This is a genomic window from Blastococcus sp. SYSU DS0510, from assembly GCF_054050835.1.
Genome location: NZ_JBJHAC010000010.1, coordinates 57,672 through 112,865, shown reverse-complemented (window position 1 = coordinate 112,865; position 55,194 = coordinate 57,672). Strand labels below are relative to the sequence as shown.

Here is a 55,194-nt window from a genome sequence, read left to right as displayed (position 1 = left end):
GCGGGTGGCGGCCCAGAGGCCGCGCAGCTGCATCATGGCCCGGATCGGCAGCCGGGGGTAGGCCAGCTCGGTCACCCCGGGCTTCTTGATGTCGCTGGCGATCGGTGCCCAGCTGGGGGTGACCCGGGCCAGCAGCGGCAGCAGCTTGGCGTCCCATCGCCGGGTGAGCAGGGCCGGGTTGACCAGCAGGAGCCCGGCGACGTCGTCGGGCCGCACCTGCGCCAGCCGCGTCGCGAGCGTGCCGCCCATGGAGAGACCGGCGACGAAGACCCGGTCGCAGCCGGCGGCCAGCTCGTCGAAGGCCGCCTCGACCGTCGCGGTCCACTGGTCGTGGGTGCTGGCGTTGCAGTCCTGCCAGCGGGTGCCGTGGCCGGGCAGCAGCGGGCACCGGACGGCGAAGCCCTCGGCCGCCAGGTGCTCGCCCCACGGCCGCATGCTCATCGGCGTCCCCGTGAACCCGTGGACGAGGAGCACCCCGGTGCGGCCCTCCGGCCCGTCGCCGCGGGGGAAGGCGAACGGCTCGGCGCCGGGCATGACCTCGGGTGCGGGGGTCGGTCCGGGCACGGTGCTCCTCCTGGCATCCGGCGTCGCGCCGGTGTCTGCTGGGTCACGGCGGGGCCCGGATTGTGATCGGGGCCCCAGGCTCCCTAGTCTGGCAGTCCCCGAGGGAGGCGTGTTGTTCTACTGGTTCCTCAAGTTCGTCGCCATCGGCCCGCCGGCACGGGCCCTCTTCCGCCCGCAGGTGGAAGGGATCGAGCACGTGCCCGCCACGGGCGCCGCCATCCTCGCGAGCAACCACCTGTCCGCGGCCGACTGGATCTTCATGCCGCTGCAGCTGAAGCGGCGGGTCACGTTCCTGGCCAAGGCCGAGTACTTCACCGGCACGGGCGTGAAGGGCTTCCTCCAGCGGGCCTTCTTCACCGGTGCCGGGCAGGTGCCGATCGACCGGTCGAGCGCCTCGGCCGCGGAGGGCGCCATCCGGACCGGCATCCGCATCCTGCGCGACGGGAAGCTGCTGGGCATCTACCCCGAGGGCACCCGCTCGCCGGACGGGCGCCTCTACCGCGGCAAGATCGGCGTCGCCCGCATGGCGCTGGAGACGGGGGCGCCCGTCGTCCCGGTGGCGATGGTCTACGGCAGCCGGCGGCTGCCCTTCGGCAAGAAGCTCATCCAGGTGCGGGTCCGGATCGGGAAGCCCCTGGATTTCAGCCGCTACGAGGGCCTAGCCGGTGACCGCTTCGTCGAGCGGTCGATCACCGACGAGATCATGTACGAGATCATGACGCTGTCGGGCCAAGAGTACGTCGACGTCTACGGCGCCACGGTGAAGAAGTCGATGGACGCCACGGGGGCCAGCGCCGTCGAGGTCGTCGCCACCCTGCAGCCGCCGGTCACCGAGGTCGCCGACCGCGCCCCGACGACGCTCGCCGGCTAGCGCGGCAGGAGCCGGTCGAGGACGTCGCGCAGCAGCGCCAGGAGCTCGGCGCGGGGCATCGTCGGCTCCAGGACCCACTGGGCGACGAGGTCCTCGGTGAAGGCGAAGAAGGCGAGCACGAGCTGGCGGCGGCGTGCGTCGTCCGGCAGCCCGAGCGTCCGCAGCCCGACCTCCACCAGCCGGTCGCGGGTCTCCGCGTACACCTCGGCCACCCAGGGGTCGCCTCCCGCGGCGCCGCGCACGAACGCCAGGTGGGTCTCCCGGAAGGTCTCCACCCAGCCGACGTAGCGGTCGAGCATCCCGTCGACGGCGCTCACGCCGGTGCCCTCGTCGGCCGAGCCGGGCCGCGGCAGCAGGTGGGTCCAGAGCAGCTCCGCCGCCGCCCGGGTGACGGCGGCGTAGTAGTCGCGCTTGCTGGGGAAGTAGTGGAACAGCAGGCTGCGGCTGATCCCCGCCCGGCGGGCCACCTCGTCGATGGTCAGCTCCTGCACCGGGGTGGTGGGCAGCAGCTCCAGGCCGATCTGCACGAGCTGCGCCCGCCGGTCGCCCGCCGACCGGCGGCCCCGCCCCGTCCCGTCCGGGGTGGCCGTCACGCCGCCGCGCCCCGCGTCACCCGCGGTCACCGACGGCGCCGGCCACGAGCCGCAGCAGCCCGTCGACGACGAGGCCGGGCCGTTCCTGCGGCAGCATGTGCCCGGTGCGCTCGGCCCGGTGCAGGCGCGCCGCGGGCAGCGCCTCGGCGAGCTGGGCGCTGTGCCGCTCGGGCGTCAGCTTGTCGCTGTCGCCGACGAAGATCTCGACCGGGACCCGTGCGAGCGCCCCGAGCTCCGTCCGCTTGTCGTGATCGCCCAGGGCGGGCAGGAACTCGACGAAGGACCGCACCGTGGACGCGTGCATGATCCGCGCGCCCTCCAGGACCATCTCGTCGGTGGCGTCGGCGCCGTAGAGCAGGTCGCGGACCATCGTCCGGTGCCGCGGGTGGGTCGGCGGCAGGAGGTCGCGCAGCCGCTCGAGCAGGCCGGCCCCGGCGAGGGCCGCGGCCAGCACGCCGGGGCGCACCTTGGCCATGCGCCCGCCCGCCGACCGCGGGTCGGAGGCGAGGTCGCCGGCCGACGTCGACACCAGCGCGACGCCGCGCACCCGGCCGCCGAACAGCTCGGGCCGGGCGGCGGCCAGGCACATGATCGTCATGCCGCCCATGGAGTGCCCGCCCAGGACGACGGGCCCGGTGGGCACCAGCTGGTCGAGCACCTCGGCCAGGTCGGTGCCCAGCCGGTCGAGGGAGACGGGCGTCGCCGGGCGGGTGGGCGGCGGCCACGTGGAGCGGCCGTGCCCCCGCTGGTCGTAGCGCACCAGCCGCAGCGCGCCGTCGGCCACCGGGTCGGCCAGCAGCCCGGCGACGTCGTCCCAGGCGGCCTGCGACAGCGTCCAGCCGTGGGCGAGGACGAGGGTCACCGGCGCCTCGTCGGCGCCCTCGACGGTGGCGTGCAGGCGGGCGCCGTCGTCGGTCGCGACCGCCGCGGTGCGCCGGCGGACGGTGCGGATGAGCGTGCCGGTCACGCCGCCTCCTCCTCGCGGACGGGCGCGCCGGCCGGGACGCCGACGTAGTTCTCCCGGTCCAGCTCCTTGGTGAGCCTGCGGAACCGGAAGGTGAAGTCGGGCCAGAGCGTGGTGTTGTGCCCGTGCCGGTCCAGGTACCAGCTGGCGCAACCGCCGCCGAGCCACACCGTGCCGCGGGACTTCCGCGCGATGAGGTCGCGGTAGGCCTCCTGGGCCTGCGGCGTGGTCTCCAGGACCGCGAGGCCCTCGGCCGCCATGGTGCGCAGCGCATCGTCGACGTAGGCCACCTGCGACTCGATCATGTACACCATCGACGTGTGCCCGACGCCGACGTTCGGGCCGACCAGCAGGAACAGGTTGGGGAAGCCGGCGACGGTGGTGCTGCGGTTGCTCACCATGCCGTCGGCCCACACCTCGGCGAGGGACCGGCCGTCGCGGCCGCGGATCCGCTCCGCGATCGGCAGGTCGGTGACGTGGAAGCCGGTGGCCAGCACCAGGGTGTCGGTGGGGCGCTCGACGCCGTCGCGGGTCACGATCGAGCGCGGCCGGATCTCGGCGATGCCGGCGGTCACCAGCTCGGCGTTGGGGGCGCAGACCGCGGGGAAGTAGTCGTTGCTGATGAGGATCCGCTTGCAGCCGATGGTGTAGTCCGGCGTCAGCGCCGCGCGCAGCCTCGGGTCCCGGACCTGCCGCTCGAGGTGCGCCTTCGCGAGCCGGCCGACGGGCTTCAGGAACGCCCGCCGCTTGGCCATGCCGATGACGAGGAACTCGCGCAGGGCGTACAGCACCCCGCGGACGGCGCGCTGCAGGCCGGGGACCAGCCGGTACAGCCGGCGGGCCCACGGCCGGACCGGGTGGTCGGTGCGGGGGACGACCCACGCCGGCGTGCGCTGGTAGACCGCGATGCTCTCCACCTGCGGCTGGATCGCCGGCACGATCTGGATCGCCGAGGCGCCGGTGCCGATGACCGCGACCTTCTCCCCGCTGACGTCGTGCGAGGAGTCCCAGCGGGCCGAGTGCATGACGGTGCCCTCGAAGGTCTCCAGGCCCGGGATGTCGGGGTAGGTGGGGTCGGCGAGCGCCCCGGCGGCCGAGACGAGGACCTGGGCGCGGAACTCGCCGGCAGTGGTGGTGACCAGCCACCGGCGGGCGTCGTCGTCCCACCGGGCGGCGGTCACCTCGGCGCCGAAGACGCAGTGCGCCCGCACGCCGAACCGGTCCGCGGTGGCCTGCAGGTAGGCCTGGATCTCGGGCTGCTCGGAGTAGGAGCGCGGCCAGTCCGGGTTCGGCGCGAAGGAGTAGCTGTACAGGTGCGACTGCACGTCGCACGCCGCTCCCGGGTAGGTGTTGTCGCGCCAGGTGCCGCCGACGTCGTCGGCCCGCTCCAGGAGGACGAAGTCGGTCTCGCCGCGCTGCCGCAGCGTGATGCCCATGGCCAGGCCGGCGAAGCCGGACCCGATGACCGCCACCCGCACCTCGCGCGCGGCACCAGGGGCGGTCGTGGCGTGCGTCCGCATCGTGCTGGTCACCTCGGTCGGCTCCTTCCGTCGGCTTGCTGAGCAACGGTCAAGAAGCTACAACAGTCGTTGAGCAGTGCTCAACACGAGCGCGACGAGCTGAGGAGCAGCCCCATGGCGTCCCGACACCGCACCCCGCTGGCCGGGAAGTCCGTCCTGATCACCGGTGCCGCGCGGGGCATCGGCGCCGCGCTCGCCCGCAAGGCGGCCGCCCGCGGCGCGCGGGTCGCCCTCGTCGGCCTGGAGCCGGAGGAGCTCGCGCGGGTCGCCGACGAGCTGGGTCCCGAGCACCTGTGGGTGGAGGCCGACGTCACCGACGCCGACGCGCTGGCCGCGGCCGTGCGGCGCACCGTGGACACCTTCGGCGGGCTGGACGTCGTCGTCGCCAACGCGGGCATCGCGCCGCTCACCACGGTCATGACCAGCTCCGCCCACGCGCTGGCCCGCACCGTCGAGGTGAACCTGATCGGCACGATGCTGACCGCGCACGCGGCCCTGCCGGAGCTCGCGCAGCGCCGCGGCCACGTCCTGCTGATCAGCTCCGCCGCGGCGTTCACCGTCCTCCCCGGCATGAGCGCGTACTGCGCGTCGAAGGCCGGTGTGGAGCGCTTCGGCGACGCGCTCCGGCTGGAGGTGGCGCACCGGGGCATCACCGTGGCCAGCGCGCACCCGACGTGGATCGACACCGACATGGTCCGCGACACCGAGGCCGCGCTGCCCACCTTCGCCGCGACCCGCCGGGGGCTCCCCGGGCCGCTGGGCGCCTACACCTCGGTGGAGGCGTGCGCCGAGGCGCTCGTGGAGAACCTGGAGACGCGCCGCCGCCGGGTGTTCGTGCCGCGCTCGGTCGGCACCGTGGCGGCCCTGCGCCAGCTCGTCACCGGCGTCCTGGCCGAGAAGCTGGCGATGGCGGTCTCGGCGAAGCGTGTGCCGCAGCTCGAGCGGGACATCGCGGCGCTGGACGGCCGCGAGTTCGGGTCCCACTCCGTCGGAGGCCGGCCCACCGGCGCCGCGTAACCGGGACGCCGGCATCCGGCCGCCCCCCCCCTACGGTGGACGCCGTGCGCCGCTACTTCTACGACACCGAGTTCATCGAGGACGGCACCACCATCGACCTCGTCTCCATCGGCGTCGTGGACGAGTCCGGGCGGGAGTTCTACGCCGTCAGCACCGAGTTCGACCCGGGCAAGGCGATCCCGTGGGTGCGCCGCAACGTGCTCGACCAGCTGCCCCCTCCCGCGGACAGGGCGTGGCGCAGCCGGGAGCGCATCCGCGAGGACCTGCTCTCCTTCCTGACCGCGCCGGGGGAGGAGATCGAGCTCTGGGCCTGGTTCGCCGCCTACGACCACGTGGCCCTGTGCCAGCTGTGGGGCGCGATGCCGGCCCTGCCGCGGCCGATCCCGCGGCTCACCCGGGAGCTGCGCCAGCGCTGGGACGACCGCGGGCAGCCGCCGCTCCCGCCCAAGCCCCAGGGCACGCACGACGCGCTGGTCGACGCCCGGTACAACCTGGCGCGGTGGCGGGCGATCGAGTCGGCCGGGGGGTGACCTCGCACGCCGGCGAGGACCGGGCGGCCGAGGTGGTGGCGGAGGTCGGTGCCGCCGCCGCGCGCGAGCACGGGCTGCCCCCCGCTCTGCTGGACGGGTACCTGGCCACCCTGGTCGACGTCGCCGTGCAGGGCAGGTCCCTCACCCGGGACGAGGAGGCGCACTGCCGGTCCCTGGGTGCCGAGGCCGCGCGGCGGGGGGTCGGGTTGCCGGCGCTGGTGGACCTCTACATGAGCGCCTCGCGCCGGCTCTGGTCGCGTCTGCCGCAGCTGGTCGGGGACGTCCGCGGCCGGTCGCCGCGGTCGTCGGACCTGGTGGCGGTGGGTGAGTTCGTGTGGCGGGGCGCCGACACCGCCCTCGGCGCGCTGGCGGCCGGGCACGACGAGGCCCAGCGCGAGGTGGTCCGCCGGGAGGAGGCCTTCCGGCGCGAGTTCGTGGACGACCTGCTCACCGGCCGGTCGGAGGTCGGCTCCCTCGTGGAGCGCGCGGCCCGGCTGGGCATGGCCCTCACCGGCAGCCACACCGTGACGGTGGCGGCCACCGACCGGCCGACCGATTCGGGGATGCCCCTGACGAGGTGGCTCGAGGACGAGGCGCGGCTGCGGTTCGGCGACCGCGCCGTGCTCGTCACCGCCAAGGACGGCCGCCTGGTCAGCGTCCTGTCGTCCGGCGCCGCGGACGGCCCGGCGGAGGCCGACGGCCGCGAGCTGGCGGAGGCCGCCGGCCCGGCCGTGGCCCGGCTGACCCGGCGACCGGAGTGGCGCGTCGGGGTGGGGCGTTCGCACCCGGGTCCGCGCGGTGTGCCGCGCTCGTACCGGGAGGCGGTGGACGCCCTGGAGGTGGCCGAACGGCTCGGGCTGCCCGATCGCGTCGTCCATGCGCGGGACATGCTCGTCTACCGGGTCCTGCTACGGGACGAGGAGGCCATCTCCGACCTGGTCGGCACGGTGCTCGGACCGCTCACCGGGGCCCGCGGCGGGGCAGGGCCGCTCGTGGCGACGGTGGAGGCGTACTTCGCCGACGGGCGCAACGCGGCGTCGGCCGCCCGCCGCCTGCACCTGAGCGTGCGGGCGGTGACCTACCGCCTGCAGCGCGTCCGGGAACTCACCGGCTACGACCCCGGGGCTCCGGCGGACCAGCTCGCGCTCATGGTCGCGGTGACCGGGGCCCGGTTGCTCGACTGGCCCGCGACGCCGCTCGGCACCGCCTAGCAGGAGGAGTCGGGTTGCAGGGTCCCGGCAAGGACCGCGCCCGGTAGTCGTCCGGGCCGGGACCTGACGCGCCGGCGCGCACCCCGCCTAGCGTCGGCGCATGACACGGAGCACCCACCCGGTTCCCCGCTTCCGCGCCCCTTCCGCCGCCCTGCCACCCCGGCGTCCGGTGGTGGCGCGCCGGCGACGTCCGGCCGTGCCCGCGCACGAGCGACCGGTCCCGCGCGGGCACCTGGGGGAGCTCTTCCTGGAGGTGCGGCGGGACGGGCGGCAGCCGGTTGTCGCGGTCTCCGGGGAGCTGGACCTCGTCGGCCGGGAACTGCTCGAGGCCGTGCTGGCCCACGTCCGCTCCACCCACGACGGCGTGCTCGCCCTGGACCTGTCCGGGGTCACCTTCGCCAACTCGCACGGGCTGTCGCCGGCGCTGGACGGTGACGTGGTCCTGGTGGCCGCGTCACCGCCGGTGCGCCGGCTGCTCCGGCTCATGGGCCACCCCACCGACCGGACGGAGTTCTGATGCTCTCGCTGCTCTGGCTGCTCGTCGTCGGCCTGGTCGCCGGCTTCCTCGCTCGTGCGCTCGTGCCCGGCAAGGACTCGATGAGCCTGGTCGGCACCCTGCTGCTCGGGGTGTCCGGCTCGATCGTGGGCGGCCTCCTCCTCGGCCTGCTCTTCGGTGGCTTCCGCGACCGGGGCTTCGGCCCGGCGGGGATCATCGGGGCGGTCATCGGGGCGGTGATCGTGCTGGTCGTCTACAACCGGATCTCCGCACGGCGGGGATCCGGCACGGACGCACGCGGCGTGGCCTGATCCACGGTCATGGGCACGGCCGCGCCGCTCCCGCCGGAACCGCCACCGACCCCGGCCTCCGCAGGCGCGCTCCTCCCGTCGACGGCCTGGCGACGCGCGCTGTGGCGGAGGGCGGTGCGCTGGGGCCGGGTGCTGGTGATCGCGTCGTTGCTGGGCCCGGCGCTCGTCGGCGCCCTGGTCGCGCCCTGGCAGGTGACGCTCGTGCACGGCCCGACCCTGGGGCTGCTCCTCGGCGGGACGTTGGCGCTCGCGGACGGGGGCTTCCCCCGCGAGGCGGCGTCCCGCCGGCTCGTCCTCCGGGCCGCGGGGGCAGGGATCCTGCTCGTGCCGTTCGGAGCGGCCCTGCCGGTCCTTGGCTCCCTGGGCGGGTTGGTCGTGCTCGTGCTGCTCGTCGTCGGCTCCCTGGTGGCGGCCGACCGGCTGGCCGAGGACGCCGCGGCCGAGGTCGGCGCGGCCGCCGGGGTCGCGGACGTCCTGCCCGTGCTCCCCACGGCCGAACTGGCCGACCGGTGGGTGGAGACCGAGGAGATCCTCCGGTCCGGGCAGCACCGCGACCGGGTCGTCGAGGTGCGTGCCCTGCTGCTCGACGAGCTGAGCCGCAGGGACCCGGAGGGGGTCGCGGCGTGGGTGGCCGCGGGAGGCCGGTCGCCGCGGCCCTACCTGAGGGCCGACCGCGACGGAGCCGGCTGACCGGAGGCCCACCAGCGGCCGAGGCCCTCCCCGGAGGAGTTCCGGGGAGGGCCTCGTCGGGCGCGGGCGGCGATCAGACGGTGAAGGCCGCCAGCAGCCGGTTGAGCTCCTTGGAGAGCCCGTCGAGCTCCCGCGCCGCGGAACGGGCCCGCTCGACGTCGGTGGCGCTGTCGTCGGCGTCGCGGCTCACCGAGGTGAGCGTGGTGGTGACGGCGCCGGCGCCCTCGGCAGCGGTGGCGACGCTGCGGCTCAGCTCGCGGGTGGTCGCCGTCTGCTCCTCGACCGCGCTGGCGATCGTCGTCTGGTGGTCGTTGATCGCCCGGACGACGTCGGCGATCCGCGAGATCGACCGCACCGCCTCGGTGGTCTCGGACTGGATGCCCTGCACCCGCTGGGCGATCTCCTCGCTGGCCTTGGCCGCCTCCTGGGCGAGGTCCTTGACCTCGTTGGCCACGACGGCGAAGCCCTTGCCCGCGTCACCGGCGCGCGCCGCCTCGATGGTGGCGTTGAGGGCCAGCAGGTTGGTCTGCTCGGCCACCCCCGAGATCACCTTCACGACGTCACCGATCTCCGCGGAGCTGGCCCCGAGCGCGGCGATCGTCGTCTCGGTCTGCTCGGCGAGCGCGGCCGCCTGACGCCCGACCTCCGCGGCCTCGGCGGCGCTGCGGGCGATCTCGGTGATCGAGGCGCCCATCTCCTCGGCGCCGGCCGCGGCGGAGGAGACGCTGCTGCTGATCTCCGACGCGACGCCGTGCGCCCCCTGGGCCTGGTCGCGGCTGCGGGCGGCCCGCTGGGCCAGGCCGTCGGCCACCGCGGACACCCCGGCCGCGGAGGCGGCGACCTCCTGCGCGCAGCGGTGGATGTCGCGCACCGTGCCGGCGACCTTGTCGACGAAGCGGTTGAAGGCGCCGGAGAGCTGCCCGACCTCGTCGTCGCGGGAGTCGTCCATCCGCTGGGTCAGGTCGCCCTCCCCGTCGGCGATCTCGGCCATCCGGTCGCGCAGGTGGGTCAGCGGCCGGGTCAGCCGGTGGCCGACCCACCGGGCGAGCACCCCGCCCAGCACGGCGATCACCAGGGCGGCGACGACCATGGCCCACACCATCGACGAGCGGCCGGACTCCAGGGACTCCTCGGCGCCGGCGAAGTCGGCGTCGCGCGCGACGGTGGCGATGACCCAGTCCCAGGGGGCGTAGTAGGACACCCGGACGGTGGTCGGGCCGGCCTCGGGGTCGTCGTAGCGGACGGTCGCCTGCTCGCCGTCCTGGAGCGGCAGCGCGGCGTCGACGATCTGCTGCACGTAGGGAACGCCGTCGGCGTCCGTGGCGTCGAGCAGCTGTTCGCCGTCGCGGCTGCCGTCCGGGCTGATCAGGACCGTGCCGGCGCGGTCGCCGGTGCCGCCGTAGACCTCGACGTGGCCGTTCTCGCCGATGGTGGTGGCCTGCAGCCCCTCGCGGAGCGCGGGCAGGTTCTCCTGCTTCACCCCGACGTAGAGCACCCCGACCACGTCGCCCGCGGGCCCGAGGATCGGCTCGTAGGCCGACACCAGCCAGGAGTCGACGACGAAGGCGTTGCCGCGGTAGGTCTGCCCGCCGCTGACCGCCGCCGCGACCGGGTTGGGCTTGCCGTCGGGGTTCACCGCCGGGATGTAGGTGCCGATGGCGCGCGTGCCGGTGGCGGTCTGGACGTTCGTCGCCACCCGCAGGAAGTCGCCGGAGGGCGTCTTCTGGAAGATCGTGACGGTGGCGCCGACCATCTCCTTGATGGTGTCGACCACAGGCGTGGGGACGGCGGCGTCGCTGTTCTTCCCCAGCCACTGACCCCCGACCAGCACGCGGGGCAGGGCGACGGGGGTGACCTCGCCGTTCATCTGGTTCTTGGCGTCCCAGGCGACCAGCCCGCGGCCGGAGTCGTCGACGGCGAAGCCGCCGGACTGCTGCAGGACGTAGCGGGCGGTGGCCAGGTCCGAGTCGACCTTGGCGGCGGTCGAGGCGCCCTGGGTGGCGACGACGTCGTAGGTCCCGCGGGCCGCGCGGCTGATGTCCTCCTCGACGAGGGCGTCCATGTCACGGGCGGCGTCGTCGGCGAAGCGGCTGCTCTGCCAGGCGCTCACGCCACCCATGGCCACCCCGGTCACGGCCACGCTGGCCACCGCCAGCGCCACCACCTTGGTGCGGATGCCCCAGCCGGACGGCGTCGTCCAGGCGGGGAGGGAGGTCCAGCGCATCGTCGGCCTTCCGGGTCACGGCAGCGACCCGGTGTCGCTGCCAGGAGCTGTCTCGGCAGGTGACGGCCGGCCCGGTACCGGAGCGGGCCGGGTGGGACGGATCGTGACCTGCGGGTGACCGGGTGGGGCGCGATCCGGCGACCCGCCGCAGCCGGGGACGACGGCGGTGCGCGAAAGGCTGGACGGGGCGGTGACCTGCGGCATCATGTGCGGCACACCCGGGTGCCGCCCGGCCGGTTCCGCGGAGGGACGCATGCGCATCGGCATCCTGACCGGCGGCGGTGACTGCCCCGGCCTCAACGCGGTGATCCGTGCGGTCGTGCGCAAGGGCGTCGGCGAGCTCGGCGACGAGGTGATCGGCTTCCGGGACGGCTGGCGCGGCCTGCTGGAGGACGACGGCGTCCCGCTGGACCTGGCGTCGGTCCGCGGCCTGCTGCCGCGGGGCGGAACCATCCTGGGCACGTCCCGCACCAACCCCTACGCCGTCGAGGGCGGTCCCGAGCGGGTGCTGGACACGCTGCGGCGCTCCGGGATCGACGCCCTCGTGCCCATCGGCGGGGAGGACACCCTCGGCGTCGCCGGCCGCCTGGCCGCGACCGGGCGGGTGCGCGTGGTCGGCGTGCCCAAGACCATCGACAACGACCTCGACGCCACCGACTACACCTTCGGGTTCGACACCGCCGTCGGCGTCGCGATGGAGGCGATCGACCGGTTGCACACCACCGGCGACAGCCACCACCGCGCCCTGGTCGTCGAGGTGATGGGCCGGCACGCCGGGTGGATCGCGCTGCACGCCGGCATGGCCGGTGGGGCCACGGTGATCCTCATCCCCGAGCACCCCTTCGACGTGGAGGCGGTCCTCGACCACGTGCGGCACCGGTTCGACTCGGGCTACTCGCCGATCATCGTCGTCTCGGAGGGGGCGCAGCCCAAGGACGGCGGCATGGTGGTCGCCACGGGGGAGAAGGACGCCTTCGGCCACGTGCGCCTGGGCGGGGTGGGCCCGGCGCTGGCCGCGCTGCTCGAGGAGCGGACCGGGCGGGAGGCCCGCGCCGTCGTCCTTGGGCACGTCCAGCGCGGCGGCACCCCGTCGCCGTTCGACCGGGTGCTCGCGACGCGGTTCGGCCTGGCCGCGGTGTCGGCGGTGCACGCGGGGGAGACCGGGATCATGGTGGCCCTGCGGGGCACGGACATCGTCCGCGTCTCGCTGGGGGAGGCGACCGCGCAGCTCAAGCTGGTGCCCGCCGAGCGGTACGCGGAGGCCGAGGTCTTCTTCGGCTGAGACCCCCCGAAGTGCGGAACCGGCGACACGGCATCTGGTGGCAGCGGGTGTCCGCCGTACTCTCGGGGGCGTGAGCCTCCCCGAACCTGCCGAGCTGGTACCCGGTCTGGACCGGTGGCGGGAGCTGCCCGCCGCCCAGCAGCCGCGGTGGCCCGACCGCGCGGCCCTGGACGCCGTGCTGGAGACCCTGTCCACCGTGCCGCCGATCGTCGCCCCGAGCGAGGTCGACACGCTGCGCGCGCAGCTGGCCGACGTCGCCCAGGGCAAGGCGTTCCTGCTCCAGGGCGGCGACTGCGCGGAGACCTTCGACCTCAACACCGAGCCGCACCTGCAGGCCACCACGCGCACGATGCTGCAGATGGCCGTGGTCCTCACCTACGGGGCGAGCGTGCCCGTGGTCAAGGTGGGCCGGGTGGCCGGCCAGTACGCCAAGCCGCGCTCGTCGGACACCGACGCCCTCGGCCTGCCGTCCTACCGCGGCGACATGGTCAACTCGCTGGAGCCGGTCCTCGAGAAGCGGATCCCCGACCCGAACCGGCTGGTGCGGGCCTACGCCAACTCCGCCGCGGCCATGAACATGATCCGGGCCTACGCCCGCGGCGGCCTGGCCGATCTGCACGCCGTGCACGACTGGAACCGCGACTTCGTGGCCAACTCGCCGGCCGGCGTGCGGTACGAGGTCATCGCCCGCGAGATCGACCGGGCGCTGGCGTTCATGCGCGCCTGCGGCATCGACTCCGACGCCCTGCGCGGGGTGGAGCTGTTCAACTCGCACGAGGCGCTGATCCTCGACTACGAGCGGGCGCTGCTCCGCATGCACGAGGGCCGCCCGTACGCATTGAGCGCGCACTTCGTCTGGGTGGGGGAGCGCACCCGCCAGATGGACGGCGCGCACATCGAGTTCGCCTCCAAGCTGGCCAACCCGATCGGCGTGAAGATCGGCCCGACGACGACGCCGGAGCAGGCCACCGAGCTGGTCGAGCGCCTCGACCCCGACGGCATCCCCGGCAAGCTGACGCTGATCAGCCGCATGGGCAACGGCAAGATCCGCGACGTCCTCCCGGGCATCGTGGAGAAGGTGACCGCGAGCGGCCACCAGGTGGTGTGGCAGTGCGACCCGATGCACGGCAACACCCACGAGTCGCCGACCGGCTACAAGACCCGCCACTTCGACCGCGTCGTCGACGAGGCGCTCGGCTTCTTCGACGTGCACCGGGCGCTGGGCACCTGGCCCGGGGGCATCCACGTCGAGCTCACCGGTGAGGACGTCACCGAGTGCCTGGGCGGCGCGATGGAGATCAGCGACGAGGACCTCGACAGCCGGTACGAGACGGCGTGCGACCCACGGCTGAACACCGGGCAGTCCCTGGAGCTGGCGTTCCTGGTCGCGGAGATGCTGCGTGGCTGAAGGACCCCCTGCCCCCCACCGCTCGCAGGCTCGCGGCGGGCCCCTGCAGGGGGCCATAGACCTCCGGTCCGACACGGTCACGAAGCCGACCCCGGGCATGCGGCGGGCGATGGCCGAGGCCGAGGTCGGCGACGACGTCTACGCCGAGGACCCGTCGGTCACCGCGCTCGAGGAGCGGGTGGCGGAGCTATTCGGGCACGAGGCCGCGCTCTTCGTGCCCAGCGGGACCATGGGCAACCAGATCGGGATGCGTCTGGTCTGCGAGCCGGGGCAGGAGGTCCTCTGCGACGCCGACGCCCACGTCGTCACGTACGAGATGGGCGCCGCGGCGGCGATCTTCGGGATCTCCACGCGCACCGTGGTGTCGGCCGGCGGGCGGCTGGACGCCCGGCAGCTCGTCGAGCAGGTCCGGCCGCAGGACAACTGGCACCTCACGGCCACCGCGGCGATCGCCGTCGAGAACTCGCACAACCGCGGCGGCGGGCTCGTGCAGCCGCTGGACCAGCTGCAGGAGCTCTGGGACTGGTCGCGGTCGGCGGGTGTGGCGGTGCACCTCGACGGGGCGCGGATCTGGAACGCGCACGTGGCGTCCGGGGTGCCGCTGTCCACCTACGGCGGGCTCGCCGACACCGCGTCGGTCTGCTTCTCCAAGGGCCTCGGGACGCCCGTCGGCTCGGTGCTGGTGGCGTCGGCGGAGCGGATCGCGACCGCGCGGCTCTGGCGCAAGCGGCTCGGCGGCGGCATGCGGCAGGTCGGCGTCCTGGCGGCGGCCTGCACCTACGCGCTCGACCACCACCTGCCCCGGCTGCGGGAGGACCACGACCACGCCCAACTCCTGGCCAAGCGGCTCGGCGTCGACCCGGCGTCGGTGGAGACCAACATGGTGGTGCTGGACGACGTCGAGGCGCCGATGCTCGCCGAGGCGGCGAAGGCCGAGGGCGTGCTGGTCAGCCAGGTCAGCGCCCGCAGGGTCCGGCTCGTCACCCACCTGGACGTCGACCGGGCCGCCGTCGAGCGCGCCGCCGACGTCCTCGCCGAGCTGCTCGACCGCTAGCCGGCCTCCGCGCCGGCACCCCGCTGCACGAGCGGCGTCGCGGCCGCTCAGGCCGCGTGCGCAGATCTCGCCAGGTCAGGCGGCGGGCGGGTCGCCGATCAGGCTGTTCAGCAGCTTGATGTCCGCGGCGTGGCCGCCGCAGGGGTCGCCGTCCCGCAGGCTCGGGGTCTCCACGACCATGGGCACCCCCGCCGTCGTGCGGTGCCGCACCAGCTCCGCGAACGGGCCGGTGCCGTAGGCGCCGGAGCCGATCAGGCCCTCCCCGATGGTCGTGTGCCGGTCGCGCTTGGACCCGCAGGTGTCCAGCGAGTCGTTCACGTGCACCAGGCCGAGCCGGCCGGGGCCGACGGTCGCCTCGAGCGCGTCGAGGGTCGCCGACATGCCACCCGGGACGGCGAGGTCGTGCCCGGCCGCCCAGGCGTGGCAGGTGTCGAAGCAGACGCCGACCAGCGGGTGGTGCTCCAGCGCGGCGAAGTACGGGCCCAGGTCCTCGACGGTGGCGGCCAGCGCCTTGCCGCCACCGGCCGTCGGCTCGACCAGCAGCCGCGGCCCGTCGGGGTCGGCGGCCTCGAGCGCCGGCAGCAGCTGCTCGTGCAGCTGGCGCAGCGCCGGCTCGTAGCGGTCCTCGCCCACCGCGGACCCGGCGTGCACCACGACGCCCTGGCAGCCCAGCTGCGCCCCGCGCCGGAGGTTGTGCGCGATCGACGCGATCGACTGGCTCACGGTGGCCTCGGTCGGGGAGCCGACGTTGACCAGGAACGGCGTGTGGATGAACGACGGCACTCCGCGCTCGGCGCAGCCGGCGGTGAACAGCGCGTCCTGCTTCGCGTCCCCGTCGGTCAGCTTCCAGCCGCGCGGGTTGCCCACGAACACCTGCACGGCGCGGGCGCCGACGGCGTCGGTGTAGGGCAGGCCGCCCTTGGCGAGGCCGCCCTTGATCTGGATGTGCGCGCCGATCGGCGGCACACCGGGGGGAACGTCCGACACGGGCCTATCCGAAGGAGAGCAGGATCGTCACGGGGGTGCCGCGCTCGACGCTCTCGCCGGCCGCGGGGCTCTGCCGCAGCACCCGGTTGCCGAAGAAGCGCGTGGCCTCGACCTCGAGGCCCGCCTGCCGCAGGATCGACTCGGCCTCGTCGCCGCTCCGGCCCACGACGTCGGGCACGGTGACGAGCGGGACACCGGCCGAGACCTGGATGCGCACGGTGCTGCCGTAGGCGACCGGGCCGGCGCCGGGGCCCGGCTCGACCGCCATGACCTCGCCCTCGTCGACCTGGTCGCTGCGCCCGTCCTCGCCGCGCTGGACCACGAAGCCCAGCGCCTCGAGGTTCGACGTCGCCTGCTCCGGGGTCTGCCCGGTGACGTCCGGGACGGCGACCGGCGCCCGGCCCTGGCTCACCACGACCGTCACCACCTGGTCACGCTTGAGCGCGGTGCCGGCGGGCGGGTCGAAGGCGACGACGTGGCCCGCGGGCACCTGGTCGTCGAACGCCTGACCCCGGGTGAGCTGGATGGGCAGGTCGGCCTGCAGGCGCGCCTCCACGTCGTCGACGGGCAGGCCGACGAGCTCGGGCGCCACGGTGTAGCGCTCGAGGCCCTTGGAGACGACGACGCGGACGTCGGTGCCGCGGATGACCTCGCCCGAGGCCGGATCGGTGGAGATCACGACGCCCGCGGGCACCGTCTCGCTCCACTCCTGCACCACCGGGTCGGGGTCGAGGCCGGCGTCCTGCAGCAGGTCGATGGCCGCGCTCTCCTGCTTGCCGGTCAGCGCGGGGACGTCGGTCCAGCGCCCGGAGCCGAGCCACCAGCCGACCGCGCCCACCGTGATCGCCATGAGCAGGACGACGGCGATCAGCAGCCGGGCGCGGCGCCGGCGGACGTGGTCGGGCACGCCGGGGCGCGGCCGGGCCGGGCCGGGACGGCGGCCGTGCACGTCGGTCGTGGGCCCGGCGCCCATCCCGGGCAGCATGCTGGTGCGCCCCGACCGGGCCGCGCGGTCGGGGAGCACGGCGGTGCCGGGGTTGCTCGGGTGGCCGGGGCGGGGGCGGGTCGACCGGTTGGTCGGCCGCAGCGTGCCGGGGCCGGCGCTCTGGCCGGTGGGCACCGGGACCGGCTCGATGCCGAGGTCGGTGCGGACGTCGGTGAGCTCGGCGAGGAACGCCCCGGCGTCCAGCGGGCGGCCGGCGGGGTCGCGGCGGGTGGTGCGGGCCACCAGTTCGTCGACCTGCCACGGCAGGCCGGGGACCTCGGCCGAGGGGGCGGGGACGTCGTGGTGCACGTGCTGGTAGGCGACCGCGAGCGGGGTGTCCCCGCCGAAGGGCGGGTGCCCGGTGAGCATCTCGTAGAGCACGATCCCGGCGGCGTAGATGTCGCTGCGCGCGTCGGCGCGGCCGCGCTCGAGCTGTTCCGGGGAGAGGTAGGCGACGGTGCCGATGAGCACCCCGCCGGTCTGGCTGGTCTGCCCGGTGCCGACGACGGCGCGGGCCAGGCCGAAGTCGGCCACCTTCACCACGCCGTCGACGCCGATCAGCACGTTCTCGGGCTTGATGTCCCGGTGCACGATGCCGGCGCGGTGGGCGGCGGTGAGCCCGGCGAGCACGGGCTCGAGGACGGCGAACGCCTCGCCGACGGTGAGCCGCCCGCGGGCGCTGAGCAGGTCGCGCAGCGTCCGGCCGCGCACCAGCTCCATGACGAGGAAGACCAGGCCCTGGTCGCTGCCCTGGTCGCTGACGCCCACGACGTTGGGGTGGCTGAGCATCGCCGCGGCCCGCGCCTCGCGGGTGAACCGGTCGACGAAGGTCGGGTCGTGCGCCAGGTGCTCGGCCATCACCTTGACGGCGACGGTCTTGTGCAGCCGGAGGTCGGTGGCCGCGTAGACGGTGGACATGCCACCCCGTGCCACCCGCTCCTCGAGGCGGTAGCGCCCCTCGAGAACGAGGCCGACCACGGGGTCGGTCACGGCGGTGTCCACACGGCCGAGTGTAGGAGCGCCCAGGGCGCTGGTCGCTCCACGACGCGGCGAAGGGTATCGACGGGGCGCCTGTGACGCATGTAGTCCCTCACGTCGGGGACCCCGTCCTCCTCACCGCGCGCACGGTGGCGGTGAGGAGGACGGGCCCTCTCACGCCAGCTCGAGGCCCGGGTAGAGCGGGTGCGCCGCGAGCAGCTCGGAGGCGGCCGCGCGGGTGCGCTCGGCGACGCCGTCGGCGACCACGTACTTCGCCTGCGAGGCGCGGCCGTCGCGGGTCGCGGTCGGGGTCGTGGCCGAGAGCACGTCGACGATCAGCTCCGCCGTCCGGTCGAACTCGTCGGCGCCGAAGCCGCGGCTGGTGAGCGCCGGGGTGCCCAGCCGGATGCCGGAGGTGTACCAGGCGCCGTTCGGGTCGGCCGGGACGGCGTTGCGGTTGGTGACGATGCCGGCGTCCAGCAGGGCGGACTCCGCCTGGCGGCCGGTGAGCCCGAAGTCGGTGACGTCGACCAGCACCAGGTGGTTGTCGGTGCCGCCGGTGACCAGCCGGGCGCCGCGCGCGGTCAGGCCCTCGGCGAGGCACTGGGCATTGTCGGCCACCGCCTGGGCGTAGCCGGCGAACTCCGGACGCCGGGCCTCGGCGAACGCCACCGCCTTGGCGGCCATGACGTGGGGGAGGGGCCCGCCGAGCACCATCGGGCAGCCCCGGTCGACGGCGTCGGCGAACTCGGGCTGGGCGAGCACGAACCCGCCGCGCGGGCCGCGCAGGGACTTGTGGCTGGTGCTGGTGACGATGTGCGCGTGCGGGACCGGGTCGAAGTCACCGGTCAGCACCTTGCCCGCGACGAGGCCGGCGAAGTGGGCCATGTCGACGACCAGGGTGGCGCCGACCTCGTCGGCGATCTCGCGCATCGCGGCGAAGTCCACCCGCCGCGGGTAGGCGGAGTAGCCGGCGACGAGGACGAGCGGGCGGAACTCGCGGGCCCGGGCGCGGACGGCGGCGTAGTCGAGCAGCCCCGTGGCGGGATCGGTGCCGTAGGACGACTGCTCGAACATCTTGCCGCTGATGTTGGGGCGGAACCCGTGGGTCAGGTGGCCGCCGGCGTCCAGCGACATGCCGAGCATCCGCTGGTCGCCCAGCGCGCGGCGCAGCGTCGCCCAGTCGGCGTCGGTGAGGTCGTTGACGTGCCGGGCGCCGGCCTGCTGCAGCACGGGCAGCTCGACCCGCTGCGCGAGCACCGCCCAGAAGGCGACGAGGTTGGCGTCGATGCCCGAGTGCGGCTGCACGTAGGCGTAGGGCGCGCCGAACAGCTCGCGGGCGTGCTCGGCGGCGAGCGCCTCGACGGTGTCGACGTTCTGGCAGCCGGCGTAGAACCGGTGCCCGACCGTGCCCTCGGCGTACTTGTCGCTGAACCAGTTGCCCATGGTGAGCAGCACGGCGGGACTGGCGTAGTTCTCGCTGGCGATGAGCTTCAGCGAGCCGCGCTGGTCGGTCAGCTCCTGGCTGATCGCGTCGGCGACCCGCGGCTCGACGGCGCCGATCACCTCGAGGGCGCTGCGGTAGGCGGCCGAGGCGGCCGTGCCGTCGAAGGCGTGGGTGGTGCGGGGGGCGGTGGTCATGGGGGCTCCTGCGCAGGACGACGGATAGGTGCCCAGGCGCACGGCGACGGTGGTGCGGGCCGCTCCCCGGTGGTGGCCCACCTCGACGCGCCAGTCACGGCCCTCCGAGAGGTTATCGCGCCGCCACGACCGTGTCGGCGGGCACCGACCGCACGTCGTCCAGCCCGCAGAGGACCATCGTGTGCTCGAGCTCCTCGGCGAGGCCCCCGAGGACCCGCGCCACGCCCTGCTCGCCGCCGGCGGCGAGCCCCCACACGACGGGCCGGCCGAGGAAGACCGCCGACGCGCCGAGCGCCAGCGCGGTCAGCACGTCCGACCCCGACCGGATGCCGCCGTCGGCGTAGACCTCCACGTCCTCGCCCACGGCGTCGACCACCTCGGGGAGCGCCTGGGCGCTGCTGACCGCGGGGTCGACCTGCCGGCCGCCGTGCGTGGTGACCCACACCGCGGCGGCGCCGGCCTGCACGCAGCGGATGGCGTCGTCGCCCCGGAGCACGCCCTTGACCACCACCGGCAGCCCGGAGAGCTGGCCGAACCGGGCGATCTCGTCGAAGGTCCAGGTGCCGGTGGCCAGGCCGTCCAGGGTCGGCTCCTCGCCCTCCGGGGGCCGGTTGGCCATCCGCACGCCCGCGCGGTGCACGAACTCGTGCCGCAGGTCGCGGCGGCGGCGCCCCAGCAGCGGGACGTCGACGGTCATGACCAGCGCGCGGTAGCCGGCGTCCCCGGCGCGGCGGGCGAGGTCGTCGGTGTGCCGCTCGGAGTGCAGCCGGTACAGCTGGAACCACTTCGGGCTGCCCGGGTCGACGGCGGCGACCTCCTCCAGGCTCGTGGTCGCGCTGGTGGACACGGTCATCAGGGCACCGCTGGCGGCGGCGCCCCGGGCGGTGGCCAGCTCGCCGTCGGGGTGGGCCATGGCCTGGTAGGCCCAGGGGGCGACGCCGACGGGGGTGCCCACCGGCGCGCCCAGCAGCTCGGTGGCCAGCGAGGCGGTGGTGGTGCCCCGCAGCACCCGGGGCCGGAGCCGCCAGGTGCGCCAGGCCGCCGTCGCCTCGCCCATCGTCGTCTCGGTCTCGGCGCCGCCGGCGTAGTAGTCGTAGACCGGCTCGGGGAGGAGTTCCCGCGCGCGGGCCTCGAGCTGCACCAGGTCGACGAAGGGGGCGTCCTGCCCGGGCTCCTCGGCGATCTCCGCCGCCTGGTCCTGCCCGGCCGGTCCCGGTACCGGGCTGCTCGCTGGTCCACCGCTCGCCATAGGCTGACACTCTATGGACACGCTCACCCCCGCGGAGGTCGCCCAGCTGCTGGGCACCTCGCCGAACCGGGTCCGCCAGCTGCTGCGCGACCGGAAGCTGATGGCCGTCCCCGGCAGCGGGAACGGGAAGATCCCGGCCGCGTTCGTGCAGGAGGGCGTGATCCTCAAGCACCTGCCCGGTCTGCTCACCGTGCTGAAGGACGGCGGCTTCACCGACGAGGAGGCCTTCGACTGGCTCTTCCGCGAGGACCCGTCCCTGCCCGGCACGCCGGTGCAGGCCCTGCGCGACGACCGGCACACCGAGGTCACCCGCCGGGCCCAGGCGCTGGCGTTCTGAGCCGGGTGCATCCGGGGCCGGTGCGGGAACGGAAGCCCGAGCCGTGGAGCAGCTGACGTACCTGGGCCTCCTGGCCGGCTGCCTGGTGGTGACCGCGCCGCTGGAGCTGGTGCTGGGCGTGCGGGTCTACGCCCGCTGGCGCCGGTTCCTGCTGGCGGCGCTGCCGGAGTTCGCCGTCTTCGTCGTGTGGGTGCTGTACGCGATCGCGCAGGGGCACTGGGACTACAGCGACGAGCTGACCCTCGGCGTCCGCCTGCCGGGCGGCATCCCGCTCGAGGAGGTGCTGTTCTTCCTCGTCGTCCCGCTGTGCTCGGTGCTCGCCCTCGAGGCGGTCCGGAAGGTGACCGGCTGGGACGCCGGCTATCCCGCCGAGGAGGCGGACCGGCGATGAGCTACTCCACGCTCGCCGTGCTCGCCGTCCTCGGCGTGCTCGTCGTCGACCTGGCCGTCTACCGCACGCGGATGGTCACCCGGCCGGTGTTCTGGGTCGCCTACGCGATCATCGTGACCTTCCAGCTGCTGATGAACGGCGTGCTCACCGGGCTGGACGTCGTCACCTACGACCCGGAGACCATCTGGGGGCCGCGCATCGCCTACGCGCCGGTCGAGGACCTGCTCTTCGGGTTCGCCATGGTCACCCTCACCCTGGCCAGCTGGGCGGCGGTCAACCGGCGGGCGAACACCGCCAGGCGGCGCGGCTTGGACACCGACACCCGGCGGTCGAGCACCCGGTAGTCGGCGCGCTCGATCTCGGTGAGGATCCCGCCGTAGAGGGCGGTGGCCGCGCGCACGCAGTCGCGGGACTCCGGCGCGAGCATCGGGGTGCCGGGCGCGGCGTCGTCGTAGCGCCGGCGGACGACGGCGACCATCTCCCGCATGAGCTCGCGGAAGCCGTCGTCGAACCGCTTCTCGGCCAGCTGCTCCCGGGTCACGCCGTGCGCGGCCATGGCGTCCTCGGGCAGGTAGACCCGGCCGCGGTCGACGTCCTCGGCGACGTCGCGCAGGAAGTTGGTCAGCTGGAACGCCTCGCCGAGCGCGATGGCGTGCGGCGCCGCCTCCTCGCGGGCCACGCCGGGCGCGGTGCCCAGCACCGGCAGCACCTGCAGCCCGATCACCGACGCCGAGCCCCACATGTAGCGGTCGAGGGCGGCCATGTCGGGATAGGAGTCGATGTCGAGGTCGCTGGTCATCGCGGCGAGGAAGTCGACGAGGTGCTCGACGGGGATCGCGTAGCGGCGGTAGGTGTGCACCAGGGCCAGCCGCACGGGGTCGTCGGACCAGCCGGTCTCCAGCTCGGTGAGCAGCGCCTTGGACCAGGTCATCAGGTCGCCGGCCGGGTCGGCGCCGGGGTGGTCGACGAAGTCGTCGGCCACCCGGGCGGCGGCGTAGAGGGCGTGCACCGCGGGCCGCCGCTCGGGCGTCAGCAGCCGGGTGGCCAGGTGGTAGCTCTTGCCGTGCTCGGCGGCGATCGCGGCGCAGCGCCGGTAGGCCGCGGCCAGCTGCTCCTGCCGGGCGGCCTGGGTGCCGGGGGGCTGCAGCATCAGCGCGCCACCGGCCCGGTGATCCGCTCGGCCGCCAGCCGGCCGCTGATCAGCACCATCGGCACGCCGACGCCCGGCTGCACCGACGACCCGGCCAGGACCACGTTCTCCGGGCCGCGGCGGGGGAGCGTGGACGGGCGGAAGGGGCCGGTCTGGCCGAAGGTGTGCGCCAGCGCGAACGGCGTCCCGGCCGCCATGCCCTGCGCGGCCCAGGTGGCCGGGGTGTCCATGTGCTCGACCTCGATCGCGCCGGAGACGCCGGTGAGGCCGCGGGCCTCCAGCGTGGCCAGCAGCTCCTGCCGGTAGCGCGGCCCCAGGGTGTCCCAGTCGAGGTGCGGGTTGCCGCCGCTGCGCGGGTCGAGGTTGGGGGTGGGCGCGACGACGCTGAGCACCTGCCCGCCGTCGGGGGCCAGTGACCGGTCGCTGCGCGAGGGCATGCTGATCAGCAGGCTCGGGTCGCTCATGGGGCGGCCGTCGCGGGTGAGCTCGTCGAACACCCCGCGCCAGGAGTGCCCGAAGCTGATCGTGTGGTGCGCCTGGTCGGGCAGCTCGGCCCGCACCCCGAGGTGCAGCGCGACGCAGGAGGGCGAGTAGACGGGTCGGCGCGGCCCGCGCAGCCCCGGCACCAGCGCGTGCGGCGCGTCGGTGGTGACGACGACGGCGTCCGCGGGCAGCCGCTCGCCGCCGTCCAGCACCACCGCGCTGACGCGGTCGCCGCGGGTCTCCAGCTCCTCGACGCCGGCGCCGTAGCGGAAGCACACCCCCGCGTCGGCCGCGGCCCCGGCGAGGGCCCGCGGCACCGCGCCGATCCCGCCGACCGGGTGCCAGACACCGGCGCCGATGTCCAGCTGGGCGATCACCGCGTAGGCGGCGATGGCGCGGAAGGGGGAGACCCCGGCGTAGAGCGCCTGGAAGCTGAACAGCCGGCGCAGCCGGTCGTCGGCGAAGTACCTGGCCACGTGCGTCGACAGCCGGCCGAACCCGCCGCGGCGGGCCAGCGTGACGAGCTCGGGGCCCAGCAGGTCCAGCGGCGAGTCCAGGTTGCGGTCGATGAACGTCCGGAGCTGCAACCGGTAGAGCTCGGCGAGGTCGGCGAGGTAGCGGCGCAGCGCATCCGCCTCCGCCGGCCCGCACAGGGCGGCGACCTCGGCGGCGAACGCCACCGGGTCGGCGTGCACGTCCAGGTGCGTGCCGTCGGCGAACTGCGCCCGGTAGCTGGTCTCCAGGCGGCGCAGCTCGAGCCGGTCCGCCAGCCGTTCACCGACGGCGGCGAGCGTCTCGGCCACGATCTCCGGCGCGGTGAAGACCGAGGGCCCGGTGTCCAGCGCGTAGCCGTCGCGCTCGATGCGGCCGGCGCGCCCGCCGGGGCCCTCGGCGCGCTCGACGACGGTCACCTCCCGGCCGGCGCCGCGCAGCCGCAGCGCGGTGGCCAGCCCGGCGAGCCCCGCCCCGACGACGACGACGCGGTCGGTGCGACCCGGGACGGTGCGGACCATCAGGCGGCGCGCGACGTCGCGGCGACCGCGAGCGCGTCCAGGGCCCGGCGGGCGTCCTCGGCCAGCGGCGACTCGGCGATCGCCTCGCGGGCCCGCGCGGTGCTGAGGGCGATGCGCTCCTCCACCCGGTCGCGGGCGCCGGTGGTGACCAGCAGCTCGCGGAGGGTCTCGAACTCCTCGTGCCCGGCATCGGGGTTGCCGAGCAGGTCGCCGAGCAGCCGGCGCCCGGCGTCGTCGGCCGCCTCCGCGGCCAGCGCCACCAGGAGGGTCTGCTTGCCCTCGCGCAGGTCGTCGTCGGCGGACTTCCCGGTGACCTCCGGGTCGCCGAAGACCCCGAGCAGGTCGTCGCGGAGCTGGAACGCCTCGCCCAGGGGCAGCCCGATGGCGCTGCAGGCCTCGACCGTGGCCGGCCCAGCACCGGCGATGGCCACGCCCAGCTGCAGCGGCCGCTGGACGGTGTACCCCGCGCTCTTGTAGCGGGCGACGGTGAGGGCGCCGTCGGGGCCCGGCAGCCCACCGGCGGCGCGCAGCAGGTCCAGGTACTGGCCGGCGGTGACCTCGGTCCGCATGGTGTCCCAGACGGCGCGGGCGCGGCCCAGCGCCGCCTCGGAGATGCCCGAGCAGCGCAGCAGCTCGTCGGACCAGACCAGCGCCAGGTCGCCGACGAGGATCGCCGCGCCGACGCCGAAGAGCTCCTGGTCGCCGGTGAAGCCGTGGGTGGTGTGCCGGTCGGCGAACCCGACGTGCGTCGTGGGGCGCCCGCGCCGGGTGCCGGCGGCGTCCATGACGTCGTCGTGCACCAGCGCGCTCGCGTGCACGAACTCCAGGGCGGCGACCGCGCGGAGCACGGCGTCCTCGTCCTCGCCGGCGCCCGGGCCCTGGCCTCGGGCCCCGCGCCAGCCCCAGTAGGCGAAGGAGGGGCGCAGCTTCTTCCCGCCCGCGGCGACGGCGCACACCTCGTCGACGACGGGGACGAGGCTGGCGTCCATCGCGGCGAGCGTGGCGCGCTGCTGGTCGAGGAAGCCGGTGAGGGCCTCGGCGACCGCGGCGCGCACCCGGTCGAGCTCGGCGACCGACAGGGGCGGGGCGAGGCGGGCGGACTCGCGCTGCTGCGCCCCGGCGATCATTGGTTCAGTATCGCCCGACCCGGTGGGGCGCCGCCCCAGCAGCAGGGCGGCCGAGGTGGTCGGCTGCATGGTTCCTCCGTCGCTCGGTCGTCCGGGACAGGACCTCTTCGCCGCGAGGGGGCCCTCCGGATGCAACCGCGGGACGTCTTCCGGCGGGACGGTTCCGGGGCGCCGCCGGGCCGCCCGTACCCTCGGGTGCCGTGACACCCACCGTCCGCGAGCTCCTGGCCACCGCGCAGCCGACGTGGTCCTTCGAGTTCTTCCCGCCGAAGACCCCGGCGGGGGAGGAGCAGCTCTGGACGGCGCTGCGCGAGCTGGAGCGGCTGCACCCGTCCTTCGTGTCGGTGACCTACGGGGCCGGCGGCTCCACCCGCGAGGGCACCGTGGCGATGACCGAGCGGATCGCGGCGGACACCACGATGACGCCGCTGGCGCACCTGACCGCCGTCGACCACAGCATCGCCGAGCTGCGGCACGTGATCAGCCGGCTGGCCGCGGCCGGGGTCCGCAACATCATGGCGCTGCGCGGTGACCCGCCGGGCGCCGATCCGCAGGCCGAGTGGGTCGCCCACCCCGAGGGCCTGCGCTACGCCGCCGAGCTGGTGGAGCTGATCCGCTCGGTGGGCGACTTCTCGGTGGGCGTCGCCGCCTTCCCCGAGCGGCACCCGCGGTCGCCGGACTTCGACACCGACGTCGAGATGTTCGTGGCCAAGTGCCGGGCCGGCGCCGACTTCGCGATCACCCAGATGTTCTTCCGGGCCGAGGACTACCTGCGGATGCGCGACCGCGTCGTGGCGCGCGGCTGCGAGGTGCCGGTCATCGCCGGGGTCATGCCGGTCACCAACGTCCGGCAGATCACCCGGATCGTCCAGCTGTCGGGTCAGGCCTTCCCGGCCGAGCTGGCCGAGCGGTTCGAGGCCCTGGACGGCGACCGCCCCGAGGACAAGGCCGCGGTGCACGACCTGGGGGTGGAGGTGGCGACCGACCTGTGCCGGCGGCTCCTCGACGAGGGCGTGCCGGGCATCCACTTCATCACCATGAACCGCTCGACCGCGACGCGCGAGGTCTTCGCCAACCTGGCCGGGAGCGCACCCGCGATCCGCTGAGCGGTCACCGGGCCTGCCCGACGCCCTCGAGCAGGTCGGCGGCGCGGGCGGCCGCGCGGCGCAGCCCCTCGCGCTCGGAGGCGTACCCGCCGACGACCCCGACGACCGGCAGGTTGGACACCGCGCGGGCGAAGAACTTCCCCTTCGGCCGGGCGTCCAGGGCGTCGTCGATGCGGCTCAGCAGCCGGGCGGCCCGCCACAGGGTGCGGACCACGCCCTTCGCCCCGCGGCGCTCGTCCCGCGGGCCGAGCGCGCCCTCCACGTAGGTGCCCTTGGTCCGGGTGAGCAGCGGCTCCACCTGCTCGGCGGACAGCTCCCGGCGCAGCAGCACCCGGGCCAGCAGCGACACCCGCTCGGCCGGGGCCTCAACGCCGTGCTCGCCGGCCACGCCGAGGACGACGAGGGACTGCACCGCGGTGCCGACCGTGTTCTGCAGGGGGAGCAGGTCGGCGAGCTTGCCCGCCAAGCGGGGGACCGCCGACACCCCGGCCGCGACCCGGGACACGCGGTCGGCCCACCACTCGTCGCGCTGCCCGCGCGGCAGCTCCGGGGGGCGCCCCAGCCGGGTCGCCAGGGGGGTGAGCAGCCGGTCCAGCCGGCGGAGGACGTCGACGACCACGGCGTCGCTGATGGGAGCAGCCATGGGGCGGCTCTACCCGGCCGCACGCCCGCCCCATGCGCCGGTGACCGTTCCACCGGCCACCGCGGACCATTGGCGGCGATCCTCACCGTGCCGCCCTCGCCCTGGTGCTGCAGCGCGAGGACGGGGACCGGTCCGCGTGGGCGGCGAGCGGCGGCGGCGCGAGCGGAGGACGTCTCTACCCGTTCGCTGCGGCAGCTCGCACGAGCTGGTGGAAGGGTGGATAAGGGTTGTAGCCTTCCACCATGAGTCTCAACATCAAGAATCCCGAGGTGGAAGATCTGGCCCGTGAGGTCGCCGCCGTCACGGGAACGTCGATCACCGCTGCCGTGGCCCAGGCCCTACGGGAAAAATTGGTCCGTCTCCAGGTCGACTCGCCGGTGGAAACGGCCGCGCACCGCGCGGCCCGCATCAGCGCTCTGGCCAAGGAGATCGCGCCCCGGTTCCGGGGAGACCTCGCGACCGTCGAGCACGGCGACCTCCTCTACGACGACGCCGGCATGCCCGCGTGATCGTCGATGCATCGGCGTTGATAGCCATCGTCCGGGACGAGCCCGAGGCCGAGGCGTTCATCGACGCACTCGCCGCGGATACGGCTCCCCGGATGTCAGCTGCCAACTATCTCGAGGCGGCCATCGTCGTCGATGCGACGCGGGATCCGGTCGCCCGGCGACGCTTCGACGAGTTGGTGCGGGTCATGCGCCTGGAGATCGTTCCTGTCACAGTCGGTCAGGCGTTCGTGGCGCGAGCGGCCTACCGGGACTTCGGGAAGGGCAGTGGACACGCGGCGCGGCTGAACTTCGGGGACTGCTTCGCCTATGCGCTCGCCGTGGAGAGCGGGAAGCCGCTCCTGTTCAAGGGTGACGACTTCGGTCATACGGACGTGACACCGGTTCTCCCGCCGGTCGGGTGATCACCGTTCGACCGGCGCCCGGTGGTTCAGCTGGCCTCGTAGCTCTTGGCGATCAGTTCGTAGGCGTTGGCGAGACCTTCCGCATTGCCGATGGTGATCTCCAGGTCGCCGGTCCCGAAGTGCCCCAGCTTGCGAACGTCACGGGTGAAGCCCTCTTCGAGCGCGACCTCGTCCGGGTTGACCTTGACGTACACCAGCAGCTTCTTCGTCTGAGGGTGCACCTCGACGCAGGCGAAGTTCTTCAGCCGCCGGAACGCGAAGTAGTTCTTGTTGATGATCTTTGTGACGTCGTCCCCGAGGGCGACGAGGTATTGCTCCAGGGAGTCGTACAGGTCCTTCAACGCCTGCGGAGCCTTCTCGTAGTACTGGGAAACCGTCGTGGACGTGCCCCCGCTCGAGGAGCCGTTCCCGGTCGTCGCACCGCTCGGCTGTCCGGCCGCTGTCGCCGTCGCGGTGGTGGAAGCGATGAGTTCCAGAGCGAGCAGTCCCTGGTCATAGCTCCGGTACCGGATCAACTCGATGCTGCGGTTCATCTGCGCGACGGCGTACTGGTCGTACTTCGTGAAGTCGCCGGCCACGCAGACCAGGCGCGGGTTGGACCAGTCGACGGGCACCTTGGCGCCGAGTCGCTCTTGCACGAGCAACTGGAAGTCCCCGCGGTGGTCCATGAGCCAGTCCAGGTAGAAGAGCCCCTGGGTGATCACGTTCTCGTTGATCGCGCGCTTGTACTCGAAGATGACGGGATTGCCGTTCTCGTCGATGCCGAGCGAATCCATCCGGCCACCGTGCTTGATTCCCGTGGAGTACTCGCTGGCCAGGAAACGGACACCGAACAGCGTCTCCATGTTCTGCTCGATGAGCGTCTGCAGGGACTTCTCCAGCGCCATCGCCGCACCGACGAGTTCGGTCGCCTTACCTACATCAAGCCGGAAGAGCTTCAGATCCCCCATGCCCCCATGATGGCCCCTTCGTCGAACCAGCCTCTGTCACGCCGCCTTCCCGTCGTGCTTGCGGCGGGCGGCCTTCCAGGTCCCGGTGCTGATGATCTTCTGGACGGCGTCGGCGAAGGTCTCATCCTCCAGCAGCGCCTTGAGAAGCTTGTTGGAGCTCTCCTGATTCTGGAAGAGGGCGCCGGCGATGTCGTCCTTCTTGATCGTGAGCGAGAACTGTTCCTGGTGTTGTCTGCAGCGCGCTGCTGCACGTCCTCGTCATCGGAGAGGTGGCTGGGCACACCGACGTAGATGAGCAGGCTCTCGGCCTGGCTGAGGTCGATTCCGTGCGCGGCGTTGAAGGTGCTGATCAGCTCGGAGAGCTTGATCATGAGCGCCTCCTCGACCGTGCCGCCCCGGCCCTCGCCGGTGAAGCTCTCGATCTCCCCGCTGCTTGCGCCGGGGGAGTTGCTGCCGCTGGTCTCCAGGCCCGCCTGGTGGCCGATGAAGGCCAGCGCGGTGTCGCCCAGGTCGATGGACCCGGACTCCGTGGGGGACTCCTTGAGCTTCGCGAGCAGCAGCTTCCCGTAGACGTAGAGGCTCTCCAGCTCCTCGTCGGTGAACTTCATGACCTGTCCGAGGAAGGCGTAGGCGCGGGTGAACGCCTTGAGGGCGTCGCGCAGGTCGGTGAGCTCGTGCTCGGGGAGGTTGCCTGCGCGGAGGACGGCAGGATCGACGTTGGCCGACACGGTGGCGTGCGTCGCGGAGTTGCCGAGGAGGAACGCCGTGACGGCCTTCTGCTGCTCCTCGGGGTCGATGACGTGGTGGTTCTCGATCCGGGTCTGGAGGTTGTAGAGCAGGTTGGGGTCGGTCTCCTCCGTCCAGCTGCTCTCCTAGAACGGCGCGAACTGCCCGCGCATCTCCTCGGCGGTGTTCCGGAAGTCGAGGACGAAGGTGTCCTCCTTGCCGGCGTGGATGCGGTTGAGCCGGGAGAGGGTCTGCACCGCCTTCACGCCTTCGAGCTTCTTGTCCACGTACATCGTGTGCAGCAGGGGCTCGTCGAAGCCGGTCTGGCATCGAGAAGAGGTGGAACGGCTCGTGGACCGTCGTGCCGGCCTCGTCGCGCGGGGTGCCGAACAGCTGGAGGGTCTTGCCCTTCGGGGTGGCGGTGAAGGCGAAGAACGACCTTGCCCTCGAACCCGTCCACGTACCTACCCCGTTCCGATATCGCTGTCGACACTGCCAGGTCGCAGATCGACGGTGAAGGGTCTACCTGACGACGTCGCCCGGGTGACTCAGGGATCGGGAGAACACGAAAGCGCCGCGACTGGTGGGACAGGAAGCGTTCCCGCGGGAACGTTTGCCGCCCCTACTCTGCGTCGGTGATCACCGGAGCCGCCGTGCTCGCCTGCGTCCTGCTCGCCGGCCTCGCCGCCTTCCAGGTGGCCCTCGCCGCGGGTCGTCCCTGGGGGCGGTTCGCGTGGGGCGGGCAGCACGAGGTGCTACCCACGGGCCTGCGCGTCGGCAGCGCGGTCTCCGTCGTCCTGTACGCCCTCTTCGCCGTCGTGATCCTGCAGGCGGCCGGCCTGGTGACGGCGGTGCCCGCCGCGGTGGGCGACGTCGGCATCCGGGTGCTGACCGGGTACTTCGCGCTGGGCATCCTGCTCAACGGCATCTCGCGCAGCCGGTCGGAGCGCGTCGTCATGACCCCGCTGGTGCTGGTGCTGGCCGCCTGCTGCCTGGTCGTCGCACGGGCGTAGCCCGGCCCCGCTGTGAGTCTCCTGTGGGGCATCCCGGCGCGCCGCGGGGCCGGGAGCCGCGGGCTACCGTGGCCGCCATGGCGTCCGGACCGCGGGCGGCGGCTCCGCGCTGGGCCGTCGTGGGGGTGGTCGTCGCGGTCCTCGTCGCGCTCCCGGCGCTCGTCGGTGCGCTGCCGGTGGCCGACCCGCCGGTGCCCGCGGCCGAGCTGCGGGCGGCGGTCCTCGCCTCCGACGACGTCACCTACTCCGGGTACGCCGAGTCCGCCGGCGGGCTGGCCCTGCCGGTGACCCGCCAGCTCGACTCCGTCGCCGACCTGTTCAGCGACCGCACCGAGATGCGGGTGTGGTGGCGCGGCCCCGAGGACCACCGGGTCGACGTGATCACCGCGGCCGGCGAGACGGGCATCCACCGCGACGCGCGCGGCACCTGGACGTGGCAGTACGAGGCCGCCTCCGCGACCCGCGCGGCAGCCACACCGTTCGCCCTCCCGGCGCCCCCGGACCTGCTGCCCTCCACGCTGGGCCGGCGGCTGCTCTCCGAGGCCACCGACGGGGAGCTGACCCGCATCGGCGCCCGGCGGATCGCCGGCCGCGACGCCCTCGGGCTGCGCGCGACCCCCGCGGAGCCGGCTTCGGCGGTGCGCCACGTGGACGTGTGGGTGGACCGGGTCAGCGGCCTGCCGGTGCAGGTGGTCGTCCTCGGCGAGACGTCGGAGGTGCCGGCGCTGGACACCCGGTTCCTGGACCTGGAGCTCGGGGTCCCGGACGCCGCCACGACCGCCTTCACCCCTCCACCCGACGCCGCCGTGCGTTCCGCGGACCAGGCCGAGATCGTGCTGGAGGCCGGGCGGCGGCTCGGACCGTTCCGCCTCCCTCCCACGCTGGCCGGCCTGCCGCGCCGGACGCTCGACGGCGCCCCGTCCGGCATCGGGCTCTACGGGCGCGGGGCCACCCTGCTCGCCGTCGCCCCCGTGCCGCGCCGGCTGGCGGACGGCCTGCGCCGCACGCTGGCGCAGAGCCCGGCCGCCGTCACCGATGCCACGAGCACCCGGATCGCGGCCGGGCCGGTCGGGCTCATGCTCGTCGACCCGCAGGACGCGGAACCGTACGTGCTCACCGGGACGGTCACCCTCGACGCGCTGGTGGCGGCCGCCGGGGAGCTCCCGGTGCTGGGGCGGCAGCGGTGAGCACGGTCATCGCCACCCGCGGGCTGGCCAAGCAGTTCGGGCGGGTCCGCGCGGTCGACGGCATCGACCTGGACGTGCGCGAGGGCGACGTCTACGGCTTCCTGGGGGCCAACGGCTCGGGCAAGACGACGACCGTCCGCATGCTGCTGGGGCTCGTCCTGCCCACCCGCGGGGAGATCGACCTGCTCGGCGAGCGCATGCCGCGCGCCGGCCGCCGCGTGCTGCCCCGGGTGGGCGCGCTCATCGAGGCGCCGGCTGCGTACGGGCACCTGTCCGGCCGGGAGAACCTCGCGCTGCTGGACGCCGCCGGCCCCGGCGGGGCACGCCGTGACCGCCGCCGGCGCGTCGCCGAGGTGCTCGACCAGGTCGGGCTGGGCGGCGTCGGACGCCGGCCGGTGAAGGCCTACTCCCTCGGCATGCGGCAGCGCCTCGGCCTGGCCGGGGCGCTGCTGCGCCGTCCCGAGCTCCTGGTCCTCGACGAGCCCACCAACGGGCTGGACCCGCAGGGCATCTCCGAGATCCGGGAGCTGCTCCTGGACCTGCACCGCGGCGGGACGACGGTCTTCCTCTCCAGCCACCTGCTGGCCGAGGTCGAGCAGCTGTGCACCCGCGTCGGGGTGCTGGACCGCGGCCGCCTGGTGCTGCAGGACGACCTGGCCACCCTGACCGCGCCGACCGGCGCCACCGTGGTGCGCACACCCACCCCCGAGCAGGTGCGGGCGGTCCTCGACGGCCGGGTCGCCGCCGTCGACGGCGAGCGGGTGGTGGTGCGCGGCGGCGACCCCGCCGAGGTGAACGCGCTGCTGGTGCGCGCCGGGATCCCGGTCACCGGCCTCGCCGAAGACCGCCCGACGCTCGAGGAGGTGGTGCTGGCGGCCGCGGCCACCAGCGCCGACCGGGTGGAGCGGACGCCGTGATCGCCGTCGAGCTGCGCAAGCTGTTCCGCCGGCCCCGCACGTGGGCGATCATCGCCGTCCTCAACGCGCTGCCGGTGCTGGTGGCGGTGCTGCTCGTGCTCACCGACCTGGCCCCCCGGCCGGGCGAGGGCCCGCCGTTCCTCTCGGCCGTCCTGACCAACGGCGCGCTGTACCCCCTGGCCGCGCTCGCCATCGTGCTCCCGCTGTTCCTGCCGATCGCGGTGGCGGTGGTCGCCGGCGACTCGGTCGCCGGTGAGGCGCAGGCGGGCACGCTGCGCTACCTGCTGGCCCGGCCGGCCGGGCGGACCCGGCTGCTGGTGGCCAAGCTCGTCGCCGTCCTGGCCTTCGTGCTGGTCACCGTCGTCGTGGTCGCGGCCCTGGGCTACCTCGTCGGGACGACGCTGTTCCAGGCCGTGCCGGGGGCCGGGACGTCGGTGTCCGGGACGTCGCTGACGGTCGAGGAGCTCGCCGTCCGCACGGTGATGGCGGTCGGCTACGTCGCGGTGTCGATGCTGGGTGTCGCCGCCTTCGCGCTGTTCTTCTCGACGCTCACCGACTCACCGCTCGGCGCGACGATGGGCGCCCTGGCGGTGCTCGTCACGTCGTCGCTCCTGTTCACCCTGGACGCCGCCTCGCCGATCGCGCCGTACCTGCCGACGCGCTACTGGCTGGCGTTCGTCGACCTCTTCCGCGACCCGATCCTCTGGCGCGACATCACCCGGGGGCTCGCGCTGCAGGCCGTCTACGTGGGCGTGCTGCTGGCCGCGGCGTGGGCGAACTTCACGACCAAGGACGTCACGAGCTAGCCGCTGAGCCGAGCGCAGTCGGCGGCGTCGAGGGGCACAGGCTCCCCGGCGGTGAGCTGCTCGAGCACGATCCCCTGCACCAGCGGGTCGCCGGGCAGCTGGCCGTGCCCGACCCGGCTGTCCGCGCACACCGACTGCACGGGGAGGTTGAGCGCGCCCTCGAGCCGGGCGGAGTCCGGCGGGGTGACCGTCCGGTCGAGCGTCGTCCAGACCGACACCCAGCCCACCCCGCCCGGCGTCTCGTCGCCCGCGTTCAGCCGGGCGAGGACCGGGCTGTCGGTGGCCAGCTGCCGGCACCCCTCCGGGCAGGAGGCCGGTGCGATCTGGCCGGCCAGGTCCGCGAGGCCGGTGCCGTGGTGCGGCGAGCCGATCGTCACCACCCGGCGGGCCACCTCCGCGCCGCCGTCGGCGACCCACAGCCGCGCGATGACCCCGCCGGCCGAGTAGCCGACGACGTCCACGCTCTCCTCTCCGGTGCGCTCCAGCGCCGCGCGGGCGGCGTCGTCGAGCGCCGCGGCCGCCTGGCCGAGGTCGCCGGTGCCGTCGCCGGGCAGCGGGACCACGGTGGCGTCACGGCCCGCGGACTCCAGCCGGTCGGCCAGCGTCCGCAGGGCGCCCGTGCCCCCGCCGTACCCGGGCACCAGCAGCACCGGGCCGGGCCGCGCCGTCGGGCCCGGGCCCTGGACGTCCGCCCCACGGGTGGCCAGCAGCACGCCGAGGGCCACGATCGCGGCGGTGACGAGGGCGAGCACCGCGACGACGAGACGGCGGCGGGCGGGGGAGAGACCGACGAGCACTCACCTACTGTCCCTGGTGGAGGCGCCGGCGTCACCGGACGGCGCCCGGTCGCGGGAGGGGGCGGCGTGCTGAGCCGGGAGGAGTACCTCGAGGCCTGGTCCCGCTGGCACGGCGGCGCCGACACGCAGGCGCCGCTCGTGCGGGGCTGGCTGTCGCTGGCGCACGGGCTCGCCCGGCCGCTCGCGGCGCTGCCCCCGGTCGTCGCCACCGCCACCGGGGTGGTCGTCGCGGCCGCGGCGGTCCCCCCGGCCGCCGCGGGCGGCGCCTGGCTGCTGCTGGCCGGGGCGCTGGTAGGGCTCTCCGGGCTGCTCGACAGCCTCGACGGCGCGCTGGCGATCGGCACGGGGCGGGCGTCCCAGCGCGGCTTCGTCCTCGACTCCGTGGTGGACCGGCTGACCGAGGTCGCGTACGCGGCGGCGCTCTGGGTGGCCGGGGCGCCGGGCTGGCTCGCCGTCGCCTTCGGCGCGCTCTGCTGGCTGCCGGACTACCTGCGGGCGCGCGCGGGGCAGGCCGGCGTGCACCGGACCGGCCCGATCTCGCTGTGGGAGCGGCCCACCCGGGTCGCGATGGCGGCCCTCACGCTCTGCGGCGCGGGGGTGGTCAGCGGCCTGGAGGTCGCGGGGGTGGACGGCGCGGTGCTCTCGGTCACCGCCGGCGCCGCCGCCGGGGTCCTGCTGGGCGCCGTCGGCACCCTGCAGCTGGCCCGGTGGCTGGGCGCCGAGCTGGCCGGTCCGGGCCAGGGGGAGCCCCCGCCGGAGGGGTGACCCCGGTCTGGACGGCGGGTCGGGCGTGCGGGCCCTAGGGTGTGCGGTGCCCGACCCCCGCCGTTCGTCTCCCGTTCCCCGCCCGGTGCTCCCCGCGGCGCAGCGGCCCGAGGCAGCCCGACCCGGAGGAGTGCCTCCCGTGCCCGTCGTCGTCACCGGCTCCATCGCCACCGACCACCTGATGACCTTCCCCGGTCGCTTCACCGAGCAGTTCGTCGAAGGTCAGATGGAGAACGTCTCCCTCTCCTTCCTCGTCGACGACCTGGTCCAGCACCGCGGGGGCGCGGGCGCCAACATGGCCTACGGGCTGGGCCTGCTCGGCCTGGCGCCGGTGCTGGTGGGGGCGGTCGGGAGCGACTTCGCCGACTACGAGGCCTGGCTCTCGCGCCACGGTGTCGACACCGGCAGCGTGCACTGGTCGGAGCTCAAGCACACCGCCCGCTTCGTCTGCACGACCGACGAGGCGAACAACCAGATCGCGTCGTTCTACTCGGGGGCGATGTCCGAGGCCGCGCAGATCGAGCTGGCGCCGGTCGTCGACCGGGTGGGCAGCCCCGACCTCGTCGTCGTCGGGCCGAACGACCCCACCGCGATGGTGCGGCACACGCAGGAGTGCCGGCAGCGCGGGTACGCCTTCGCCGCCGACCCCAGCCAGCAGCTGGCCTGGGCCGACGGCGAGATGATCCGCGAGCTGGTGCACGGCGCGGAGGTGCTCTTCACCAACGAGTACGAGTCGGCGCTGCTGCTGCAGAAGACCGGCTGGACGGCCGACGAGGTGCTCGCCCGGGTGGGCACGTGGGTGACCACGCGCGCCGCGGAGGGCGTCCTGGTGCGGCGGGAGGGGGAGGAGCCGTTGTCGGTGATCGCGGTGCCCGAGACCAAGCCCGTCGAGCCGACCGGCGGTGGTGACGCGCTGCGCGCCGGGTTCATCGCCGGGCGGACCTGGGGCCTGGGGCTGGAGCGGTCGACCCAGCTGGGCTCCGCCGTCGCCACCGCGGCGGTGGAGGTCATCGGCACCCAGGAGTACGACCTGCCGCGGGAGAGCTTCCTCGAGCGGTTCGCCGAGGCGTTCGGGGCCGAGGCCGCCGAGGAGATCGCCGCCCACCTCCCCGCGTGAGGCCCGCTGGGATCAGGTGACCTGATCATCGAGGGTCCTCCCTCACCTCCTGCGCTGAGGGAGGAGGCGCTGCGATCAGGGTCCCTGATCGAAGCGCGGGCTACTCGCCGCGGAGGGCCTCGCCGATCGAGGGGTCCCCGGTCCACCGGTGGTAGGGGATGCGGGCGATCTCGCGCACGTCGCCGATCGTCGTCCACTCGTTGCCACCCAGCCGCGCGAGCGGGCGGAGGTGCTCGATCCGCGGCCGCCCGTCCCGCACGGCGTCGGACCACACGCTGATGTGCTGCACCCGGCCGAGGACGACGGTGCTGTCGCCGAGTCGCAGCGTGGAGTGCAGGACGCACTCGATCGAGACCGGCGACTCGGCGACCCGCATCGCCGCCACGGTGTCGGCCGGCTCCAGCCGCACGCCGGCCTGCTCGGCCTCGCTGGTGTGCGGCGGGAAGTCGGTGGCCGTGGCGTTGACCTGCTCGAACAGCGGCTCCGGCGTGAGGTTGACGGTGAACTCGCCGGTCGCCTCGACGTTGCGCAGCGAGTCCTTCCGGCCCACGGAGGTGAACTGCACGATCGGCGGGTCGACGCAGGCCACCGTGTAGAAGGAGTGCGGCGCCAGGTTGTGCACCCCGTCCGCCGAGCGGCTGCACACCCACGCGATCGGGCGGGGGACGACGACGGAGTTCAGCACGCGGTAGAACGCTCCGGCCTCCATCGCGGCGGGGTCGAAGGAGGTGCGCGGGCGCTGCTGCTCGGCGGAGGTCACCGGCCCATCGTCGCCGACGTGGCCGAACAGGTCGCGTCGACGGGTCTGCCGCGCCACCGCAGGGTGCCGCGCCGCCGGCCCCGCACCGACCGCAGCATCAGCGCGTCCAGGGCCAGCACCGAGAGCGGATGGGCCAGGGCGTCGGGCCAGGCCCGGCCCCCGCTGGCCCGGGCGGCGGCCACGCGACCGGCCACCCCGGCCAGGTAGCCCACCAGCCCGGCGCGCGACCCGCCGAGGGCGGCCAGCGGCGGGACGACGTAGACGGCGGTGAGCGCGGCCGCGGCGGCCAGCCCACCCGCCGGCGTCCCGCCGACCGAGGCCCACAGCGACTTGGCGTAGCCGTCCCGGACGGCCGCCCACCCCTCGTACATCCGGCAGGCCGCGAGGCAGGAGCCGTCGATCGGCACACCGCGGCCGCCGGTGCGCTTGACCGCCCGCAGCAGGGCGATGTCCTCGAGCACCTCGCCGCGCACCGCCGCGTGGCCGCCGGCGCGCGCGTAGGCGTCGCGCCGCACCACGAGGAACTGGCCGTTGGCGGCGGCCAGCGAGGGCCGGGGGGAGCGCTCGGCCAGCCGCAGCGGCAGCGTGGTGATCCACAGCCAGGGCGCCAGCGGCTGCACGAGGCGCTCGGCGGGGCCGACCGCGAGCGGTCGGGGCCACGGCGAGGCCAGGTCCAGGCGGTGGGTGTCGAGCACCGCGACGGCGCCGGCGATCGCGTCGGGGAACAGCCGGACGTCGGCGTCGACGAACACCAGCACCTCGTCGTCCCCGCCCTCGGCCGCGGCGGCCCCGACGGCGCAGGCGTGCGGCTTCCCCAGCCACCCGGACGGCAGCGGCGGCGCGGTCACGAGCCGCACCCGGGGGTCGGCGACGGCGCGCACGACGTCGGCGGTGCCGTCGGTGGAGCCGTCGTCGACCACCACGACCCGCAGCCGCGCCGCCCCCCGCTGGTCGAGCAACGCCGCCAGGCAGCCGGCGACCTGCTCGGCCTCGTCGCGCACCGGCAGCACCACCGTGACCGGGCGGGCCACCGGCGGCGGGTCGGCGGGGGCACGGCGCAGCAGCGCGGTGTTCACGGCCGCGTGCACGGCACCGGCGATCGAGATCCCCGCCAGCGAGCGGAGCAGGCTGCCGCTCACCGTCGTCCCGCACGCCGGTGCTGCACCGCGAGGACGAGCAGGACCGCCGCCCCCAGCCCTGCGCCCCAGGCCGCGGAGCCGGGCAGCCCCAGCCAGCCCGCGTGCGCCAGGGCGCCACCGAGGGTCATCCAGGCCAGCGCGAACAGCGGGGCGCCGGGGCCGGTCCGGGGCGCCCGGGCGGTGCGCTCGACCAGCAGGTCCAGCAGCGTCATCAGCACCAGCCCGGCCAGCAGCCAGCCGGCGAGGTTGGTCAGCGGCACGGTGTCGATGCCCGGCAGGCCGGGGGAGGGGTGGGCCCAGGTCCAGTAGCCGGCCTGCACCAGCTGCGGGTCCAGGACGACGTCCCACGCCGCGAAGACCGCCGCCGCCCAGGCGATGCGCGCCACCCGGCGGCGGGACGCGCGCACCGGGCGGGCCAGCAGCTCCCCGAGCAGCCAGCTGGGCCAGGCCATCATCAGCCAGGCCAGCGGCACGAGGAACGGCACGCCGAGCAGCGTCGGGCCGAGGACGTCGCTGTAGGAGTAGGTGCCGTAGGGGAAGCCGGTGGCCACCCCCACCGACTCGAAGGCGATCGACACCACCGCGACCAGCACCAGCACACCCACGCCGGTGCGGGCGCCGCGGCTGAGGCCCGCGTGCGCGACCGACAGCGCCGAGCCCAGCAGCACGATGGCCCAGGAGACGGCGTCCCGGAACGAGCCCGAGGCGAGCGGGTAGGCGATCGCCGTGGCGACCAGCGCCGCGGTCACGGCCCAGGGCACGACGCGGACGGCGGCGGGTGCGGGCGCCGGTGCGGTGGTCGTCACGGCTGCCGCCTCCCGGCGCGCACCCGGCCCAGCACCCGGCCGGCCACCGCCCGCGCGCGGGGCAGGGCGCCACGGTCGGCGAGCACCGTGCGCGCCGCCGTCCGGCCGGAGTTGCCGGAGACTCCGCCGCCGGGGTGGGTGGAGGCGCCGGCCAGGTAGAGCCCGGGCAGGCCCGGCACCCGGTAGCCCGAGAGGCCCGGGGTCGGGCGGAGGGCGAACATGCTGGCCAGGCCCATCTCCACGTGCATGACGTTGCCACGGGGCAGGGACAGCTCCCGCTCGAGGGCCAGGGGCGTCTGCACGTACATCTCGCGCACGGACCCGGCGAACCCGGGGGCGTAGCGGTCGACGGCGTCCACCAGCCGCCGGGCCTCGGCGTCGGCGAGGGCGTCCCAGTCGGCGCCGCCGGCCAGCGCGTACGGGTACCACTGGCCCCAGATGGTGACGACGTGCTGCCCCGGCGGGGCCAGCGTGGCGTCGCTGGCGGAGAACGACATCGCCAGCGGCACCGGCTCGCGGGGCACCCGGCCGGCGCCCCAGTCACCGTGCGCCGCGGCCAGCCGGGCGCGGTCGGTGCAGAGCAGCTGGAGGCCCCGCAGCGCCTCCGGCCCGGCCCCGGGGTAGGACGGCGGGGCGTCGGTCAGCGCCCGCACGACCAGGCCGAAGCCGTTGCCGACCGGCGGCGCGGCCTCGGCGAGCACCGGGGGCGCGGCGTCCCCGGCGAGTTGGCGCGTCACGCCGATGTGGCAGGCGGCGACCACCGAGGACGCCCGCACGACCCGGCCGGACCGGGTCTCCACGCCGGCGACGCGGCCGTCCTCCACGAGCAACCGCGCGGCGCCGTCGCCGAGCACCACCCGGCCGCCGTCGGACTCCAGCCGGCGGCGCAGCGCCTGCGTCAGCCCACCCGAGCCGCCCACCGGGTGGCCGGGCGGGACGTCGTGCAGCAGCGCCACCCAGCCGACCATCGCCGCGGTGCCCGGCTCGGACATCGGCGGGCCGGACTGCGCGCCGAACCACGCCAGCGCCGCCTTGAGCCGCTCGCTGGTGAACCACTTGTCCAGCAGCGCGTCGCCGGAGCCCAGGAAGTCGACGGCCAGCTCGCCGCCCGGGGTGCGCGGACGCCCCTCCGCCGGCGCGCCCAGCGGCCAGAACGAGCGGAGCAGGCCGCCGGCCGACGGCGCCCGGCCGAACGAGGCGACGACGGCGCGGCTGCGCGGCCCCCACACCTCGACGAAGCGGCGGTAGGCGGCGGCGTCGTCCGGACCGCAGGCGGCCTCGATCGAGGCGCAGGTGGCGTCCAGGTCGACGGAGAGGACCAGCGGCCGGCCGTCCGGGCCCGGGTCGCCGGGGGAGGGCGCGGGCGCGAAGCCCCACGGGTCGCAGTCGATGTAGCGGAGGCCGTGCTCGGCCAGCGCGAGCTCCTCGACGATGCCGCTGTGCCGGACGATGACGTGCGCGCTGGACCCGCGGTCCACGCGCACCCCGGGCCAGCGCTCCACGGTGGAGACCGCCCCGCCGAGGACCTCGTCGGACTCGAGGACCTCCACGGAGAGGCCTTCGCGGGCGAGGTAGCAGGCGGCCACGAGGCCGTTGTGGCCGGAGCCCACGACGACGACGTCCACGGCACCGGGGGAGGCGGTCACGCCCGGGAGTTCGTCGCGGAGGGGCCGGGTGGATGCAGCGGGAGCCGCGCGCCGAGGATCGCGAAGGGCCTCGAGTCGCCCGGGAAGTGGTAGCCGCGGGCGAGGTCGACGAACCCGTCGGCGCGGTAGAGCCGGAACGCCTTGGTGTCGGCGTCCGGCGTGGAGAGCAGCGCCACCGGGTGCGGCAGCCCCTCCACCAGGGCGTGCAGCAGCTGCCGGCCGAGGCCCTGGCTCTGCGCGTCGGGGTGCACGTGCAGCTCGCACACCTCGAAGGCGCCGGGCAGCCACTTCTTCGCCGTCCGCCGGTCGAGCGCGGCCCGCACCTGGTCGTGCCACCACTGCCCGGGGGCGATGAGGTAGCCGTAGCCGAACCCGACCAGCCGCTCGCCCTCGGGGGTGCGGGCGAAGGCGCCCACCGCGCGGAACCCGGGGCGCTCGGTGTGCTGGACGGCGTAGCCGTACCGGCCGGCGACGATGCCCGAGTCGTAGCCCATGGCCAGGCCGTAGATCGCCAGCACCTCGTGCATGTGCTCACGCATCCACGGGGCCGGGAGCTCGAGGATGCGGGTGGCGTTGCGCGTCCCCGTCACTGGGCGGTCGCCCCTTCGGCGTCCGGGCGCTGGGCGTCCGGGAGGGGGGTGCCCCCGAGGGTGGTGGCGGTCCCGTCCAGCGGCCCGCCGCCGACCTCGGCCGCGGTGCCTGCGGTGATGCGCAGCAGCTCGTCGTAGGTGGTGGGGAAGACCGCCGCCGGGTGCCCGGCCGCGGCCCACAGCCGGTCGTACCGGGCGAGCTCCACGTCGACCAGGGTGCCGAGGGGGGCGGGGTGCCCCACGGGGGCCACCCCGCCGATGGGCTGGCCGGTGTGCTCGCGGACGACGTCGGCGGGGGCGGGGACCAGGGAGCCGATGCCGAGCAGCCCCGCGACCTGGATGACGTCGACGCGGTGGGCGCCGCTGGTGAGGACCAGCAGGGGCGAACCGTCGGCGAGGAAGACCAGGCTGTTGACGATCGCGCCGACCGGCACGCCGAGCACCTGGGCGGCGGCGGCCGCGGTGCGGACCTCCGCGGGGAGGATGCGGACCTCACCCTCGGCGCCGGCCGCGGCGAGGGCACGGGCGACGGCGGCCACCCGGGGGTGCGGGGGTGGGCTCATGCGTCGATCCTGCCACCGCCCGAGGGCGCGCGCCCCCGGCGGTGCGGGCCGCCGCGGTGCAGCCGTCGAACCGGCCGATCCCTGCATCCCTCTGGGCGCCTGACCAGCGATGTCGTACCTCCTGCCTACCGTGTGGAGGACGACGAGGGCGCACAGCCGGCCGGCGACGGCGTGCCGATGCCGTTGCTCCCCGGCGAGGTGGTGCCGCCGGCCCCGGAGAAGTTCGAGCTTGGTGTGCGACATCTGGTCGGCCGACGCCCACATGGCCCGGGAGTACGCCCGGCAGGCGGCCGCCATCGCGGAGCTGGCGCGCCGGCGCTCGGCGGAGCGGGATGCCGACTACGGCCCTCGCGGCGGGCCGGGGCCGGACTCCCGGGCGGCGCGTCCGGCTGCGCTGGCCGATGTCTCCGACGACTTCGTCTCCGAGCTGGCGACGATCCGCAACTGCTCCGAGGTCGAGGCCGGCCGCCTGGCCGTCGAGTCGATCCTGCTCATCACCAAGCTCGCCGCCACGTGGGCGGAGCTGTTCGCCGGGCGGCTGACGATCCGCAAGGCGCGGATCCTGCTCGACCTGCTCGGCGACGCCTCCGACGCCGTGGCCGCCGCGGTGCAGGCGCGGGTGCTCCCGGGAGCTGCGGACCGCCCGCCCTCCCGGCTGGGCGACCGGACCCGCTACCACCTCTACCGGGTGGACGCCGCGGCCAGGGAACGCCGTCGCAGGGAAACCGAGCGCAAGGCCGACGTGCACGTCCAGCGCACCGCCGACGACCTCGGCCGGCTGGTCATCGAGGGCCCGCTGCCGGCGGTGCACGTGGCCCGCGATGCGGTCGACCAGTACGCGCGGTGGATGCGCGCAGACGGGGACGACCGGCCGATGGGCGTGCTGCGCTCGACGGCGGCGCTGGACCTGATCCCGAGGCCGTGGGACACCAGTCGCCCGCCGGTGACCGCGCACCTGCACGTCCACGCCGCGCTGCCCTCGCTCCGGCACGACGCACCGGCCGGCGGGTCGGTGCACGTCGCCATCGACGACGCGGCGACCGGTGAGACCGTCGCGGTGGCCACCCGCGCCGAGCCCCGTCGCGCCGCCGGCCGGGGCCGTCGGGTGCGGCGCGGGAAGGCCTCGCGGGGCGCCCACCCGCCCGGGCAGCCCGACGGGCCAGACCTGCGGCCCCCTCCTCCGACCCTCGGGTACCGGCCCACCGCTGCCCAGGAACGGCTCGTCACCGTGCGCGACCGGCACTGCCGCATGCCCGGCTGCCGCCGTCGCGCCGGCCGCTGCGACATCGACCACGGTCAGGCCGTCGCCGACGGGGGCCCCACCGACTGCTGGAACCTGTGCTGCCTGTGCCGGCGGCACCACCGGATCAAGACCTTCGCCCGCGGCTGGTCGTTCACCCTGCTCCCCGACGGCCGGCTCGTCGTCCGCACCCCGTCGGGTGTCTCCCGGACCACCCGTCCGCCCGGCTGGTACCACGACCCTGAGCCGGAGCCGCCCTGGCTCGACGACCTCGCGCCCCCGGATCCGCTCCGCGCGTGAGGTCAGCCGGTGCCCGGCGCGTCGCCCGGCGGACCGGAGTGGCAGGTGGACGCTCGGGGACTGTCGGGGGCTTCGCCGGAGTCGTGGGCGGAGGCGGATTCGCCTGGTGCGGGCTGGGGCGGGGGTGGGCGGCGTGACTTCGACGAGCGCGGCCAGCTGTCCACAACACGCCGCGGCCCGGCTTGACGACGCGGGAGCGCTCCGGTCTACTGGACTTGTTCGAACACTTGTTCGAACGACGTGATCGGTCCGTCCTTACCGGCTCTCTTCCCCGCCGGTGGGGTGGCGGGCGTGCGCGCGGGGCGAGGCGTGGGGAGGCTGTCATGAGTCGGGTGCTCGGTGAGGTCGTCGGTCGGGCCGGCGAAGAGGTGCAGGTCGAACGTGGCCCGCTGGGCCCGGTGCAGTTCTGGCGCGGGCAGTCCCGGTACGTCGTGGGAGAACTGCTCGACTCCTGGGTGGAGACCGCGCCGTGGTGGCTCCGGGACGCCGAGGTGGGTGGCGCGTCGGACGACCTGGTCGCCCCCCGCGAGGTCTGGCGGGTGGAGGCGGTGCGGGCCGGGCGGTCCCGCATGAGCTTCGCCGGCGTCTACGACCTGACGTGGGACGCCGTCGGCAACCACTGGTGGCTCGTCCGGGTGCACGACTGATGGGCGCCGCACGAGCCGTGCCGGCCGGTCAGCTGCCGCTGCCGCCCGCGCTGCCCGCCGCGGCTGCGGGCCTGCTCGACCAGGCGCACCGCGGCCTGGCGGAGGCGGCCGCGGCCACCGATCCGCGGGAGCGGTATGCCACCGCGCACCTGGCGGCGCTCCGGGCCGCCGCCGCGGTGCTGGCCGCGCGCACCCGTCCCGAGGGCGGTCGCCGGCGCCCGCGCAGCGCCTGGGTGCTGCTCGCGGAGGTCGCCCCCGAGCTGGGGGAGTGGGCCACCTTCTTCGCCGCCGGTGCGGCCAAGCGCGCCGCGGCGGAGGCGGGGCTGTCCCGGGCGGTCACCGAGCGGGAGGCCGACGACCTGGTCCGCGACGTACGGGGCTTCCTCGCCGTGGTCGAGGCCGGGCTCGGCGTCGACGCGCTGCCCGAGCCGCCCCGCTACCCGCGGCCGCACGTGGTCGGCCGGACCCCGTCCCGGTCCGCCGGGCCCCGGCGGTGAGCGACCCCTTCGTCCACCTGCACGTCGCCTCCGGTTACTCCATGCGGTACGGGGCCAACCACCCCGCCGACCTGGTGGCACGGGCCGCCGAGCACGGCATGCCGGCCCTGGCCCTGACCGACCGGGACGGGCTCTACGGTGCGGTCAAGTTCGCGCTGGCCTGCCGGTCGGCCGGGGTGCGGCCGATCTTCGGTGTCGACCTGGCGGTGGCGCCGGCGCTGGGTACCAGCGTGCCGCCGGCGCTCGCGCACGTGCTGGGGGAGGACCCCGCCGCGGCCCGGTCCCCGCGGCCGCGGACCGCGACACCTCCGCGCCGGTCCCCGGCCCGCGGTGGGGTGAGCGTCGACCCGCGGCTGCCCCGGGTCACCTTCCTCGCGCGCGACGGCGCCGGCTGGCGCTCGCTGTGCCGGCTCACCAGCGCCACCCACCTGCGCGGCACGCGCGGCGAGCCGGTGAGCTCGCTGGCGATCGCCGCCGAGCACGCCACCGGGCTGGTGCCCCTGCTCGGTCCCGGCTCCCCGGTCGGCCGGGCCCTGCTCGCGGGGCGGGCCGACCTGGCCGTCGAGCAGCTGGACGCCTGGCGCGCGGTCTTCGGCCCGGGGCTGGCGCTGGAGGTGGTGCACCACCGCGGCCGGGGCGACCGGCAGCGCGCCCAGGCGCTGCTCCGGTTCGCCGCCGAGCAGCAGGTGCCGGTGGTCCTGAGCAACGCGGTCCGGTACGTCGACGCTCTCGACGCCCCCACCGCCGACGTCCTGGACGCCGCCCGGCGGCTGGTCCCGCTGGGTGCCCGGCACGTCGACCGCACCACGGCCGAGGGCTACCTGAAGTCGGGCAAGGAGATGGCCGAGGTCGCCGAGGACCTCACCGGCCCCGACCGGGATGCCGCCCTGCGGCTGCTCGAACGCACCGCCCGGCTGGCCGAGCAGTGCGCCGTCGACCCCGCCGGCGACCTGGGCATCGGCAGCGTCCGCTACCCCGAGCTCGACGTCGTCACCACGCCGGCGGAGCGGGGGATGGGCCCGGCGCAGGTGCTGCGCGCCCGGTGCGAGGCGGGGCTGGGGCGGCGGGGCATGGCGCCCACGACCCGGGTGCGGCAGCGGCTCGAGGAGGAGCTCGGGGTCATCGACTCCCTCGGCTACCCGTCCTACTTCCTGACCGTCGCGGACGTGGTCGACCTCATCAAGAGCTTGAGGGTTCGCGCGGCGGCGCGCGGATCGGGCGCCGGCAGCCTGGTCACCTACCTGCTGGGCATCTCCGACGTCGACCCGCTGCGCTACGGGCTGCTGATGGAGCGGTTCCTCTCGCCGCTGCGCCACCAGCTGCCCGACATCGACATCGACGTGGAGTCCGCCCGGCGGATGGAGGTCTACGACGCGGTCATCGACCGCTTCGGCGCCGACCGGGTCAGCTGCATCTCGATGATGGACACCTACCGGGTGCGCCACGCCATCCGCGACGTCGGTGCGGCGCTCGGCCTGCCGCCGGCGGAGGTCGACGCGGTTGCCAAGGCGTTCCCGCACATCCGCGCCAACCAGGTGCACGCCGCGCTGCGGGACCTGCCCGAGCTGCGGGCCAGCCGGTACGGCTCGCGCCGGGCCGGCGGCACCGGTGACCTCGACCTGCTGTTCGACCTGGTGTCCCGGCTCGACGGGCTGCCCCGGCACATCGCGTTGCACCCGTGCGGGGTGCTGCTCTCCGACGCCACGCTGCTGGACCGCACGCCGGTGGAGAGCAGCTATCTCGGCTACCCGATGAGCCAGTTCGACAAGGACGACGTCGAGGAGCTGGGGCTGCTCAAGCTGGACCTGCTGGGCATCCGGATGCAGTCGGCGATCGCGCACGCCCTCGACGAGATCGAGCGGACCGATGGCGAGACCGTCGACATCGACGCGATCCCGCGGGACGACCCGACGACGTTCGAGCTGATCCGCAGCACCCGCACGCTCGGCATGTTCCAGATCGAGTCGCCGGGGCAGCGGGAGCTGGTCGGCAAGTTCGGCCCCCGGACGTTCGAGGACATCATCATCGACATCTCGCTGTTCCGGCCCGGGCCGGTGAAGAGCGACATGGTCACCCCGTTCCTCATGGCCCGGAACGGCTGGCGCGACGCCGAGTACCCCCACCCCGACCTGGAGTTCGCTCTCGCCGAGACCGCCGGGGTGGTGGTCTTCCACGAGCAGGTGCTGCAGGTGGTGGCCCGGATGGCCGGTTGCACGCTGGCCGAGGCCGACGAGGTGCGCCGGGCGCTGGGGGAGAAGGACGCCCACCCCGAGGTGCGGGCCTGGTTCGTCCCGCGCGCGCTGGACGCCGGGTACCCGGTGGAGGTCGCCGAGCGGGTGTGGGAGGTGCTGGCCGCCTTCGGGTCGTTCGGCTTCTGCAAGGCGCACGCGGCGGCGTTCGCGCTACCCACCTACCAGTCGGCCTGGCTGAAGACCCACCACCCGGCGGCGTTCCTGGCCGGCGTGCTCACCCACGACCCCGGCATGTACCCGAAGCGGCTGATCCTCGACGACGCGCGCAACTTCGGCATCCGGGTGCTCGGGCTCGACGTCAACGCCTCGACCGGCAGCTACCGGGTCGAACGGCTCGACGCCGGTGCCGCCGGCGACGAGACCGACGACGACCCCGAAGCTCAGGTGGAGGTCGAGGGCTGGCGTCGCCCGGAGTGGATGCCGGCGACGATGCCCGACCCCACGCGGTACGGCATCCGGCTCTCGCTGGCCGACGTGAAGGGCATCTCCGACGACGAGGTCGCGCGGGTGGTCGCCGGGCAGCCCTATCGGTCACTGACGGATTTCTGGGGGCGGGCGTCGGTGTCCCGCCCGGTGGTGGAGCGGCTGGTGCTGGCCGGGGGGTTCGACTCGCTCTACGGGTTCGGGATGCGCGACCGGGAGGCCGGCCGGCCGACCCGCCGGCGACGACAGGTGACCCGGCGCGACCTGCTGCTGCAGATCAGCGAGCTCGACCGGTGGAGCCGCAGCGGCGCGCGGGCGACCTCCGACGGGCAGCTGAGCCTGGACCTCATGGGGATGGGGCTGCCCGAGGAGGAGTCCACCGGGGAGCCGGCCGGCCCGGAGTGGGCCGAGGGCAGCGGGCTGCCCGAGTTCACCGACGCCGAGCTGGTGCGGGCGGAGCTGGAGGTGCTCGGGCTGGACGCCAGCCGGCACGTCGTCGACTTCTACCGGCCGTTCCTGTCGGCGGTCGGCGCGGTGCCGGCCGGGGAGCTCCTCGGCTGCCGCAGCGGCAGCGAGGTGCTGGTGGCCGGCGTCAAGGTGGCCACCCAGACCCCGCCGATCCGGTCCGGACGCCGCGTGGTGTTCGTGACCCTCGACGACGGCACCGGCTGCACCGACTCGACCTTCTTCGAGGACGCGCAGGGTCCCTACGCAGCCACGGTCTTCCACTCGTGGCTGCTGGTCATCCGCGGGGTCCTGCGCCGGACCGGGCCGCGCGGGGTGTCGCTGCGGGCCACCGGGGCGTGGGAGCTGCCGGCGCTGCACGAGGCGTGGGAGGCCGACGGGCTCGACGGTGTCCGCGACCTGATGACTGCGCCGGGGGAGTACACCGAGCAGTCGATCGCCGGGGCGGCCGCCTCACACGGCTCCCGACCGGTGGTCGTGCGCCCGGTCCTGGTCCACCCGACCGGCTTCCGCATGTCGCCCTACGCCGACATCAAGCCGGCCGGCGAGGAGACGAAGGGCGCGGCCCGCCGCGCCGCGGCCGGACCGCCGCGGAAGCTCTGGCACTCCAGCCCGGGCAGTTCGGGCCACTGAAGAAGAACCCGCCGCCCCCAGCCGCTCGCCGGCCGGGGGCAGCGCCCGGGCTCAGCCGTTGCCGCTCTCGGGCTCGGTGGCCTCGTCGACCTCCTGCTCGACCTCGTCGACACCCTGCTCGATGTTCTGCTCGACGCCGTCGTCCACCACGTCGTCACCGCAGGCGACCGTCGTGAGGGAGGCGGCGGTGATGGCGAACGCGGCCGCGGTCCGGCGGAGCAGACGTGGACGGGTGGCGCGGGTCATGGCAACTCCTCGGTCGTCGGTGGTACTGACCGGACAGGTCTGCCCCCGGGCTCCCGGCCGGTAAACGACCGGCGCCGGTCGACCGCCGACCGATGAGTCCGGGCGACGCCGGAGGTCCAACCACCGACACCGGCACCCGGCCGGCGTGCGCAGGAGAGGACCGACCATGCCCAAGCAGATCCCGTGCCTGTGGTTCGACGGCCAGGCCGAGGAGGCGGCGACGCTCTACACCTCGGTCTTCCCGAACTCCCGCATCGGCCAGGTGACCCGGTACGGACCGGGCATGCCGCCGCCCATGCAGGAGGGCGACGTCCTGACCGTCACCTTCACCCTCGACGGCCAGGAGTACACCGCCCTCAACGGCGGCCCGCAGTTCCCGTTCACCGAGGCGGTCTCCTTCCAGATCATGTGCGCCGACCAGGAGGAGGCCGACCACTACTGGGACCGGCTCACCGACGGCGGCGAGGAGAGCATGTGCGGCTGGCTCAAGGACCGCTTCGGCGTCTCCTGGCAGGTCGTCCCCGAGGAGCTGATGGCCCTGCTCAACGACCCCGATCCGGCGCGTGCCCAGCGCGCGACGCAGGCGATGCTGCAGATGCGCCGCATCGACCTCGCCGAGATCCGTCGGGCCGCCGACGCGGTGGACGCCCAGGTCGACGCATAGCCCGACGCATAGCCCGGTGCCCAGGGACGACGGCGCGGCGCCCACCGGCGGGGAAGCGGTGGGCGCCGCGGTCCGCCGCTAGGCTCCGGTGGGTGCCGACCGTTCCCGCCTCGCCGACCGCGGAGCAGCTGCCCGTCCGGACCGCTGCCGTGTGGGCCGCGCTCGACCCGCTGGTCGGCGCCGGGAACGCGCTCCGCGTGCTGGACGTCGGCGGCGGCAGCGGGATGTTCGCCGTCCCCCTGGCCCGCCTGGGCCACATTGTCACCGTCGTCGACCCCAGTGCCGACGCCCTGGCCACCCTGGGCCGGCGTGCCCAGACCGCCGGGGTGGGCGACCGGGTCCGCGGGGTCCAGGGCGACGGCGACCTGCTGCACGAGGTCCTCGCGGACGACGGCGGGTACGACCTCGCCCTCTGCCACTCCGTCCTCGAGGTCGTCGACGACCCCGCGGTCACCCTGGCCGAGATCGCCGGGGCCCTGCGCAGCGCGGGGTGGGTGAGCCTCGCCGTCGCCAACCGGGCCGGCTCCGTGCTCGCCCGCGCCCTCGCCGGCCACCCCGCGGAGGCCCTCGCGCACCTCCGCGACCAGGGCGCGGCGCCGGGTCGGCCGGTCCGCCGCCGGTTCACCCCCGAGGACCTGCTCGCGCTGGTCGCCGGCGCCGGGCTGACGCCGGGTACCTGGCGCGGGGTCTCCGTCGTCGCCGACCTGCTGGATACCGCGTCCGGCGCCGACCCCGCCGCGGTCCGGGACCTCGAGCTCGCGCTCGCCGACACCTCGCCCTACCGCGAGGTGGCCGCGGGCCTCCACCTGCTGGCGACCCGCGCGTGACCGGCGGGGTCGACGGCGCCCTGCCGCCCGACCTGCACCGGCCCGCCTACGGCGTCGCCACCCTGGCCGACGTGCTGCCCGGCGTCGCGGCGGCCCTGGGCAGCCCCGTGCCCCGCGGCGACCTCCCCGTCGACCCCCTGGGCCTGGCCGGGGCCCTGCACGGCGCGCGCCGTGTGGCGGTCCTGCTGGTGGACGGTCTCGGCGCCGACCTGGTCCGGGCCCACGCCGACATCGCCCCCACCCTGGCCGCGCTCGCCAGCCCGGCCGGCACCCTCCAGGCGCCCTGCCCCAGCACCACCCCGGTCAGCCTCGCCACCATCGGCACCGGCCTGCCGCCGGGCAGCCACGGCATCCTGGGCTTCGTCACCGAGGTGCCGGGGCAGGGGCGCACCCTCAACCACACCCAGTGGAGCGACGACCCGGACCCGGCCGACTGGCAGGCCCAGCCCACCGTCTTCGAGCGGGTCGCCGCCGACGGGGTCGCGGTCACCGCCGTCGGCCCGTGGGCCTACGCGGGCTCGGGGCTCACCGTGGCCGCCTACCGGGGCGCCCGCTACACCGGCGCCGTCGGCCCCGGCGACCTCACCGCGCTCATGCGCTCGGCGCTGGACGCGGGACCCCGGGCGCTGGCGTACGGCTACATGGCCGAGCTGGACCTCACCGGGCACGTCCGGGGCGTCGATTCACCGAGCTGGCGCGCGCAACTGGCCCTGGTCGACCGGGTCGTCGAGCAGGTGCTGGACGGCCTGCCCGACGACGCCGCGCTGCTGGTCACGGCCGACCACGGGATGCTCGACGTGCCCGCCGCCACCCGCTTGGACCTGGACGACGAGCCGGACCTCGCCGACGGGGTGCGGTTGCTCGCCGGGGAGCCGCGCGCCCGCTACGTGCACACCGAGCCCGGGGCGGAGGCCGACGTGCTGGCCCGGTGGCGGGGCGTGCTCGGCGACCGGGCGTGGGTCGTGGGGCGGGAGGAGGCGATCGCCAGCGGCGTCTTCGGGCCGGTGGAGGAGCCGCTCTCCGCCCGCATCGGCGATGTCGTGGCCCTGGCCCGCGGCAGCTGGGCGCTGGTCACCCCCCGCCTGGAGCCGGGGCCGAGCCGGCTGGCCGCCTACCACGGGTCGCTCACCGCGACGGAGCTGGCGATCCCGCTGCTCGTCGCCCGGGGGCGCGCCCTGTCCTGACCGGCCCGATCAGCCCGGCGACAGCGCCAGGTGGTGCCAGGTGCGCACCCGGCCCGCCGAGGTGGCCTGGCAGGTCAGGTGGACCGCCTCCGCTGAGGGCCGGCTCTCCACGGTGACGACGACGGTGCCCGCCGCGCGGCCCAGCGTGACCTCCCACCGCTCCGCGCCCGCGTCGGCCGCATCCCGGGGGACGACGCGGACCGGGTGCAGGTCGTCGACGCCGAGCGCGCCGAGCTCCTCCCGCGCGTAGTGCTGGGCGGCCTGCACCGGCGCGGCCAGCCCCGCCCGGCCGCGCAGCCACGGCAGCGCGACCTCGTGCCGGCCGTGAGCGGCGACGACGAGGCCGCCGTCGCCGGGCACCTGGCCGTAGTAGAAGCCGTGGGGGAGCACCAGCATGTTCGCCGCGAAGCGGTCGCCCCCGAGGTGGCTGCACTCCCACACGTCGATCGGGCCCGGGGAGGGCAGCGCGCGGGCCAGCGGCCGGCCGCGCAGCGCGCAGCAGGCGTCGTGGCCGCCGTGCGTGCACACCAGGTACGTCGGCCCGGGCGCCGGCTCGCCGACCGATCCGTCCCACGGGGCGGTGAGCAGGTCGGAGTCCGCCGAGCGCACCGACCACCACAGCCCCTCCTGGCCGATCCGGCCGTCGGCGTAGGCCCAGCGCCGCCCGGAGTCGGCCAGCCGGTCCCCGGGCCGGCGGACCAGCAGGACGCGGACGCCCTCGCGCTGCGCGCGCTCGCTGAGCAGGCGGGCCACCCGCGCGTCGAACCGCGACTGCAGCAGCGCCTGGCGCCCCCACGGGCCCGGCTGCTCGATCAGCAGCCAGCGGGACACCGGGGCGGCCGTCGCGACCCCGGAGTCGCCGCGCGCGAGCGCCTGCACCGAGCAGCGGCCCGCGTCCAGGCGGCCCAGCGGGCGGGCGGGGACGTCGGTGCGGCAGAAGTCGTCGTTACCCGCCGGGCCGGCTGCGGTCACGCCCCCCACCGGGTCACCCGGGCACCCCGGCGTCGGGCACGGTGGCGATCGACTCGGTCACCAGCCGGCGGGCCAGCGTGAGGCGGTCCTCCGGGTCGAGGCCCGGCAGGTCGCCGACCTTCAGCTCGCCGGCGGCCAGCAGCTCGGTCAGCGCCGGGCGCACCTCGCCCGGGAAGGAGTGCGTGCGCCGCCCGGCCACGAGGGCCACCCGGCCCTCGTCGGCGTCGCGCAGCACGCAGCGCAGGTGCCGGCGAAGCCGCAGCACCGTCCCGGGGCCCAGGGACGCGGCGGCCGCGGACTGCGCCAGCGGCGCGACCGGCTCGGGCCGCACCTGGGCCCACGTCCGGCTGCGCAGGCGGTCGGCGACCTCGCCGGGGTCCACCCGGCCGAGCCACTCCCGGAGCCCGTCGACCACCGCGGTGACGTCCTCGGCGATCGTGTCGGGGTCGGACAGCTCCACGCCCAGGGGGAGGGAGGTGCGCAGTGCGCGGTCTTCGGCCGCCAGCTCGCGCACCAGGTCCAGCACGGACTCGGCGGCCGCCCAGCGGGTCACGGAGTGGATGCCGACGGTCAGGTGCGCGCTGATCTCGCCCAGGGCCTTGGCCGAGTGCAGGAACCCGCGCGGCAGGTAGAGGGCGTCTCCGGGGCGCAGCACCGCGTCGATCACCGGGGCGCGCTCCGCGGCGGCGGCCACCTCGGCCGCGCGGTCGCTCCACGGCTGGGTGCGCAGGGGGTCGGGCAGCACGGGCTCGTGGATGGTCCAGTGCTTCTCGCCGGCCACCTGCAGCACGAAGACGTCGTGGACGTCGTAGTGCGGGCTGAAGCCCTGCGAGGACGGCGGGGTGATGTAGGCGTTGACCTGCGTGGGGTGGCCGAGGTCGGCGGCCAGCTGGTCGGCGAAGGCGATCAGCGGCGGCCAGAGCCGGTGCAGCCCCTGCAGGACGACGGTGCTCCCGTCGGCGAACAGGCGCAGCACCGCGTCGGAGGAGACCTGGTCGGCGATCTCGGCGCCCGCCCCGCCCGAGGTGGTGAACCGCTTGGGGTCGACGACGGCGCCGTCCTTGGCGATCCGCAGGAAGGGCGTGCGCAGACCTCGCCGGGAGAGCAGCTCGTCGACGGCGGGCAGGTCGAGCAGGTCGGTGAAGGAGTTGCCGGTGTCCTCGGCGCGGGTCAGGAGCGGGTGCCGCGCCCAGTGCTCCCGCGCGAACCGCTCGGGTGCCATGTCCGTGCACCGCCGCAGGGCCGGGCGGAGCTGCGGCTCCGCCCGGCCCTGCGCGGTCGGGTTCTCGGTCAGGCCGAACCGTCCGCGCCACCGTCGGCGCCGCCGTCGGCACCGCCGTCCGCGCCACCGTCCGCGCCACCGTCGGCACCGCTGTCCGCACCGCCGTCGGCCCCGCCGTCGTGGCCGCCCGGGGCGCCGGAGGCGCCGTGGTCGGCCGTGCCCGCGCCGCTGTCGGCCGGGCCGTGCGCACCGCCGTCGGCGCCGCCGTCGGCGCCGCCGTCGGCGCCACCGTCGGCCCCGCCGTCCGTGCTGGTCATCTCGTCGTCGAGCGCCATGGGCTCCTCCGCTCTCGTGCGTCCGGACCGCCGTGCGGCGGCCCCGGTCGGTGCAGTACCTCCCGCGTGCTGCCCTGACACCTGCGCTCCCACCAGCGGTTCCGCCCCGGGACCACGGGGGGCGGGCGCCCGGACGCCGGCCCCCGACCCCGAATGTGACGATCCGGTCACGGCTTCGCGGTGCAGGTGGGCGCCCGGGCCGCCGGCGGGCATCCCCAGGAGGTCGGCGTGGAGCACACCGCGCCTGCACCGTGAACTGCACGACGACCGGAGGAGTGAGCTCGTGACCGAGAGTCGTACGCGAACCGACACCACGTTCGAGGACAACGTCATCCGCCAGGAGGCGGTCGACCGGCCGGCCGAGGGGGCGACCGCGACGGCGCCGGTGACGGGTCCCGCCGTCTCCGCGCCGCCCCGGCGCGACCGGGTCCGGTGGGGCCCGGTGTGGGCCGGCCTGATCGTCGCCGTCCCGACGTTCCTGCTGCTGCAACTGGCCACGCTGGCCCTGGGCTGGTGGGACATCGGCCCCGGGGCGACCGGTAACAACGCCGACTGGATCAGCGGGGTCAACGGGCTGATCGCCCTGTTCCTCGGCGGGCTCACCGCCGGCGCCAGCGCGATCTGGCGCGGCCTCAGCGACGGGCTGCTGCACGGCATCCTGGTCTGGGCGCTGACGGTGGTCGCCATCGTCTTCCTGACCCTCTTCGGTGGCGGCGCCCTGCTGGGCTCGCTGGCCGGCGTCGTGACCGACGTGACCAACATCCAGCAGGCGAACCTGCCCGACGTCGCGGCCGGCCAGGCGACGGACGTGGCCACGTCGGCCGCCAGCTGGGCGGTGCTGGGCCTGGGGCTCGGGATCGCGGCCTCCGCGCTGGGCGGCGTGCTGGGCGCCAAGATGTGGCCGAGCCGCAAGGACGCCGAGCGCCAGCGGGTCGCGGCCGGCTGACGCCCACCCGCACCGCTATCGTCGACCCCGGATCGAACAGGTGTTCGATCCGGGGTCGACGTGCGGAAGGGGACGGCGTGGGGCGGGGTGGCGGTCGTGCGGCGGGCTGCACCGTGCTGCACGTCGACATGGACGCCTTCTTCGCCAGCGTCGAGGTGCGCCGCCGGCCGGAGCTCGCCGGCACCCCGGTCATCGTCGGTGGCGCCGGCAACCGCGGCGTGGTCACCTCGGCCACCTACGAGGCCCGCAGGTACGGCGTGCACGCGGCCATGCCCACCGCGCGAGCGCTGCGGCTGTGCCCGACGGCGACGGTCCTGCCGGGGGACATGGCGCTCTACGCCGAGGTGTCCCGGGCGGTCATGGCGCTGTTCCGGTCGGTCACCCCGCTGGTCGAGCCGCTGAGCATGGACGAGGCGTTCCTCGACGTCTCCGGCGCCGGCCGCCGGCTGGGCGACGCCGCGGAGATCGGCGAGTACCTCCGGGCCCGGGTCTTCGACGAGCAGGGCATCACCTGCTCGGTCGGCGTGGCCGGCACCAAGTTCGTGGCGAAGCTGGCCTCCACGCACGCCAAACCCGACGGGCTGCTCGTCGTCCGGCCGCCGGAGGTCATGGGCTTCCTCCACCCGCTGCCGGTCGGTGCGCTGTGGGGGGTGGGGCCGAAGACGGAGGAGACCCTCCTGCGGCTGGGGCTGCGCACCGTGGGCGACCTGGCCCACGTGCCGGCGAAGACGCTCCAGCGGGCACTGGGGGTGGCGGCGGGCACCCACCTGCACGAGCTCTCCTGGGGCCGCGACCCCCGGCGGGTCGTCCCCGACGAGCCCGAG

General features: G+C 75.3%; 56 protein-coding genes, 2 pseudogenes and 1 riboswitch (2 of these 59 running past the window's edge). Of the genes and pseudogenes, 31 read left to right on the top strand and 27 right to left on the bottom strand.

Translation table 11 applies throughout. The annotated features are described in order from the left end of the window. Positions 1 to 564, bottom strand: the 5' portion of a protein-coding gene (locus ACI79P_RS10310; RefSeq protein WP_456580953.1) for an alpha/beta hydrolase. The gene continues 255 nt to the left of window position 1, outside the view; 564 of the gene's 819 nt are visible here — the first part of the coding sequence; its start codon is at positions 562 to 564; the stop codon falls past the left edge of the window. A gap of 109 nt (positions 565 to 673) precedes the next feature. On the opposite strand from ACI79P_RS10310, the gene ACI79P_RS10305 reads away from it, so the two are divergent. Then, entirely contained in the window at positions 674 to 1,435 is a 762-nt protein-coding gene (locus ACI79P_RS10305; protein WP_456580952.1) for a lysophospholipid acyltransferase family protein, read from the top strand. On the opposite strand, the gene ACI79P_RS10300 is transcribed toward ACI79P_RS10305, so the two are convergent. From ACI79P_RS10300 to ACI79P_RS10290, 3 genes are read right to left on the bottom strand one after another with little or no spacing between them, the layout of a single operon-like run. Further along, positions 1,432 to 2,028, bottom strand: coding sequence for a TetR/AcrR family transcriptional regulator (locus tag ACI79P_RS10300; protein ID WP_456580951.1), 597 nt, complete (start codon positions 2,026 to 2,028; stop codon positions 1,432 to 1,434). The genes ACI79P_RS10305 and ACI79P_RS10300 overlap by 4 nt on opposite strands. Positions 2,029 to 2,044: 16 nt before the next feature. Then, positions 2,045 to 2,995: an alpha/beta fold hydrolase gene (locus ACI79P_RS10295; RefSeq protein WP_456580950.1), complete on the bottom strand. Its 951-nt coding sequence runs from the start codon at positions 2,993 to 2,995 to the stop codon at positions 2,045 to 2,047. Then, positions 2,992 to 4,524 (bottom strand): flavin-containing monooxygenase, encoded by a 1,533-nt coding sequence (locus ACI79P_RS10290; RefSeq protein ID WP_456580949.1) that lies wholly within the window; start codon positions 4,522 to 4,524, stop codon positions 2,992 to 2,994. Before ACI79P_RS10290 ends, ACI79P_RS10295 begins: the two co-directional genes overlap by 4 nt. Positions 4,525 to 4,626: 102 nt before the next feature. Here ACI79P_RS10290 and ACI79P_RS10285 point away from each other — a divergent pair, with 102 nt between their 5' ends. The 6 genes from ACI79P_RS10285 to ACI79P_RS10260 all read left to right on the top strand — a co-directional run bounded on the left by ACI79P_RS10285 (position 4,627) and on the right by ACI79P_RS10260 (position 8,767). Continuing rightward, the gene (locus tag ACI79P_RS10285; RefSeq protein WP_456580948.1) at positions 4,627 to 5,529 is read left to right on the top strand and encodes an SDR family oxidoreductase; all 903 of its coding nucleotides are present in this window, start codon (positions 4,627 to 4,629) and stop codon (positions 5,527 to 5,529) included. Positions 5,530 to 5,573: 44 nt separating this feature from the next. After that, positions 5,574 to 6,059 carry a polyadenylate-specific 3'-exoribonuclease AS gene (locus ACI79P_RS10280; protein WP_456580947.1) on the top strand — a complete coding sequence of 162 codons (486 nt, stop codon included), beginning with the start codon at positions 5,574 to 5,576 and terminating at the stop codon, positions 6,057 to 6,059. Continuing rightward, a complete protein-coding gene (locus ACI79P_RS10275) occupies positions 6,029 to 7,270 on the top strand; it encodes a PucR family transcriptional regulator (protein ID WP_456580946.1) in 1,242 nt (413 codons plus the stop codon). Before ACI79P_RS10280 ends, ACI79P_RS10275 begins: the two co-directional genes overlap by 31 nt. Positions 7,271 to 7,370: 100 nt before the next feature. Further along, positions 7,371 to 7,787, top strand: coding sequence for an STAS domain-containing protein (locus ACI79P_RS10270; protein WP_456580945.1), 417 nt, complete (start codon positions 7,371 to 7,373; stop codon positions 7,785 to 7,787). Continuing rightward, positions 7,787 to 8,077, top strand: coding sequence for a GlsB/YeaQ/YmgE family stress response membrane protein (locus tag ACI79P_RS10265; protein ID WP_456580944.1), 291 nt, complete (start codon positions 7,787 to 7,789; stop codon positions 8,075 to 8,077). The genes ACI79P_RS10270 and ACI79P_RS10265 overlap by 1 nt, the downstream gene beginning before the upstream one ends. A 114-nt stretch (positions 8,078 to 8,191) precedes the next feature. After that, positions 8,192 to 8,767, top strand: a complete 576-nt coding sequence (locus tag ACI79P_RS10260) for a hypothetical protein (protein WP_456580943.1) — start codon at positions 8,192 to 8,194, stop codon at positions 8,765 to 8,767. 73 nt (positions 8,768 to 8,840) lie between these two features. Here ACI79P_RS10260 and ACI79P_RS10255 read toward each other — a convergent pair whose 3' ends face one another. Further along, on the bottom strand, positions 8,841 to 10,991 hold the full coding sequence (locus tag ACI79P_RS10255) for a methyl-accepting chemotaxis protein (RefSeq protein WP_456580942.1): 2,151 nt from the start codon (positions 10,989 to 10,991) through the stop codon (positions 8,841 to 8,843). A 253-nt stretch (positions 10,992 to 11,244) separates the two neighbouring features. Here ACI79P_RS10255 and ACI79P_RS10250 point away from each other — a divergent pair, with 253 nt between their 5' ends. From ACI79P_RS10250 to ACI79P_RS10240, 3 genes are all read left to right on the top strand, one after another. After that, entirely contained in the window at positions 11,245 to 12,273 is a 1,029-nt protein-coding gene (locus tag ACI79P_RS10250; RefSeq protein WP_456580941.1) for a 6-phosphofructokinase, read from the top strand. Between the two features lie 70 nt (positions 12,274 to 12,343). Then, complete coding sequence (locus ACI79P_RS10245; RefSeq protein WP_456580940.1) at positions 12,344 to 13,681, top strand: class II 3-deoxy-7-phosphoheptulonate synthase; 1,338 nt, start codon at positions 12,344 to 12,346, stop codon at positions 13,679 to 13,681. Then, positions 13,674 to 14,735 carry a threonine aldolase family protein gene (locus tag ACI79P_RS10240; protein ID WP_456580939.1) on the top strand — a complete coding sequence of 354 codons (1,062 nt, stop codon included), beginning with the start codon at positions 13,674 to 13,676 and terminating at the stop codon, positions 14,733 to 14,735. Before ACI79P_RS10245 ends, ACI79P_RS10240 begins: the two co-directional genes overlap by 8 nt. A 75-nt stretch (positions 14,736 to 14,810) precedes the next feature. On the opposite strand, the gene ACI79P_RS10235 is transcribed toward ACI79P_RS10240, so the two are convergent. From ACI79P_RS10235 to ACI79P_RS10220, 4 genes are all read right to left on the bottom strand, one after another. Further along, the gene (locus ACI79P_RS10235) at positions 14,811 to 15,722 is read right to left on the bottom strand and encodes a deoxyribonuclease IV (protein ID WP_456580938.1); all 912 of its coding nucleotides are present in this window, start codon (positions 15,720 to 15,722) and stop codon (positions 14,811 to 14,813) included. A 4-nt stretch (positions 15,723 to 15,726) separates the two neighbouring features. Beyond that, positions 15,727 to 17,709 (bottom strand): Stk1 family PASTA domain-containing Ser/Thr kinase, encoded by a 1,983-nt coding sequence (gene pknB, locus ACI79P_RS10230; protein ID WP_456580937.1) that lies wholly within the window; start codon positions 17,707 to 17,709, stop codon positions 15,727 to 15,729. Positions 17,710 to 17,859: 150 nt separating this feature from the next. After that, positions 17,860 to 19,326, bottom strand: coding sequence for a glycine hydroxymethyltransferase (locus ACI79P_RS10225; protein ID WP_456580936.1), 1,467 nt, complete (start codon positions 19,324 to 19,326; stop codon positions 17,860 to 17,862). A gap of 23 nt (positions 19,327 to 19,349) precedes the next feature. After that, a riboswitch (ZMP/ZTP riboswitch) is annotated at positions 19,350 to 19,434 on the bottom strand. 4 nt (positions 19,435 to 19,438) lie between these two features. Beyond that, positions 19,439 to 20,575: an alpha-hydroxy acid oxidase gene (locus ACI79P_RS10220; RefSeq protein WP_456580935.1), complete on the bottom strand. Its 1,137-nt coding sequence runs from the start codon at positions 20,573 to 20,575 to the stop codon at positions 19,439 to 19,441. Positions 20,576 to 20,588: 13 nt separating this feature from the next. Here ACI79P_RS10220 and ACI79P_RS10215 point away from each other — a divergent pair, with 13 nt between their 5' ends. The 3 genes and pseudogenes from ACI79P_RS10215 to ACI79P_RS10205 form a co-directional block, all read left to right on the top strand. After that, on the top strand, positions 20,589 to 20,912 hold the full coding sequence (locus ACI79P_RS10215) for an Rv2175c family DNA-binding protein (RefSeq protein ID WP_456580934.1): 324 nt from the start codon (positions 20,589 to 20,591) through the stop codon (positions 20,910 to 20,912). Positions 20,913 to 20,955: 43 nt separating this feature from the next. Then, complete coding sequence (locus ACI79P_RS10210; protein WP_456580933.1) at positions 20,956 to 21,303, top strand: lycopene cyclase domain-containing protein; 348 nt, start codon at positions 20,956 to 20,958, stop codon at positions 21,301 to 21,303. Further along, a pseudogene (locus tag ACI79P_RS10205) lies at positions 21,300 to 21,509 on the top strand (lycopene cyclase domain-containing protein); the annotation flags it as partial. The gene ACI79P_RS10210 and the pseudogene ACI79P_RS10205, both read left to right, overlap by 4 nt. On the opposite strand, the gene ACI79P_RS10200 reads toward ACI79P_RS10205, so the two are convergent. From ACI79P_RS10200 to ACI79P_RS10190, 3 genes are read right to left on the bottom strand one after another with little or no spacing between them, the layout of a single operon-like run. Then, a complete protein-coding gene (locus tag ACI79P_RS10200) occupies positions 21,506 to 22,453 on the bottom strand; it encodes a phytoene/squalene synthase family protein (protein WP_456580932.1) in 948 nt (315 codons plus the stop codon). The pseudogene ACI79P_RS10205 and the gene ACI79P_RS10200 sit on opposite strands and share 4 nt — an antisense overlap. After that, positions 22,453 to 23,949: a phytoene desaturase family protein gene (gene crtI, locus ACI79P_RS10195; RefSeq protein WP_456580931.1), complete on the bottom strand. Its 1,497-nt coding sequence runs from the start codon at positions 23,947 to 23,949 to the stop codon at positions 22,453 to 22,455. The genes ACI79P_RS10200 and crtI overlap by 1 nt, the downstream gene beginning before the upstream one ends. Continuing rightward, positions 23,949 to 25,145: a polyprenyl synthetase family protein gene (locus ACI79P_RS10190; RefSeq protein WP_456580930.1), complete on the bottom strand. Its 1,197-nt coding sequence runs from the start codon at positions 25,143 to 25,145 to the stop codon at positions 23,949 to 23,951. The genes crtI and ACI79P_RS10190 overlap by 1 nt, the downstream gene beginning before the upstream one ends. Before the next feature lie 131 nt (positions 25,146 to 25,276). Between ACI79P_RS10190 and metF the strand changes: the two genes are divergently transcribed. Beyond that, complete coding sequence (gene metF, locus ACI79P_RS10185; RefSeq protein WP_456580929.1) at positions 25,277 to 26,182, top strand: methylenetetrahydrofolate reductase [NAD(P)H]; 906 nt, start codon at positions 25,277 to 25,279, stop codon at positions 26,180 to 26,182. A 4-nt stretch (positions 26,183 to 26,186) separates the two neighbouring features. On the opposite strand, the gene ACI79P_RS10180 is transcribed toward metF, so the two are convergent. Continuing rightward, positions 26,187 to 26,825, bottom strand: a complete 639-nt coding sequence (locus ACI79P_RS10180) for a hypothetical protein (protein WP_456580928.1) — start codon at positions 26,823 to 26,825, stop codon at positions 26,187 to 26,189. Positions 26,826 to 27,067: 242 nt separating this feature from the next. Here ACI79P_RS10180 and ACI79P_RS10175 point away from each other — a divergent pair, with 242 nt between their 5' ends. Beyond that, positions 27,068 to 27,334, top strand: coding sequence for a type II toxin-antitoxin system VapB family antitoxin (locus ACI79P_RS10175; RefSeq protein WP_456580927.1), 267 nt, complete (start codon positions 27,068 to 27,070; stop codon positions 27,332 to 27,334). Further along, on the top strand, positions 27,331 to 27,735 hold the full coding sequence (locus ACI79P_RS10170; protein WP_456580926.1) for a type II toxin-antitoxin system VapC family toxin: 405 nt from the start codon (positions 27,331 to 27,333) through the stop codon (positions 27,733 to 27,735). Before ACI79P_RS10175 ends, ACI79P_RS10170 begins: the two co-directional genes overlap by 4 nt. A gap of 26 nt (positions 27,736 to 27,761) precedes the next feature. On the opposite strand, the gene ACI79P_RS10165 is transcribed toward ACI79P_RS10170, so the two are convergent. From ACI79P_RS10165 to ACI79P_RS10155, 3 genes and pseudogenes are all read right to left on the bottom strand, one after another. Further along, complete coding sequence (locus ACI79P_RS10165) at positions 27,762 to 28,685, bottom strand: DUF5655 domain-containing protein (RefSeq protein ID WP_456580925.1); 924 nt, start codon at positions 28,683 to 28,685, stop codon at positions 27,762 to 27,764. Then, positions 28,673 to 29,413 (bottom strand): hypothetical protein, encoded by a 741-nt coding sequence (locus ACI79P_RS10160; protein ID WP_456580924.1) that lies wholly within the window; start codon positions 29,411 to 29,413, stop codon positions 28,673 to 28,675. Before ACI79P_RS10160 ends, ACI79P_RS10165 begins: the two co-directional genes overlap by 13 nt. Before the next feature lie 144 nt (positions 29,414 to 29,557). Next, positions 29,558 to 29,728: pseudogene (locus tag ACI79P_RS10155) on the bottom strand (type I restriction enzyme subunit R domain-containing protein); the annotation flags it as partial. A 318-nt stretch (positions 29,729 to 30,046) separates the two neighbouring features. Here ACI79P_RS10155 and ACI79P_RS10150 point away from each other — a divergent pair. The 4 genes from ACI79P_RS10150 (at position 30,047) to ACI79P_RS10135 (ending at position 33,334) form a co-directional block, all read left to right on the top strand. After that, positions 30,047 to 30,424, top strand: a complete 378-nt coding sequence (locus tag ACI79P_RS10150) for a hypothetical protein (protein ID WP_456580923.1) — start codon at positions 30,047 to 30,049, stop codon at positions 30,422 to 30,424. 77 nt (positions 30,425 to 30,501) lie between these two features. After that, positions 30,502 to 31,611 (top strand): transcriptional regulator, encoded by a 1,110-nt coding sequence (locus ACI79P_RS10145; protein WP_456580922.1) that lies wholly within the window; start codon positions 30,502 to 30,504, stop codon positions 31,609 to 31,611. After that, complete coding sequence (locus ACI79P_RS10140; RefSeq protein ID WP_456580921.1) at positions 31,608 to 32,528, top strand: ABC transporter ATP-binding protein; 921 nt, start codon at positions 31,608 to 31,610, stop codon at positions 32,526 to 32,528. The genes ACI79P_RS10145 and ACI79P_RS10140 overlap by 4 nt, the downstream gene beginning before the upstream one ends. After that, positions 32,525 to 33,334, top strand: a complete 810-nt coding sequence (locus ACI79P_RS10135) for an ABC transporter permease (protein WP_456580920.1) — start codon at positions 32,525 to 32,527, stop codon at positions 33,332 to 33,334. The genes ACI79P_RS10140 and ACI79P_RS10135 overlap by 4 nt, the downstream gene beginning before the upstream one ends. On the opposite strand, the gene ACI79P_RS10130 is transcribed toward ACI79P_RS10135, so the two are convergent. Next, positions 33,331 to 34,131 carry a lipase family alpha/beta hydrolase gene (locus ACI79P_RS10130; RefSeq protein ID WP_456580919.1) on the bottom strand — a complete coding sequence of 267 codons (801 nt, stop codon included), beginning with the start codon at positions 34,129 to 34,131 and terminating at the stop codon, positions 33,331 to 33,333. The two genes, ACI79P_RS10135 and ACI79P_RS10130, sit on opposite strands and share 4 nt — an antisense overlap. Positions 34,132 to 34,197: 66 nt before the next feature. On the opposite strand from ACI79P_RS10130, the gene ACI79P_RS10125 reads away from it, so the two are divergent. Both ACI79P_RS10125 and ACI79P_RS10120 read left to right on the top strand, forming a co-directional pair. After that, entirely contained in the window at positions 34,198 to 34,896 is a 699-nt protein-coding gene (locus ACI79P_RS10125) for a CDP-alcohol phosphatidyltransferase family protein (protein WP_456580918.1), read from the top strand. Positions 34,897 to 35,035: 139 nt separating this feature from the next. After that, positions 35,036 to 36,013 (top strand): carbohydrate kinase family protein, encoded by a 978-nt coding sequence (locus ACI79P_RS10120; RefSeq protein ID WP_456580917.1) that lies wholly within the window; start codon positions 35,036 to 35,038, stop codon positions 36,011 to 36,013. Positions 36,014 to 36,113: 100 nt separating this feature from the next. Here the strand turns inward: ACI79P_RS10120 and ACI79P_RS10115 are convergent, their stop codons facing one another. Genes ACI79P_RS10115 through ACI79P_RS10090 form a run of 6 tightly spaced genes read right to left on the bottom strand, consistent with a single transcriptional unit; the run spans position 36,114 to position 41,517 of the window. Then, on the bottom strand, positions 36,114 to 36,773 hold the full coding sequence (locus ACI79P_RS10115; RefSeq protein ID WP_456580916.1) for a flavin reductase family protein: 660 nt from the start codon (positions 36,771 to 36,773) through the stop codon (positions 36,114 to 36,116). Then, the gene (locus ACI79P_RS10110) at positions 36,770 to 37,912 is read right to left on the bottom strand and encodes a glycosyltransferase (protein ID WP_456580915.1); all 1,143 of its coding nucleotides are present in this window, start codon (positions 37,910 to 37,912) and stop codon (positions 36,770 to 36,772) included. Before ACI79P_RS10110 ends, ACI79P_RS10115 begins: the two co-directional genes overlap by 4 nt. Continuing rightward, positions 37,909 to 38,718 carry a carotenoid biosynthesis protein gene (locus ACI79P_RS10105; RefSeq protein WP_456580914.1) on the bottom strand — a complete coding sequence of 270 codons (810 nt, stop codon included), beginning with the start codon at positions 38,716 to 38,718 and terminating at the stop codon, positions 37,909 to 37,911. The genes ACI79P_RS10110 and ACI79P_RS10105 overlap by 4 nt, the downstream gene beginning before the upstream one ends. Next, positions 38,715 to 40,364 (bottom strand): phytoene desaturase family protein, encoded by a 1,650-nt coding sequence (locus tag ACI79P_RS10100; RefSeq protein WP_456580913.1) that lies wholly within the window; start codon positions 40,362 to 40,364, stop codon positions 38,715 to 38,717. The genes ACI79P_RS10105 and ACI79P_RS10100 overlap by 4 nt, the downstream gene beginning before the upstream one ends. Next, complete coding sequence (locus ACI79P_RS10095; protein WP_456580912.1) at positions 40,361 to 40,954, bottom strand: GNAT family N-acetyltransferase; 594 nt, start codon at positions 40,952 to 40,954, stop codon at positions 40,361 to 40,363. Before ACI79P_RS10095 ends, ACI79P_RS10100 begins: the two co-directional genes overlap by 4 nt. Beyond that, positions 40,951 to 41,517: a YbaK/EbsC family protein gene (locus tag ACI79P_RS10090; protein WP_456580911.1), complete on the bottom strand. Its 567-nt coding sequence runs from the start codon at positions 41,515 to 41,517 to the stop codon at positions 40,951 to 40,953. The genes ACI79P_RS10095 and ACI79P_RS10090 overlap by 4 nt, the downstream gene beginning before the upstream one ends. 232 nt (positions 41,518 to 41,749) lie before the next feature. Between ACI79P_RS10090 and ACI79P_RS10085 the strand changes: the two genes are divergently transcribed. From ACI79P_RS10085 to ACI79P_RS10070, 4 genes are all read left to right on the top strand, one after another. Continuing rightward, complete coding sequence (locus ACI79P_RS10085) at positions 41,750 to 43,057, top strand: HNH endonuclease signature motif containing protein (RefSeq protein ID WP_456580992.1); 1,308 nt, start codon at positions 41,750 to 41,752, stop codon at positions 43,055 to 43,057. Between the two features lie 323 nt (positions 43,058 to 43,380). Continuing rightward, on the top strand, positions 43,381 to 43,704 hold the full coding sequence (locus ACI79P_RS10080) for a DUF6504 family protein (RefSeq protein ID WP_456580910.1): 324 nt from the start codon (positions 43,381 to 43,383) through the stop codon (positions 43,702 to 43,704). After that, a complete protein-coding gene (locus tag ACI79P_RS10075) occupies positions 43,704 to 44,201 on the top strand; it encodes an SAV_6107 family HEPN domain-containing protein (protein ID WP_456580909.1) in 498 nt (165 codons plus the stop codon). Before ACI79P_RS10080 ends, ACI79P_RS10075 begins: the two co-directional genes overlap by 1 nt. Beyond that, positions 44,198 to 47,974, top strand: a complete 3,777-nt coding sequence (locus tag ACI79P_RS10070) for a DNA polymerase III subunit alpha (protein WP_456580908.1) — start codon at positions 44,198 to 44,200, stop codon at positions 47,972 to 47,974. The genes ACI79P_RS10075 and ACI79P_RS10070 overlap by 4 nt, the downstream gene beginning before the upstream one ends. 51 nt (positions 47,975 to 48,025) lie before the next feature. Here ACI79P_RS10070 and ACI79P_RS10065 read toward each other — a convergent pair whose 3' ends face one another. Then, entirely contained in the window at positions 48,026 to 48,220 is a 195-nt protein-coding gene (locus ACI79P_RS10065) for a hypothetical protein (protein ID WP_456580907.1), read from the bottom strand. A 166-nt stretch (positions 48,221 to 48,386) separates the two neighbouring features. Between ACI79P_RS10065 and ACI79P_RS10060 the strand changes: the two genes are divergently transcribed. From ACI79P_RS10060 to ACI79P_RS10050, 3 genes are all read left to right on the top strand, one after another. Next, the gene (locus tag ACI79P_RS10060) at positions 48,387 to 48,884 is read left to right on the top strand and encodes a VOC family protein (protein ID WP_456580906.1); all 498 of its coding nucleotides are present in this window, start codon (positions 48,387 to 48,389) and stop codon (positions 48,882 to 48,884) included. A gap of 92 nt (positions 48,885 to 48,976) precedes the next feature. After that, entirely contained in the window at positions 48,977 to 49,711 is a 735-nt protein-coding gene (locus tag ACI79P_RS10055) for a class I SAM-dependent methyltransferase (protein ID WP_456580905.1), read from the top strand. Continuing rightward, the gene (locus ACI79P_RS10050) at positions 49,708 to 50,895 is read left to right on the top strand and encodes an alkaline phosphatase family protein (protein WP_456580904.1); all 1,188 of its coding nucleotides are present in this window, start codon (positions 49,708 to 49,710) and stop codon (positions 50,893 to 50,895) included. The genes ACI79P_RS10055 and ACI79P_RS10050 overlap by 4 nt, the downstream gene beginning before the upstream one ends. Positions 50,896 to 50,904: 9 nt before the next feature. Here the strand turns inward: ACI79P_RS10050 and ACI79P_RS10045 are convergent, their stop codons facing one another. The 3 genes from ACI79P_RS10045 to ACI79P_RS10035 all read right to left on the bottom strand — a co-directional run bounded on the left by ACI79P_RS10045 (position 50,905) and on the right by ACI79P_RS10035 (position 53,424). Then, the gene (locus ACI79P_RS10045) at positions 50,905 to 51,867 is read right to left on the bottom strand and encodes a sucrase ferredoxin (RefSeq protein ID WP_456580903.1); all 963 of its coding nucleotides are present in this window, start codon (positions 51,865 to 51,867) and stop codon (positions 50,905 to 50,907) included. Positions 51,868 to 51,880: 13 nt separating this feature from the next. Continuing rightward, a complete protein-coding gene (locus ACI79P_RS10040; RefSeq protein WP_456580902.1) occupies positions 51,881 to 53,089 on the bottom strand; it encodes a cupin domain-containing protein in 1,209 nt (402 codons plus the stop codon). Positions 53,090 to 53,157: 68 nt separating this feature from the next. Continuing rightward, on the bottom strand, positions 53,158 to 53,424 hold the full coding sequence (locus ACI79P_RS10035) for a hypothetical protein (protein ID WP_456580901.1): 267 nt from the start codon (positions 53,422 to 53,424) through the stop codon (positions 53,158 to 53,160). A gap of 283 nt (positions 53,425 to 53,707) precedes the next feature. On the opposite strand from ACI79P_RS10035, the gene ACI79P_RS10030 reads away from it, so the two are divergent. Together ACI79P_RS10030 and dinB are read left to right on the top strand one after the other, a co-directional pair. Next, on the top strand, positions 53,708 to 54,370 hold the full coding sequence (locus ACI79P_RS10030; protein ID WP_456580900.1) for a permease: 663 nt from the start codon (positions 53,708 to 53,710) through the stop codon (positions 54,368 to 54,370). 113 nt (positions 54,371 to 54,483) lie between these two features. Then, positions 54,484 to 55,194, top strand: the 5' portion of a protein-coding gene (gene dinB, locus ACI79P_RS10025) for a DNA polymerase IV (RefSeq protein WP_456580899.1). 468 nt of this gene lie beyond the right edge of the window; 711 of the gene's 1,179 nt are visible here — the first part of the coding sequence; it begins with the start codon at positions 54,484 to 54,486; its stop codon lies beyond the right edge, outside the window.

Bases quoted from the DNA above. Each gene is read 5' to 3' on its own strand.
- ACI79P_RS10080 (WP_456580910.1), top strand. From the start codon at position 43,381: ATGAGTCGGGTGCTCGGTGAGGTCGTCGGTCGGGCCGGCGAAGAGGTG.
- ACI79P_RS10225 (WP_456580936.1), bottom strand. From the start codon at position 19,326: ATGACCACCGCCCCCCGCACCACCCACGCCTTCGACGGCACGGCCGCC.
- ACI79P_RS10145 (WP_456580922.1), top strand. From the start codon at position 30,502: ATGGCGTCCGGACCGCGGGCGGCGGCTCCGCGCTGGGCCGTCGTGGGG.
- crtI (WP_456580931.1), bottom strand. From the start codon at position 23,949: ATGGTCCGCACCGTCCCGGGTCGCACCGACCGCGTCGTCGTCGTCGGG.
- ACI79P_RS10090 (WP_456580911.1), bottom strand. From the start codon at position 41,517: ATGAGCCCACCCCCGCACCCCCGGGTGGCCGCCGTCGCCCGTGCCCTC.
- ACI79P_RS10075 (WP_456580909.1), top strand. From the start codon at position 43,704: ATGGGCGCCGCACGAGCCGTGCCGGCCGGTCAGCTGCCGCTGCCGCCC.
- ACI79P_RS10200 (WP_456580932.1), bottom strand. From the start codon at position 22,453: ATGCTGCAGCCCCCCGGCACCCAGGCCGCCCGGCAGGAGCAGCTGGCC.
- ACI79P_RS10165 (WP_456580925.1), bottom strand. From the start codon at position 28,685: ATGGGGGATCTGAAGCTCTTCCGGCTTGATGTAGGTAAGGCGACCGAA.
- ACI79P_RS10250 (WP_456580941.1), top strand. From the start codon at position 11,245: ATGCGCATCGGCATCCTGACCGGCGGCGGTGACTGCCCCGGCCTCAAC.
- ACI79P_RS10190 (WP_456580930.1), bottom strand. From the start codon at position 25,145: ATGCAGCCGACCACCTCGGCCGCCCTGCTGCTGGGGCGGCGCCCCACC.
- ACI79P_RS10215 (WP_456580934.1), top strand. From the start codon at position 20,589: ATGGACACGCTCACCCCCGCGGAGGTCGCCCAGCTGCTGGGCACCTCG.
- ACI79P_RS10220 (WP_456580935.1), bottom strand. From the start codon at position 20,575: ATGGCGAGCGGTGGACCAGCGAGCAGCCCGGTACCGGGACCGGCCGGG.
- ACI79P_RS10065 (WP_456580907.1), bottom strand. From the start codon at position 48,220: ATGACCCGCGCCACCCGTCCACGTCTGCTCCGCCGGACCGCGGCCGCG.
- ACI79P_RS10265 (WP_456580944.1), top strand. From the start codon at position 7,787: ATGCTCTCGCTGCTCTGGCTGCTCGTCGTCGGCCTGGTCGCCGGCTTC.
- ACI79P_RS10180 (WP_456580928.1), bottom strand. From the start codon at position 26,825: ATGGCTGCTCCCATCAGCGACGCCGTGGTCGTCGACGTCCTCCGCCGG.
- ACI79P_RS10255 (WP_456580942.1), bottom strand. From the start codon at position 10,991: ATGCGCTGGACCTCCCTCCCCGCCTGGACGACGCCGTCCGGCTGGGGC.
- ACI79P_RS10060 (WP_456580906.1), top strand. From the start codon at position 48,387: ATGCCCAAGCAGATCCCGTGCCTGTGGTTCGACGGCCAGGCCGAGGAG.
- ACI79P_RS10270 (WP_456580945.1), top strand. From the start codon at position 7,371: ATGACACGGAGCACCCACCCGGTTCCCCGCTTCCGCGCCCCTTCCGCC.
- ACI79P_RS10285 (WP_456580948.1), top strand. From the start codon at position 4,627: ATGGCGTCCCGACACCGCACCCCGCTGGCCGGGAAGTCCGTCCTGATC.
- ACI79P_RS10175 (WP_456580927.1), top strand. From the start codon at position 27,068: ATGAGTCTCAACATCAAGAATCCCGAGGTGGAAGATCTGGCCCGTGAG.
- ACI79P_RS10035 (WP_456580901.1), bottom strand. From the start codon at position 53,424: ATGGCGCTCGACGACGAGATGACCAGCACGGACGGCGGGGCCGACGGT.
- ACI79P_RS10040 (WP_456580902.1), bottom strand. From the start codon at position 53,089: ATGGCACCCGAGCGGTTCGCGCGGGAGCACTGGGCGCGGCACCCGCTC.